At 62.6% G+C, this 55,133-nt stretch carries 57 protein-coding genes, 1 tRNA gene and 1 other RNA gene (1 of these 59 running past the window's edge); 31 read left to right on the top strand and 28 right to left on the bottom strand.

Annotated elements, in window-relative coordinates:
- The 3 genes from ACCD05_RS13745 to ACCD05_RS13735 form a co-directional block, all read left to right on the top strand.
- On the top strand, positions 1 to 1,050 hold the 3' portion of the coding sequence (locus tag ACCD05_RS13745) for a sn-glycerol-3-phosphate ABC transporter ATP-binding protein UgpC (RefSeq protein ID WP_112982922.1). The gene continues 30 nt to the left of window position 1, outside the view; only the last 1,050 of its 1,080 coding nucleotides appear in the window; the start codon falls outside the window, past its left edge; it ends in the stop codon at positions 1,048 to 1,050.
- A gap of 77 nt (positions 1,051 to 1,127) precedes the next feature.
- Complete coding sequence (locus ACCD05_RS13740; RefSeq protein ID WP_413393324.1) at positions 1,128 to 1,997, top strand: phosphotransferase; 870 nt, start codon at positions 1,128 to 1,130, stop codon at positions 1,995 to 1,997.
- 1 nt (position 1,998) lies between these two features.
- Complete coding sequence (locus tag ACCD05_RS13735) at positions 1,999 to 4,449, top strand: GcvT family protein (protein ID WP_413393322.1); 2,451 nt, start codon at positions 1,999 to 2,001, stop codon at positions 4,447 to 4,449.
- A 19-nt stretch (positions 4,450 to 4,468) separates the two neighbouring features.
- On the opposite strand, the gene ACCD05_RS13730 is transcribed toward ACCD05_RS13735, so the two are convergent.
- Both ACCD05_RS13730 and uxaC read right to left on the bottom strand, forming a co-directional pair.
- Positions 4,469 to 5,923: a mannitol dehydrogenase family protein gene (locus ACCD05_RS13730; protein WP_413393320.1), complete on the bottom strand. Its 1,455-nt coding sequence runs from the start codon at positions 5,921 to 5,923 to the stop codon at positions 4,469 to 4,471.
- Entirely contained in the window at positions 5,920 to 7,335 is a 1,416-nt protein-coding gene (gene uxaC / locus ACCD05_RS13725; RefSeq protein WP_413393318.1) for a glucuronate isomerase, read from the bottom strand. Before uxaC ends, ACCD05_RS13730 begins: the two co-directional genes overlap by 4 nt.
- A 193-nt stretch (positions 7,336 to 7,528) precedes the next feature.
- Between uxaC and ACCD05_RS13720 the strand changes: the two genes are divergently transcribed.
- The 4 genes from ACCD05_RS13720 (at position 7,529) to ACCD05_RS13705 (ending at position 10,876) form a co-directional block, all read left to right on the top strand.
- A complete protein-coding gene (locus ACCD05_RS13720) occupies positions 7,529 to 7,738 on the top strand; it encodes a SlyX family protein (RefSeq protein ID WP_112944972.1) in 210 nt (69 codons plus the stop codon).
- A gap of 128 nt (positions 7,739 to 7,866) precedes the next feature.
- Positions 7,867 to 8,313 carry a PACE efflux transporter gene (locus ACCD05_RS13715; protein ID WP_413393315.1) on the top strand — a complete coding sequence of 149 codons (447 nt, stop codon included), beginning with the start codon at positions 7,867 to 7,869 and terminating at the stop codon, positions 8,311 to 8,313.
- Between the two features lie 93 nt (positions 8,314 to 8,406).
- Positions 8,407 to 9,033, top strand: a complete 627-nt coding sequence (locus tag ACCD05_RS13710) for a ribonuclease D (protein WP_111563060.1) — start codon at positions 8,407 to 8,409, stop codon at positions 9,031 to 9,033.
- A gap of 229 nt (positions 9,034 to 9,262) precedes the next feature.
- Entirely contained in the window at positions 9,263 to 10,876 is a 1,614-nt protein-coding gene (locus tag ACCD05_RS13705) for a hypothetical protein (protein WP_413393313.1), read from the top strand.
- Positions 10,877 to 10,972: 96 nt separating this feature from the next.
- Here ACCD05_RS13705 and rpsA read toward each other — a convergent pair whose 3' ends face one another.
- From rpsA to ACCD05_RS13690, 3 genes are all read right to left on the bottom strand, one after another.
- Entirely contained in the window at positions 10,973 to 12,673 is a 1,701-nt protein-coding gene (rpsA, locus tag ACCD05_RS13700; protein ID WP_018899132.1) for a 30S ribosomal protein S1, read from the bottom strand.
- Between the two features lie 168 nt (positions 12,674 to 12,841).
- Entirely contained in the window at positions 12,842 to 13,492 is a 651-nt protein-coding gene (cmk, locus tag ACCD05_RS13695) for a (d)CMP kinase (RefSeq protein ID WP_413393311.1), read from the bottom strand.
- A gap of 74 nt (positions 13,493 to 13,566) precedes the next feature.
- On the bottom strand, positions 13,567 to 14,226 hold the full coding sequence (locus tag ACCD05_RS13690) for an FMN-binding negative transcriptional regulator (RefSeq protein WP_413393309.1): 660 nt from the start codon (positions 14,224 to 14,226) through the stop codon (positions 13,567 to 13,569).
- 258 nt (positions 14,227 to 14,484) lie between these two features.
- Between ACCD05_RS13690 and ACCD05_RS13685 the strand changes: the two genes are divergently transcribed.
- From ACCD05_RS13685 to ACCD05_RS13665, 5 genes are all read left to right on the top strand, one after another.
- Complete coding sequence (locus ACCD05_RS13685; RefSeq protein WP_018899129.1) at positions 14,485 to 14,877, top strand: TIGR02300 family protein; 393 nt, start codon at positions 14,485 to 14,487, stop codon at positions 14,875 to 14,877.
- Positions 14,878 to 15,030: 153 nt separating this feature from the next.
- Positions 15,031 to 15,106: transfer RNA gene (locus tag ACCD05_RS13680), tRNA-Ala, on the top strand.
- 232 nt (positions 15,107 to 15,338) lie between these two features.
- Entirely contained in the window at positions 15,339 to 16,256 is a 918-nt protein-coding gene (locus tag ACCD05_RS13675; protein ID WP_413393307.1) for an Abi family protein, read from the top strand.
- A 54-nt stretch (positions 16,257 to 16,310) separates the two neighbouring features.
- On the top strand, positions 16,311 to 17,030 hold the full coding sequence (locus tag ACCD05_RS13670) for a YoaK family protein (RefSeq protein WP_413393305.1): 720 nt from the start codon (positions 16,311 to 16,313) through the stop codon (positions 17,028 to 17,030).
- A gap of 71 nt (positions 17,031 to 17,101) precedes the next feature.
- A complete protein-coding gene (locus ACCD05_RS13665; RefSeq protein ID WP_413393303.1) occupies positions 17,102 to 17,887 on the top strand; it encodes a YdcF family protein in 786 nt (261 codons plus the stop codon).
- A gap of 16 nt (positions 17,888 to 17,903) precedes the next feature.
- Here the strand turns inward: ACCD05_RS13665 and ACCD05_RS13660 are convergent, their stop codons facing one another.
- Complete coding sequence (locus ACCD05_RS13660; RefSeq protein WP_413393301.1) at positions 17,904 to 18,386, bottom strand: hypothetical protein; 483 nt, start codon at positions 18,384 to 18,386, stop codon at positions 17,904 to 17,906.
- Positions 18,387 to 18,500: 114 nt separating this feature from the next.
- Between ACCD05_RS13660 and ACCD05_RS13655 the strand changes: the two genes are divergently transcribed.
- Positions 18,501 to 19,136 (top strand): trimeric intracellular cation channel family protein, encoded by a 636-nt coding sequence (locus ACCD05_RS13655; RefSeq protein ID WP_111563053.1) that lies wholly within the window; start codon positions 18,501 to 18,503, stop codon positions 19,134 to 19,136.
- 24 nt (positions 19,137 to 19,160) lie between these two features.
- Here the strand turns inward: ACCD05_RS13655 and irrA are convergent, their stop codons facing one another.
- A complete protein-coding gene (irrA, locus tag ACCD05_RS13650; RefSeq protein ID WP_026283115.1) occupies positions 19,161 to 19,580 on the bottom strand; it encodes an iron response transcriptional regulator IrrA in 420 nt (139 codons plus the stop codon).
- Between the two features lie 302 nt (positions 19,581 to 19,882).
- On the opposite strand from irrA, the gene fabA reads away from it, so the two are divergent.
- From fabA to ACCD05_RS13625, 5 genes are all read left to right on the top strand, one after another.
- The gene (gene fabA, locus ACCD05_RS13645) at positions 19,883 to 20,398 is read left to right on the top strand and encodes a 3-hydroxyacyl-[acyl-carrier-protein] dehydratase FabA (protein WP_018899123.1); all 516 of its coding nucleotides are present in this window, start codon (positions 19,883 to 19,885) and stop codon (positions 20,396 to 20,398) included.
- A 59-nt stretch (positions 20,399 to 20,457) separates the two neighbouring features.
- A complete protein-coding gene (gene fabB / locus ACCD05_RS13640; protein ID WP_018899122.1) occupies positions 20,458 to 21,681 on the top strand; it encodes a beta-ketoacyl-ACP synthase I in 1,224 nt (407 codons plus the stop codon).
- Between the two features lie 4 nt (positions 21,682 to 21,685).
- On the top strand, positions 21,686 to 22,492 hold the full coding sequence (gene fabI, locus ACCD05_RS13635) for an enoyl-ACP reductase FabI (protein WP_018899121.1): 807 nt from the start codon (positions 21,686 to 21,688) through the stop codon (positions 22,490 to 22,492).
- A gap of 105 nt (positions 22,493 to 22,597) precedes the next feature.
- Positions 22,598 to 22,780, top strand: a complete 183-nt coding sequence (locus ACCD05_RS13630; RefSeq protein ID WP_037186908.1) for a type II toxin-antitoxin system HicA family toxin — start codon at positions 22,598 to 22,600, stop codon at positions 22,778 to 22,780.
- A gap of 11 nt (positions 22,781 to 22,791) precedes the next feature.
- Positions 22,792 to 23,187, top strand: coding sequence for a type II toxin-antitoxin system HicB family antitoxin (locus tag ACCD05_RS13625; RefSeq protein WP_413393297.1), 396 nt, complete (start codon positions 22,792 to 22,794; stop codon positions 23,185 to 23,187).
- A 5-nt stretch (positions 23,188 to 23,192) separates the two neighbouring features.
- On the opposite strand, the gene ACCD05_RS13620 is transcribed toward ACCD05_RS13625, so the two are convergent.
- The 3 genes from ACCD05_RS13620 to rpsO all read right to left on the bottom strand — a co-directional run bounded on the left by ACCD05_RS13620 (position 23,193) and on the right by rpsO (position 27,020).
- Positions 23,193 to 24,209, bottom strand: a complete 1,017-nt coding sequence (locus tag ACCD05_RS13620) for a class I SAM-dependent methyltransferase (protein WP_413393295.1) — start codon at positions 24,207 to 24,209, stop codon at positions 23,193 to 23,195.
- A gap of 75 nt (positions 24,210 to 24,284) precedes the next feature.
- On the bottom strand, positions 24,285 to 26,423 hold the full coding sequence (gene pnp / locus ACCD05_RS13615; RefSeq protein ID WP_018899117.1) for a polyribonucleotide nucleotidyltransferase: 2,139 nt from the start codon (positions 26,421 to 26,423) through the stop codon (positions 24,285 to 24,287).
- 327 nt (positions 26,424 to 26,750) lie between these two features.
- Entirely contained in the window at positions 26,751 to 27,020 is a 270-nt protein-coding gene (gene rpsO, locus ACCD05_RS13610; protein ID WP_026283114.1) for a 30S ribosomal protein S15, read from the bottom strand.
- Between the two features lie 266 nt (positions 27,021 to 27,286).
- Here rpsO and gstA point away from each other — a divergent pair, with 266 nt between their 5' ends.
- Complete coding sequence (gene gstA / locus ACCD05_RS13605; protein ID WP_413393292.1) at positions 27,287 to 27,895, top strand: glutathione transferase GstA; 609 nt, start codon at positions 27,287 to 27,289, stop codon at positions 27,893 to 27,895.
- Positions 27,896 to 27,936: 41 nt separating this feature from the next.
- Here the strand turns inward: gstA and truB are convergent, their stop codons facing one another.
- The 6 genes from truB to rimP all read right to left on the bottom strand — a co-directional run bounded on the left by truB (position 27,937) and on the right by rimP (position 35,221).
- Complete coding sequence (gene truB, locus ACCD05_RS13600; RefSeq protein WP_413393290.1) at positions 27,937 to 28,869, bottom strand: tRNA pseudouridine(55) synthase TruB; 933 nt, start codon at positions 28,867 to 28,869, stop codon at positions 27,937 to 27,939.
- A 12-nt stretch (positions 28,870 to 28,881) separates the two neighbouring features.
- Positions 28,882 to 29,289, bottom strand: a complete 408-nt coding sequence (gene rbfA, locus ACCD05_RS13595) for a 30S ribosome-binding factor RbfA (RefSeq protein ID WP_018899114.1) — start codon at positions 29,287 to 29,289, stop codon at positions 28,882 to 28,884.
- A 107-nt stretch (positions 29,290 to 29,396) separates the two neighbouring features.
- Positions 29,397 to 32,162 carry a translation initiation factor IF-2 gene (gene infB, locus ACCD05_RS13590; protein WP_111563048.1) on the bottom strand — a complete coding sequence of 922 codons (2,766 nt, stop codon included), beginning with the start codon at positions 32,160 to 32,162 and terminating at the stop codon, positions 29,397 to 29,399.
- 99 nt (positions 32,163 to 32,261) lie between these two features.
- A complete protein-coding gene (locus ACCD05_RS13585) occupies positions 32,262 to 32,951 on the bottom strand; it encodes an RNA-binding protein (protein WP_413393287.1) in 690 nt (229 codons plus the stop codon).
- Entirely contained in the window at positions 32,951 to 34,555 is a 1,605-nt protein-coding gene (gene nusA, locus ACCD05_RS13580; RefSeq protein WP_018899111.1) for a transcription termination factor NusA, read from the bottom strand. Before nusA ends, ACCD05_RS13585 begins: the two co-directional genes overlap by 1 nt.
- A gap of 60 nt (positions 34,556 to 34,615) precedes the next feature.
- Positions 34,616 to 35,221, bottom strand: coding sequence for a ribosome maturation factor RimP (gene rimP / locus ACCD05_RS13575; protein WP_047506543.1), 606 nt, complete (start codon positions 35,219 to 35,221; stop codon positions 34,616 to 34,618).
- A gap of 232 nt (positions 35,222 to 35,453) precedes the next feature.
- On the opposite strand from rimP, the gene ACCD05_RS13570 reads away from it, so the two are divergent.
- Positions 35,454 to 37,085 carry an MFS transporter gene (locus ACCD05_RS13570; protein ID WP_413393284.1) on the top strand — a complete coding sequence of 544 codons (1,632 nt, stop codon included), beginning with the start codon at positions 35,454 to 35,456 and terminating at the stop codon, positions 37,083 to 37,085.
- 3 nt (positions 37,086 to 37,088) lie between these two features.
- On the opposite strand, the gene ACCD05_RS13565 is transcribed toward ACCD05_RS13570, so the two are convergent.
- Positions 37,089 to 38,354 carry a lytic murein transglycosylase gene (locus ACCD05_RS13565; RefSeq protein WP_413393282.1) on the bottom strand — a complete coding sequence of 422 codons (1,266 nt, stop codon included), beginning with the start codon at positions 38,352 to 38,354 and terminating at the stop codon, positions 37,089 to 37,091.
- 173 nt (positions 38,355 to 38,527) lie between these two features.
- Positions 38,528 to 39,133: a recombination mediator RecR gene (gene recR, locus ACCD05_RS13560; RefSeq protein WP_018899107.1), complete on the bottom strand. Its 606-nt coding sequence runs from the start codon at positions 39,131 to 39,133 to the stop codon at positions 38,528 to 38,530.
- 56 nt (positions 39,134 to 39,189) lie between these two features.
- Here recR and ACCD05_RS13555 point away from each other — a divergent pair, with 56 nt between their 5' ends.
- Together ACCD05_RS13555 and ACCD05_RS13550 are read left to right on the top strand one after the other, a co-directional pair.
- Complete coding sequence (locus ACCD05_RS13555; protein WP_413393279.1) at positions 39,190 to 39,807, top strand: MOSC domain-containing protein; 618 nt, start codon at positions 39,190 to 39,192, stop codon at positions 39,805 to 39,807.
- Between the two features lie 105 nt (positions 39,808 to 39,912).
- Entirely contained in the window at positions 39,913 to 40,443 is a 531-nt protein-coding gene (locus ACCD05_RS13550) for a DUF992 domain-containing protein (protein WP_413393277.1), read from the top strand.
- A gap of 72 nt (positions 40,444 to 40,515) precedes the next feature.
- Here the strand turns inward: ACCD05_RS13550 and ACCD05_RS13545 are convergent, their stop codons facing one another.
- The 3 genes from ACCD05_RS13545 to ffs form a co-directional block, all read right to left on the bottom strand.
- On the bottom strand, positions 40,516 to 40,839 hold the full coding sequence (locus tag ACCD05_RS13545; protein ID WP_018899104.1) for a YbaB/EbfC family nucleoid-associated protein: 324 nt from the start codon (positions 40,837 to 40,839) through the stop codon (positions 40,516 to 40,518).
- Between the two features lie 22 nt (positions 40,840 to 40,861).
- A complete protein-coding gene (locus tag ACCD05_RS13540) occupies positions 40,862 to 42,742 on the bottom strand; it encodes a DNA polymerase III subunit gamma/tau (RefSeq protein WP_413393275.1) in 1,881 nt (626 codons plus the stop codon).
- A gap of 47 nt (positions 42,743 to 42,789) precedes the next feature.
- An RNA gene (gene ffs / locus ACCD05_RS13535) (signal recognition particle sRNA small type) lies at positions 42,790 to 42,886 on the bottom strand.
- 89 nt (positions 42,887 to 42,975) lie between these two features.
- Between ffs and ACCD05_RS13530 the strand changes: the two genes are divergently transcribed.
- The 5 genes from ACCD05_RS13530 to ACCD05_RS13510 all read left to right on the top strand — a co-directional run bounded on the left by ACCD05_RS13530 (position 42,976) and on the right by ACCD05_RS13510 (position 45,855).
- Positions 42,976 to 43,386 (top strand): HIT domain-containing protein, encoded by a 411-nt coding sequence (locus tag ACCD05_RS13530; protein WP_018899102.1) that lies wholly within the window; start codon positions 42,976 to 42,978, stop codon positions 43,384 to 43,386.
- On the top strand, positions 43,383 to 44,342 hold the full coding sequence (nudC, locus tag ACCD05_RS13525; protein WP_413393272.1) for an NAD(+) diphosphatase: 960 nt from the start codon (positions 43,383 to 43,385) through the stop codon (positions 44,340 to 44,342). The genes ACCD05_RS13530 and nudC overlap by 4 nt, the downstream gene beginning before the upstream one ends.
- Before the next feature lie 9 nt (positions 44,343 to 44,351).
- Positions 44,352 to 45,056 carry a helix-turn-helix transcriptional regulator gene (locus tag ACCD05_RS13520; RefSeq protein WP_413393270.1) on the top strand — a complete coding sequence of 235 codons (705 nt, stop codon included), beginning with the start codon at positions 44,352 to 44,354 and terminating at the stop codon, positions 45,054 to 45,056.
- A gap of 52 nt (positions 45,057 to 45,108) precedes the next feature.
- Positions 45,109 to 45,387, top strand: a complete 279-nt coding sequence (locus tag ACCD05_RS13515; RefSeq protein ID WP_413393268.1) for a hypothetical protein — start codon at positions 45,109 to 45,111, stop codon at positions 45,385 to 45,387.
- A gap of 99 nt (positions 45,388 to 45,486) precedes the next feature.
- Positions 45,487 to 45,855 (top strand): VOC family protein, encoded by a 369-nt coding sequence (locus tag ACCD05_RS13510; protein ID WP_209188669.1) that lies wholly within the window; start codon positions 45,487 to 45,489, stop codon positions 45,853 to 45,855.
- Between the two features lie 47 nt (positions 45,856 to 45,902).
- Here the strand turns inward: ACCD05_RS13510 and ACCD05_RS13505 are convergent, their stop codons facing one another.
- A complete protein-coding gene (locus tag ACCD05_RS13505) occupies positions 45,903 to 46,763 on the bottom strand; it encodes a prephenate dehydratase (RefSeq protein WP_047506519.1) in 861 nt (286 codons plus the stop codon).
- A 10-nt stretch (positions 46,764 to 46,773) separates the two neighbouring features.
- A complete protein-coding gene (locus ACCD05_RS13500) occupies positions 46,774 to 47,529 on the bottom strand; it encodes a 3-deoxy-manno-octulosonate cytidylyltransferase (protein WP_112982897.1) in 756 nt (251 codons plus the stop codon).
- A gap of 158 nt (positions 47,530 to 47,687) precedes the next feature.
- On the opposite strand from ACCD05_RS13500, the gene ACCD05_RS13495 reads away from it, so the two are divergent.
- On the top strand, positions 47,688 to 48,263 hold the full coding sequence (locus tag ACCD05_RS13495; RefSeq protein ID WP_112982896.1) for a c-type cytochrome: 576 nt from the start codon (positions 47,688 to 47,690) through the stop codon (positions 48,261 to 48,263).
- A gap of 68 nt (positions 48,264 to 48,331) precedes the next feature.
- On the opposite strand, the gene ACCD05_RS13490 is transcribed toward ACCD05_RS13495, so the two are convergent.
- On the bottom strand, positions 48,332 to 49,276 hold the full coding sequence (locus ACCD05_RS13490; RefSeq protein ID WP_047506515.1) for an AEC family transporter: 945 nt from the start codon (positions 49,274 to 49,276) through the stop codon (positions 48,332 to 48,334).
- 82 nt (positions 49,277 to 49,358) lie between these two features.
- Between ACCD05_RS13490 and ACCD05_RS13485 the strand changes: the two genes are divergently transcribed.
- Entirely contained in the window at positions 49,359 to 49,574 is a 216-nt protein-coding gene (locus tag ACCD05_RS13485) for a hypothetical protein (protein WP_413393264.1), read from the top strand.
- A gap of 130 nt (positions 49,575 to 49,704) precedes the next feature.
- Positions 49,705 to 50,697 (top strand): adenosine kinase, encoded by a 993-nt coding sequence (locus ACCD05_RS13480; protein ID WP_413393262.1) that lies wholly within the window; start codon positions 49,705 to 49,707, stop codon positions 50,695 to 50,697.
- A 99-nt stretch (positions 50,698 to 50,796) separates the two neighbouring features.
- Here the strand turns inward: ACCD05_RS13480 and ACCD05_RS13475 are convergent, their stop codons facing one another.
- Positions 50,797 to 51,336, bottom strand: coding sequence for an SH3 domain-containing protein (locus tag ACCD05_RS13475; RefSeq protein WP_018899091.1), 540 nt, complete (start codon positions 51,334 to 51,336; stop codon positions 50,797 to 50,799).
- 183 nt (positions 51,337 to 51,519) lie between these two features.
- On the opposite strand from ACCD05_RS13475, the gene ACCD05_RS13470 reads away from it, so the two are divergent.
- Positions 51,520 to 52,521 (top strand): 2-hydroxyacid dehydrogenase, encoded by a 1,002-nt coding sequence (locus tag ACCD05_RS13470; RefSeq protein WP_413393260.1) that lies wholly within the window; start codon positions 51,520 to 51,522, stop codon positions 52,519 to 52,521.
- Positions 52,522 to 52,529: 8 nt separating this feature from the next.
- Here the strand turns inward: ACCD05_RS13470 and ACCD05_RS13465 are convergent, their stop codons facing one another.
- Genes ACCD05_RS13465 through recF form a run of 3 tightly spaced genes read right to left on the bottom strand, consistent with a single transcriptional unit; the run spans position 52,530 to position 54,960 of the window.
- Positions 52,530 to 53,003, bottom strand: a complete 474-nt coding sequence (locus ACCD05_RS13465) for a GNAT family N-acetyltransferase (protein ID WP_413393258.1) — start codon at positions 53,001 to 53,003, stop codon at positions 52,530 to 52,532.
- Positions 53,000 to 53,839: a molybdopterin-synthase adenylyltransferase MoeB gene (locus ACCD05_RS13460; RefSeq protein ID WP_413393256.1), complete on the bottom strand. Its 840-nt coding sequence runs from the start codon at positions 53,837 to 53,839 to the stop codon at positions 53,000 to 53,002. Before ACCD05_RS13460 ends, ACCD05_RS13465 begins: the two co-directional genes overlap by 4 nt.
- Positions 53,836 to 54,960 carry a DNA replication/repair protein RecF gene (recF, locus tag ACCD05_RS13455; protein WP_413393254.1) on the bottom strand — a complete coding sequence of 375 codons (1,125 nt, stop codon included), beginning with the start codon at positions 54,958 to 54,960 and terminating at the stop codon, positions 53,836 to 53,838. Before recF ends, ACCD05_RS13460 begins: the two co-directional genes overlap by 4 nt.
- Positions 54,961 to 55,133 lie beyond the last annotated feature (173 nt).

Raw genomic sequence — 55,133 nt, 5'->3', positions numbered from 1 at the left:
GAGAAACGCTATGGCGCGCTTGACGTCATCCACGGCATCGATCTGGCGATCGATCCCGGCGAATTCGTCGTCTTCGTCGGCCCGTCCGGCTGCGGCAAGTCCACGCTGCTTCGGATGATCGCCGGACTGGAGGAAATCTCCGGCGGCGCGCTGATGCTCGACAATGAGCGGATGAACGAGGTGGCGCCGGCCAAGCGCGGCATCGCGATGGTGTTCCAGTCCTACGCGCTCTATCCGCACATGTCCGTCTACAAGAACCTCGCCTTCGGGCTGGAGACGGCGGGCTACAAGAAGGCCGACATCGAGCCGAAAGTGCAGCGGGCAGCACAGATCCTGCAGATCGAGAAGCTGTTGCAGCGCAAGCCGAAGGCGCTTTCGGGCGGGCAGCGGCAGCGCGTCGCGATCGGCCGCGCCATCGTGCGCGAGCCGCGCATCTTCCTATTCGACGAGCCGCTCTCCAATCTCGACGCGGAACTCCGCGTACAGATGCGCGTCGAGATTTCGCGACTGCACCGCAGCCTGGGGAATACGATGATCTACGTGACCCACGACCAGGTGGAAGCCATGACCATGGCCGACAAGATCGTGGTGCTGAACTCCGGCCGCATCGAGCAGGTGGGCGCGCCGCTCGACCTCTACAACAACCCCGCCAACCGCTTCGTCGCCGGCTTCATCGGCAGCCCGAAGATGAACTTCCTGCAGGGCAAGATCGAAAGCGTCGGCGGCAACGAGACAACGATCAACGTCTGCGGCAACAGCGTGCGGCTGCCGCGCCGCGTGACCGCGCAGGCGGGAGAAAGTGTGACCTTCGGTATCCGCCCCGAGCATCTTTCGCTGATCGACAAGGGCGGCATCGCGCTGTCTTCCGTGAACATCGACCTTCTGGAAAACCTCGGCGGCGCGACGATGCTCTACACGACGACGCCGGACAAGCAGCAGCTGACGATCGCGCTCGACGGGCAGCAGAAGGTGGAGCGCGGAGCCAACGTTACCGCCTATTTCGACCCGGCGCGCTGTCATGTCTTCGACGGCGCGGGCAGCACCATTTAGCCTGGCCATTTACCACGCTTGACAGCACAGCCCGCTCTGGCCAAGATTTCAATAGGATAGGCCGCGAGGGGGACAGCGTGACGCCTGAAGACCGTATACATGCGCTTGGCATATGGAATGGTCCGATCGATATTTCGGCGATCACGGGAGGCATCACCAACCGCAACTATCTGGTCCGCGACGGCGCGCTGAAGCGAGTCGTGCGGCTGGGTGACGACATCCCCGTCCACCACATCAGCCGATCGAACGAACTGGCGGCGAGCAAGGCGGCGCATGCGGCCGGGCTATCGCCTGCGGTGATCCACCATGCGCCGGGCGTGCTGGTGCTCGATTATGTCGAGTCACGAGCGCTGACGCCGGAGGATTTGCGTGACGCCAAGACGCTGGAGCGCGTGATCCCGCTGGTGCGCGCCTGCCACCACGATATCGCACGCGAATTTCGCGGCACGGCCACGATATTCTGGGTGTTTCACGTGGTGCGCGACTATATCGCCACGCTCGATGCCGCCGGCAGCCCGTATCGTCAGCTGTTTTCCGATCTCCTTATGAAGGCGGAGCGGCTGGAGCAGGCGGCCGGGCCGTTCGAGATCGCCTTCGGCCATAACGACATGCTGGCGGCCAATTTTCTCGACGACGGCAAAAGGCTCTGGTTGATCGACTGGGACTATGCCGGCTTCAACACGCCGCTCTTCGATCTCGGCGGGCTCGCCTCCAACAACGAGTTTTCCGAGGATGCGGAGCGGGCAATGCTGGAGGCCTATTACCAGGCGCCGCTGACGCCGGATCTCTGGCGACGCTACCAGGCGATGAAATGCGCCTCTCTCTTGCGCGAGATGCTGTGGAGCATGGTGTCGGAAATCCACTCGACCATCGACTTCGACTACGCCGCCTATACCGCCGAAAACCGTGCGCGCTTCGAGCGCGCCTATGCCGAACAGGATCAATGACATGACGAAGGAATTGCCCAGAACCGCCAAGGTTGTCGTCATCGGCGGCGGCATCATCGGCTGCTCGACGGCCTATCATCTCGGCAAGCTCGGCTTGACCGATACCGTGCTGTTGGAACGCAAGAAGCTGACCTCGGGCACCACCTTCCATGCCGCCGGCCTCGTCGGCCAGCTCAGGACCAGCGCCAACATCACCCAGCTGCTCGGCTATTCCGTCGATCTCTACAAACGGCTGGAGGCCGAGACCGGGCTCGGCACCGGCTGGAAGATGAATGGCGGCCTGCGGCTTGCCTGCAACGAAGAGCGCTGGACGGAGGTCAAGCGGCAGGCGACCACGGCGCAATCCTTCGGGCTCGACATGCAGCTTCTGACACCACAGGAAGCCTTCGACCTCTGGCCACTGATGACAACAGACGACCTGATCGGCGCCGCTTATCTCCCGACCGACGGCCAGGCCAATCCTTCCGACATCACGCAGGCGCTCGCCAAGGGCGCGCGCATGGCCGGCGTCTCGATCTTCGAGGATACCGAGGTGATCGACCTCGAGATCGACAAGGGACGCATCCGCGCCGTCATCACCGAGCAAGGCCGCATCGAATGCGAGCGCGTCGTCGTTTGCGCCGGGCAATGGACGCGCAATTTCGCGGCGCGCTTCGGCGTCAACGTGCCGCTGGTCTCGGTCGAGCACCAGTACATCATCACCGAATCCTTCGGCGTGCCCTCCAACCTGCCGACGCTGCGCGACCCCGACCGGCTGACCTATTACAAGGAAGAGGTGGGCGGCATCGTGATGGGCGGCTACGAGCCGAACCCGATTCCCTGGGCGACATCGGGCATTCCCGAGGGCTTCCACTACACGCTGCTCGACAGCAATTTCGATCATTTCGAGCAGATCATGGAGCAGGCGCTCGGCCGCGTGCCTGATCTCGAAAATGTCGGCGTCAAGCAGCTGTTGAACGGGCCGGAGAGCTTTACGCCTGACGGCAACTTCATTTTAGGCGAAGCGCCGGAGCTCAAGAACTTCTTCGTCGGCGCCGGCTTCAACGCGTTCGGCATCGCATCAGCCGGCGGCGCGGGGATGGCGCTGGCGGAGTGGGTCTCCAAGGGCGAGCCGCCCTACGATCTCTGGCCGGTCGATATCCGCCGCTTCGGCCGCCCGCATTTCGACACCGACTGGGTGCGCACCCGCACGCTGGAGGCCTATGGCAAGCACTACACGCTGGCCTTCCCCTTCGAGGAATATTCCAGCGGCCGCCCCTGCCGCAAATCGCCGCTCTACGACCGGCTGAAGGCGCAAGGCGCATGCTTCGGCGAAAAGCTCGGCTGGGAGCGGCCGAACTGGTTCGCCGATCTCTTCGCCAACGAGGAACCGAAGGACGTCTACAGCTACGAGAGGCAGAACTGGTTCGAGGCGGTGGGCCGCGAGCACAAAGCGGTGCGCGAGGCGGCGGTGATCTTCGACCAGACCTCGTTCGCCAAGTTCACGCTGAAGGGCCGCGACGCGGAAAAAGCACTGTCCTGGATCGCCGCGAACGATGTGGCCAAGCCGGTGGGCTCGCTCGTCTACACGCAGATGCTGAACGACAAGGGCGGCATCGAGTGCGATCTCACCTGCGCGCGCATCGCCGAGGACGAGTATTACATCGTCACCGGCACGGGCTTCGCGACTCACGACTTCGACTGGATAGCCCGCAATATTCCTGACGACCTGCATGCCGAACTGGTCGATGTGACCTCGGCCTATTCGGTCTTGGCGCTGATGGGGCCAAATGCACGCGCGGTGCTGGAGAAGGTGACAAGCAGCGACGTCTCCAACGCCGCCTTCCCCTTCGGCCGCGTGAAAACCATCGGCATCGCCGGCTGCCCGGTCAGGGCGCTGCGCATCACCTATGTCGGCGAGCTCGGCTATGAGCTGCATGTGCCGATCGAATACGCCACGACCGTCTACGACGCGCTGATGGCGGCGGGTGCTCCGCTGCATCTCGTCAACGCCGGCTATCGCGCGATCGAGAGCTGCCGACTGGAAAAGGGCTATCGCGCCTGGGGCTCGGATATCGGGCCCGACCATACGCCGATCGAGGCCGGGCTCGGGTGGGCGGTGAAGACGAAGAAGACCACGCCGTTTCGTGGCCGCGAGGCGATCGAGCGGCAGCTGGCCTCGGGCGTCAAGAAGATGCTCGCCTGCTTCGTGCCTGATGATCCCGACGTGGTGCTGCTCGGCCGCGAGACCATCTACCGCGACGGCAAGCGCGTCGGCTGGCTCTCCTCAGGCGGCTTCGGCTACACCGTGGGCAAGCCGATCGGCTATGGCTATGTGCGCAACGCTGAGGGCGTGAACGAGGATTTCGTGCTGTCGGGCCGGTATGAACTCGACGTCGCTCGGGTGCGGGTTCCGTGCAAGGTGTCGCTGACGCCGCTCTATGATCCCGAGATGGCGCGGGTGAAGGCCTGATCGCCTACACTCGCTCCGATCAGAACAACGGCAGCTTGTTGTCCTGGATGAGGATGTCGAGCTTGTTGGCCACATCCTCGGTCCAGGCGAGATTCTCCGTCAGCGCCGCCGGAAACAGCCCGGGCAGCGTGAACAGCGCGGCGGCGACGGCGCCGCCGTTGCGGGGGATGTCCGCCAGCAATGCCGCGATCTCGGCAGCGCGCGGGTCGCGGAGCTCGTAGGCCTTGCCGTTGCGGTCGATGCCGAGCGCGTAACGCATCCAGGCGGCGACGGCGATGGCGTAGGTTTCGGCCTTGCTGCCATCGGCGAGCGCTTCCACCGCCGGCTCCAGCAGGCGCTGCGGCAACTTCTGGGTGCCGTCCATGGCGATCTGGTAGGTGCGGTGGGCGATCGCCTTGTTTGCAAAGCGGGCTGTCAATTCGTCGGCATAGGCTTCCAGATCGATGCCGGGAACCGGATCGAGCGTGGCGGCGGCGGCGTTCATGTGGCGGCGCGCGAGGGCGGCGAGGCCGGTGTCGTCCATCACGTCGCGAATGAATTCATAGCCGCCGATATAACCGAGATAGGCGAGTAGCGAATGCGCGCCGTTCAGCATGCGCAGCTTCATCTTCTCATAGGCCGAGACATCCTCGACCATCAGCGCGCCGGCCTTTTCCCATTGCGGGCGGCCATTGGCGAAGCTGTCCTCGATGACCCACTGCGTGAAGGGCTCGGTCTCGATCGCGACAAGATCGACGCGGCCGATGAGCGTTTCGGCATCTCGATAGGTGGCGTCGGTGCTGGCGGGCGTGATGCGGTCGACCATGGTCGAGGGGAACGGGACGTTGCTTTCGATCCAGGCCTTGAGCTCGGGATCGACACGGCCGGCGAAATCGAGCACGAGGCGCTTCAGGACGGCGCCGTTGCTCGGAAGGTTGTCGCAGCTGAGAGGGGTGAACGGTGCTGCGCCCTTGGCGCGGCGGCGGGCGAGGCCCTCGACGAGATAACCTATGACGCCGCGCGGGGCGTGGCGGTTTTGAAGGTCGGCCGCGATATCGGCATGCTTGAGATCGAGACCGCCGGTGGCGGCATCGAAGCCATAGGCCTTTTCGGTCACCGTCAGGCTGACGATGCGGATGGCGGGGTCTTCGAGCCGCGCCAGCAGTTCGTCGGGATTGCGGGTCGCGACATGCGCCTTCAGGATCGGGCCCATGACATGCGCGACCGTGCCTTCCGTGTCGCGCACCAGCATGGTGTAGAGGCCGTTCTGCTCGTTCAAGTGATCGGCGACATCGGCGGTGCGAAGGCTCGCCACCTCGATCCCCCAATCGCCGCCGCCAAGCGCCAGCGCCGCATCCGTATAGGGCGCGAAATGGGCGCGGAAGAAAGCGCCGGGGCCGAGATGCAGGATGCCCGGCTTCAGCACATCGCGATTGAAGGCGGGAAGCTTGGCTGTATGTGCGAGGCCGGTGAGGCGCGTCAGTCGTTCGGTCACAGCTTGTAGGCCTTCTTGGCGTTGCCGTAGGAGAGATCGGCGGCGGCGATTGCCGCATCCTGGCGCGAGATCCGGTGCTCGGCCGCCAGCGTCGCCAGGAAGCCGCAGACTTCGCGGCGCCAGACATCGTGGCGGGCGGGGATGGAGAGCAGCGCGCGGGTGTCGTCGTTGAAGCCGGCCATATTGGCAAAGCCGGCCGTCTCGACCACCTGGTCGAGATAGCGGCGGATGCCGGCCGGGCTGTCGTGGAACCACCATGGCGGGCCGATCATCAGGCACGGCCAGTGGCCGGCCATCGGCGCCAGTTCGCGGGCATAGGTGGTTTCATCCAGCGTGAAGAGCAGGACGCGCAGACCCGGCGCATGGCCGTATTTCGCGAGAAGTGCCGACAACCCGCCGACCCAATCGGTGGGCGTCGGGATGTCTGCGCCCATGTTCGGTCCGCGCGTCTGGAAGAGTTCGCGGTCCGTGTTGCGGCGCGAGCCGGCGTGGATCTGCATGACCATGCCGTCTTCCGCCGAAAGCCCGGCCATCTCGGTCAGCATCTGGCCACGGAAGAGCTCGGCCTCGCCTTCTTCGAGCGTGCCCTTGTGCGCCCGGTCGAGCAGCCGCTGCTTGTCGGAATGCGGGAGATCGGCGGTGAAGGCGGTGGGGACGCCGTGGTCGGTGGCGGTGGCGCCGAACTGGCGAAAATAGGCGCGACGCTTGCGATGCGCTTCGATCAACCCATCCCAGCTTGCGACGTCGCAACCGGTGAGCTCGCCGAGCTTCACGAGATTTTCGCGGAAGCCGACGGCATCGGGATCGGTGACGCTATCGGGGCGATAGGTGGTGCGAACACGGCCGATCCAGCCGTCCTCTGCCATCTTCTGGTGATGCGGCAGTTGGTCGAGCGCGCCCTCGGTGGTGGCGATCGTCTCGATGCCGAAGCGCTTGTGGAGCGCGCGGGGGCGGAACTCCGGCAGCGCCAGCTGCGCGTTGATGTGATCGTAGAGCGCATCGGCATTCCCTGATGTCAGCGGCTCCTCGCAGCCGAGCACGGCCGACATGGCATGATCGACCCAGAGGCTCGACGGCGTGCCGCGGAAGAGATGATAGTGCGCGGCGAAGGTGCGCCAGATGTCGCGGCCGGACGAAACGGGCTTGCCATCGAGGCGGGGAACGCCGAGATCGTCGAGCTTGACGCCGACGCTGTGCAGCATGCGGAAGAGATAGTGATCGGGGATGACGAGCAGCGAGGCGGCGTCCTCGAAGGGTTTGTCGTCGGCGAACCAGGAGGGTTCGGTGTGCCCGTGCGGGCTGACGATCGGGAGCCCGCTGACGCTCTCGTAAAGCTCGCGCGCTATGCTGCGCGTTGCCGGATCGGCCGGAAAGAGCCGGTCCGGATGCAAAAATCCATTGCCGATATCCATCTGTATTCCTCCCTGGTGCCTATCGGCCTAGCGCACAAAAAAAGATGCGGCAAGGGCTTTTAGTAACCAAACGGTTCACTTTGTGAATCGGCGGCGGCCCCTCTCGAAACGATTGACCTTGCGGCCTATTTCCGCTTTGGAGAGCGCAATCACATGACCGGTTCATCTGGCTGGTCGTGGCAAGGAGAGCCCGATGTCTGACCAGACCGATCGTATCACCCAACTCGAGGAAACCGTCGCCCATCAGGCCAAGACGATCGAGGAACTGTCCGACCAGCTGACGGAACAGTGGAAGGTGGTCGAGCAGACGCGCGCCAAGCTGGACCGTCTGACCGAGCGCTTCCTTTCGCTTGAAGAACAAGCGCTGGAAGCACCGGCGATCACAAGGCCGCCGCACTACTGATCGTCACAGCCTTTCCTCACAGCCTTGCGCTTCGATGTCCCGATCCTTATATAAGCGCTTGTGAGGACGACCTCCGCCGTATGGGCTTAAACTCGGGACGACCCGGCATATTCCCATAGGGGCATTTCATGAGATCCGTCTCCGACCGTATCCGCCACGCCATCAGCTTTGAACTCATTGGTCTCGCCATCATCACGCCGCTCGGCGCGTTCGCCTTCGGCATGCCGATCGCCGATATCGGCGTCGTCGGCGTTGCCAGCGCCACGGTGGCGACGGCGTGGAACTACCTCTATAATCTCGGCTTCGACCATGTGATGCAGCGCCTCACTGGCGGCACGAAGAAGAGCCTTGCCGTACGCGTGCTGCATGCCGTGCTGTTCGAGGGTGGTCTGCTTGTGGCGCTCTTGCCGCTGATTGCCTGGTATCTTGGCGTCAGCCTGCTGCAGGCCTTCATGATGGACGTGTCCTTCGCGCTTTTCTATCTGGTCTACGCCTTCGTCTTCAACCTCGCCTACGACCGCATCTTCCCGCTGCCGGACTGGCAGGGCAAGGCGCCGGACGCCGTGCGCGGCTGATCGGCGCCACCCGCGCCAAATGGCGTGGTTTGCGATCGCCGCTTTCGGGTCTATATAGCGCCAGAACATCATTACTCAGCGAAAGACGACAGCATGGCCGCGACGATCCGTTACCACGAAGGCGACATTTCCGCCGCCGATGCAGCTCGCTATACCGGCGCGATCGCGATCGATACTGAAACGCTCGGCCTCGTACCGCGCCGCGACCGGCTCTGCGTCGTCCAGCTTTCGCCGGGCGACGGTTCGGCCGACGTGATCCGCATCGCGGCCGGCCAGACGGAGGCGCCAAACCTTGTGGCGCTTCTTTCGGATCCGACCCACGAGAAGATCTTCCACTACGGCCGTTTCGATATCGCCGTGCTTTTCAATGCTTTCGGCGTGACGACGACGCCGGTGTTCTGCACCAAGATCGCCTCGCGCCTCTGCCGCACCTATACCGACCGGCACGGGCTGAAGGACAATCTCAAGGAGATGCTCGAGGTCGATATCTCCAAGACCCAGCAATCCTCCGACTGGGGTGCTGAGACACTGTCGCAGGCGCAGCTCGAATATGCGGCGTCTGATGTTCTCTATCTGCATGCGTTGCGCGACAAGCTCACCCACCGCCTCATTCGCGACGGGCGGTTCGAGCATGCGACTGCCTGCTTCGCCTTCCTGCCCACCCGCGCCAAGCTCGACCTGCTCGGCTGGGACGAGACGGATATTTTCGCGCATAGCTGAGATTGCTTGCCAGCTTCTCACCACGCAAGGCCTAAGTGTCCCGCCACGCACCGAAAGATTAGTGCTTCGTTAACAGTGAATCACTAGGATGCTCATTAACTTCTGAGCATTCCGTGGCGCGATGCAGCGTCCTCCAGGCACGCGAAACCGCCGGAGAATGCGAACAGCCCGATGAACGCGGCTCCCCTGTAACCTGCTTCAGCGCATTTTACGAAAGAGGAAGCATGCCATGTTGTCTCCGGTTCGTGCAGCGTCAAGCTCAAGCTTCCCCTCGCAAGGCTCCACCTCGGCGCTGAGCGCCAGTGACATCGTGCGCAGCGTCACCGCGGTTGCGCCGGTCAACCAGGTCGAGAGCCCGGACCTGACATCCGGCGCCACCGCCAAGCTCAACATCCTGCTGCTTGCCGTTCGCGCCCGCATGGTCGAGGCGCTGCTCAATGTGCTGACCGCCACCGGAGAGGCGCTCTCCCAGCCGCGCGACGATAACGAACCGGACCTCGTCTTCGCGGCGCGGCTTGCTGACGCGATCCAGAAACTGCCGGCCGCCAAGATCGAAGTGATCGAGCGCCAGCTGGCGGCCCAGGGCCACGCGATCCCGCTGCGGCTGCTTGCCGAAGCGCTGCAGAACCCGGCCGGCCCCGCCGCGACGCGCATCGCCGCCTATCTCGAAACCATCGGCACGCGAGATCGCGATCTCGCGACGCGCGCCGTTCTCAAATCCTATAGCCAGAACGACGGTTCGCCGGCGCGCCCGGAACAGCGGCCGGAGATCAGCCTGCATCGCGATACGGTCACATCAGCACCCCGCGCCGCGACTGTGGCGTCCGAGAGCGCTGGGGCCAGGAACGCGGCGACACCACCGGCAAGCGGGGCAATCGGCCACGATAGCGGCGCGACCGCGCAGGCCGCTGTGCCCGAAGAGGCGCCCGTCGCGGTTGTCGCCGAGCGGGCAGAGCCGAAGGCTGCTGTGACCGCCGCAAGCGCCACGCTTTCGACCGACGAAGCGGCGGAAGCGCCTGTAGCTACGGAAGCATCCGCTCCGCCGGCCGAAGCGGAAGCAACCGAGGTCGCGGCTGAGCCGACAAGCACGCGCGACACCAAGGCCGATCCGATCATCCCGAAGAACTGGGTCGGCATTCCGGCTTCCCTGTCGAAGGACGAGACGGACATGATCGTGGTCATCATCCGCGATCAGGCGATCGAGACGTTGCTCGAGGCGGCGGACGTCGAGCCGGCTGTCGATATCGACGTCCTGCTCGACGACACGCTGATCGCCGACATCCCCGACAATCTGAAACGCCCCGCCGAGCAGATGCTGATGGCGAACGGGCTCGCGAAGCCGATGACAGCGCAGGGAGCCCCCTCGCCGCTGGAGGCCGTGGCAGCACAGGTGGCCGCGCGGCAGCCGGCACAGGCGGATACCGACACGCCATCGGCAACGCGGCAGATGATCGACGCCACCTACGCGCCGGTTCTGATGAAGGTCATCGAGGGCGTGCCCTATGCGCCGCAGCCCTACGACTTCGCCAAGGACGAGACCGACGATGCCGGTTCTCGCGAGATGAACCGCGAGGACCACAACGGCAATATCGACCAGGGCGACGAGAACGAAGACGCAGAACAGGATGGCGCGGACGAGGCAGAGACGCTTGAGGAGCAGGTGCTTGCTACTGATGACAGCGGCGACGCTGCATTCATGGCCGCGCAGCAATCCGCAATCGCCGCACCCATGCTCGACGAGATGGGCGAGCCTATCCTGATGCTGCCGGGTCCCGGCCTGCCGATGGCGCCGGCGAGCGATGAAGCCTATGCGCGCTACCGGCGGATGGTCGGCTGGGAATAGACCAGCTTTCGACCTGCTCCCAAGAGACCGAAAACAAAGAACCCGCCGGATCGCTCCGGCGGGTTCTCTTATTCTTCAAGCCTTGAAGGCTGGCGATTATTCGCCGCGGTTCTTCAGAGCCGCGCCGAGGATGTCGCCGAGCGAAGCGCCAGAGTCGGACGAACCGAACTGAGCAACGGCTTCCTTCTCTTCAGCGATTTCCAGAGCCTTGATCGAAAGCATGACCTTGCGGTCCTTCTTCGAGAAGTTGGTGACGCGAGCGTCAACCGTCTGGCCAACCGAGAAGCGCTCCGGACGCTGGTCGTCGCGATCGCGAGCGAGGTCAGCGCGGCGGATGAACGAGGTGATGTCTTCGTGGTCTACGAGCTTCACTTCGATGCCACCGTCGTTGACGGCGATGACTTCAGCCGAAACAACAGCGTTCTTGCGCAGGTCGCCGGAAGCGGCAGCTTCGCCGACCGAGTCCTTGCCGAGCTGCTTGATGCCGAGCGAGATGCGCTCCTTTTCGACGTCTACATCGAGAACGACAGCCTTAACGACATCGCCCTTGTTGTATTCTTCGATGACCTGTTCGCCCGGACGGTTCCAGTCGAGGTCAGAGAGGTGCACCATGCCGTCAACATCGCCGTCGAGGCCGATGAACAGGCCGAATTCGGTCTTGTTCTTGACTTCGCCTTCGACTTCAGTGCCGGCCGGATGGTTGCGAGCGAATGCCGCCCACGGGTTTTCCAGGGTCTGCTTGAGGCCGAGCGAAATACGACGCTTGGACGGATCGACTTCGAGAACGACGACTTCGACTTCCTGGCTCGTGGACAGGATCTTGCCGGGGTGTACGTTCTTCTTGGTCCAGGACATTTCCGAGATGTGGATCAGGCCTTCGATGCCCGGCTCCAGCTCGACGAACGCACCGTAGTCGGTGATGTTCGTGACGGTACCGGAGATCTTCTTGCCTTCCGGATACTTGGCCTGGATACCATCCCACGGATCCGACTCGAGCTGCTTCATGCCGAGCGAGATGCGGTGGGTTTCCTGGTTGATGCGGATGATCTGAACCTTGACCTGCTGGCCAATGGACAGGATTTCCGACGGATGGTTCACACGGCGCCATGCCATGTCGGTGACGTGCAGCAGGCCGTCGATGCCGCCGAGGTCAACGAACGCACCGTAATCGGTGATGTTCTTGACGACGCCGTCAACAACCTGGCCTTCTTCGAGGTTCTGAACGATTTCAGAACGCTGCTCGGCACGGGATTCTTCCAGAACCGTACGACGCGATACGACGATGTTGCCGCGACGCTTGTCCATCTTGAGGATTTCGAAGGGCTGCGGGTTGTGCATCAGCGGGGTGACGTCGCGGATCGGACGGATGTCGACCTGCGAACGCGGCAGGAAGGCGATGGCACCGTCGAGGTCAACCGTGAAGCCGCCCTTGACCTGGTTGAAGATAACGCCTTCAACGCGCTCACCAGCTTCGAACTTGGCTTCGAGCTTGACCCAGCTCTCTTCGCGGCGAGCCTTTTCGCGCGACAGAACAGCTTCGCCGAGAGCGTTTTCGATGCGCTCAACGTAAACTTCGACTTCGTCGCCGACCTTGAGCGTGCCGTCCTTGGCCTTGGCGCCGAATTCCTTGAGCAGAATGCGACCTTCGACCTTGAGGCCAACGTCGACAACGGCGGAGTCCTTCTCGATTGCCGTTACGATACCCTTGGTTACATAGCCTTCAGCCAGATCGTTCTTGGCAAAGGATTCTTCCAGAAGGGCCGCGAAATCTTCGCGAGAGGGAGTAGCTACTGACATGAAATCTCCTGCGTGTCCGAATCTTTGGACACGTATGCGCCGGTTGGTTCGTGTTGAATGAGCCTGATCCCCGTCCGCCCTCTCATCGAAGGCAATCCGGCGCTTGGACGGAATTTCAGGCTGTCGTTCAAGGCGGTCAGGGCAAAGCCTGGCGGAACGCCTCAAATCCTAGTTTCTGTTCAAGGCGGCATCGATGACCGATTTCGCAGCTTGAAACGCGGCTTCTATACTCATTTCCGACGTATCAAGCAAGTGCGCGTCTTCGGCTGGTTTCAAAGGGCTGTCGGCCCGTCCCATGTCGCGTTCGTCGCGTCGCTTGACGTCTTCGAAAATCGCCTCGAAATCCGCGGCGATCCCCTTGGCCTTGATCTCGTCGAAACGGCGCCTTGCGCGCACTTCAGCCGATGCCGTCACATAAAGCTTCACCGGTGCTTGCGGGCAGACCACCGTTCCGATGTCGCGCCCATCAAGCACCGTGCCCGGCGTGCGCTCCGAAAACTTGCGCTGCGCCTCGACCAGCGCTCTGCGCACCGACGGCATCACCGCGATCTTCGAGGCAGCTTCACCGATCTCATGCTTCGACAGGATATCGCGATCGAGGCCGGCGAGTTCAACCTCGCGGGCCATTTTTTCCGCCGTTAGCTCGTCATCCAGCGGCAAGCCGGCATCGAGCAGCGCCTTGGCGGTGGCACGATAGGTCAGGCCGGTGTCGAGATGGTGGAAGCCATAGGTCTCGGCGATGCGGCGCGACAGCGTGCCCTTGCCGGCTGCGGCCGGTCCATCGATGGCGATGACAAAATGGTCTGAACTGGTCGGCATGCTCGTCTTTCTATCCAGCCCGATATTCTCAGGGCATTGCTGTCGGCCGATATCGATCGGCCGGTGTCTCAACTCTATTTGCCGGCTTCTTTGCCTGCTTCTGGCAAACCGCCATAGCGGCGCACGAGATCCGTCATCTCGTCCTGACCTGCCGTTTCACCCAGCCCCGCCGCGACCCCTTCGCGATCTGCGACCGGCCGGTTCTGGCTGACCTTCCACTTGCCCTCGATGGCGGTGATCTCGATCTCAACGCCGACGATCCCCTTCATCTGCGCCTTCACATAAGCGTCCGGCGCATCGCTGACGGCCCATGGCTTTTCACGCGGCGTCTCGTGTTGCGTGGTCAGCGCGGTGATCTGCGCCAAGAGCCAATCGGCGTCGTCGATGACGCGGGCGGTGCCGCGCACCTGCACCACCGCATAGTTCCAGGTCGGCACCACCTTGCCGGTCTCGCGCTTGGTCTCGTACCAGGAGGGCGTGACATAGCTGTCGGCGCCCTGGAAGACGGCGAGCAGCTCGGCGCCATCTTGGAGATCGCGCCATTGCGGATTGGCCTTGGCCAGATGCAGCCGAAGCGTTCCCTTTTCGGATGCCGTCGCATCGAGATGAAAGGGCACGGAATTGGCCATCAGGCCGGAGGCGCCTGTGGTGATCAAAAGGCCGAGCGGATGCGCCCTGATCAGCGCGTGCTGAACGCCGAGATCGTCTTCCCTGAAATGCGGTGGCTGATACATGTCGCCCATCCGTCTTGCCGCCGGAACCTGCCGGCGTCACGTTGCCCATCGAGTATTCGCGGCTCACTAGCACAAAGCAAAGGCCCGGTCATCCGGCGCGGCGCATGGCGCTTGCGGTCGCGGCACGTGAAGTTAGGCTTTGACATGGCGGCCTGCAACGATTATGGGGACCGGCTTATAAATTCCGAACAGAACGCCGGTTTCAACGGCATTTGCCGAACTCAGGTTCGGCCATTCTCACGATCACGAGGCTCAACAGTGGCGAAAGCTGAACTTGGAACCAAGCGTACCGATCCGGAAACCGGCAAGAAATTCTACGACCTGAACCGGAACCCGATCGTTTCTCCTTACACGGGCAAGACCTACCCGCTCTCCTTCTTCGTCGAAAGCTCGGCTGCAGCCGCTGCTGAAGCCGCGCAGGAAGAGGAAGAAGTGGCCGAAGTCGATACCGAAAGCACGGAAGTCGAACTGGTCTCGCTCGAGGACGCAGACGGCGATGCATCCGGCGACGACATCCCTGACATGGGCGACGACGACGTCGAAATCGAAGGCGATGATGACGACGACACCTTCCTGGAAGCCGACGAAGACGACGACGATGACGACATGAGCGACATCATCGGCGTGACCGGCGACGAAGAAGACGTCTGATTTCGAACAAGGATCGGCCCGGGCGAGAAAAATTCACCGGGCCGATTTTTTAGGCTTGCCATCTGCGAAAACCGCACGTATTAAGCCGCCACTTCCCGAGGACAAGCGCTTCGCGAAGCATCCCAGGCCCGGCACAAACCGGTCCACCCTGATGGGGCTATAGCTCAGCTGGGAGAGCGCTTGCATGGCATGCAAGAGGTCAGCGGTTCGATCCCGCTTAGCTCCACCAAATTTTTCTCTTAGATTTAAGCGATGGAATTGCGAGTGTCGCCTATGGGCTGACCAAGCGGCTATATTCAAAATAGCAAAATATTCCTTTGTATCTTATTGCTTTGCTAACCTCCGTAGGCCATATCTCGTTCTAACAAGACCCGCCACGCCTCGGACGAAACTCTGTTTCGAACTGCGCACCCCGGCGGGTTTCTCTTTTCTGGCTTGCAGAATCCACCTATGAATTAGGAATGAGATTCACAAAGCCCTCGGTTGCAATTGTCGATCAGCTAGCGCTGCTGCAAGCCAGGGGCTTGGTCGTCCCCGATGCTGACCATGCGCTGCATTGCTTGCAGCACATAAGCTACTACCGGCTACGCGCTTACTGGCTTCCTTTCGAACAGATCACCGCAGAGACGGGTGAACACAAGTTCACACTAGGAACCTCGTTCGACGACGTGCTTGCCCTTTACGTGTTCGATCGACGCCTTCGCCTGCACGTCATGGACGCTGTCGAGCGCGTCGAAGTTTCCTTGCGCGGCAGTTGGGCACACCATCTGGCAATGAAATACGGCCCACACGGATATCTTGATCAGGCACTATACGCTCACGCAGACCATTATGATCGCGCCTGCCGGACCCTCACAAACGAAATCGACCGGTCCAAGGACACGTTCATCGTGCACTATCTGGAAAAATACGACGAGCCTCGGCATCCGCCGATATGGATGATCGCGGAGGTCATTTCCCTCGGGCAACTTTCCAAATGGTACAGCAACTTGAAGCTCCGCTCCGATCGGCAGGCGATAGCCAAGCCGTACCAGATTGACGAAAAGGTGCTCATCTCGCTCACGCACCATCTCACCTACATACGCAACATATGCGCTCATCACGGGCGGCTTTGGAACAAGCAGTTCACCGTGACGATGATGATGCCAAACTCTCCACCGCCGTTGCAGCTGGCAATCAATCCGGCATCGGAGCGCCGTATTTACAATACGCTCGCAGCACTTGGATATTTGATGGGGATCATAGCCCCGGCAACAACATGGCGACAGCAGCTGGTGGAGCTCATCGATTCCTGCCCGCTTGCCGAGGAGACGGTCATGGGATTTCCGCCAGATTGGCGCAGCCAGCCGGCATGGGCGACACCACCCGCCGCACCTTAACTGCCGAGCTGTTTCGAACTCAAAGTGACGCAATCGACCTTCCGGGCCCCACCCATGACACGACAAAGACGCAGGCGGATCATTCACACCAGGCGCACCGCGACCGGATTGGTGCTCGCGGGCTCGATCTCGTTCTTGGCGGGGATGACGGATGCGACCGGGCTGGTTTTGAGCGGTGATTTCGTGTCGTTCATGACCGGGAATACGACGCGCGCAGCACTTTCGCTTGGGGCAGGAAACTTCGGGCATGCGGCCGTGTTGATCGCGGCGATCACCGTCTTCGTGCTCAGCAACGCGGCCGGGATCGTGCTTGCGCATTTCGCCGAGCGGCGGGTTTTCGTGGTGCTTGGCTGCGTCGGGCTGATGCTGGCGGGCGCGTCGCTGATGAGCGAGCCCGGCCTTGCGCTCCTCCGCTTCTATTTGATCGTCGCCTCCATGGGGATGGTGAACGCCGCGGTCGAGCATATCGAGGGGCTGCCGATCGGGCTTACCTATGTGACCGGGGCGCTGTCGCGTTTCGGGCGCGGCATCGGCCGCTTTCTGATCGGCGACCGGCGGCTCGACTGGACGATCCAGATCGTTCCATGGCTCGGGATGCTGCTTGGCGCTATAGCGGGCGCGCTGCTGACGCAGGTTGCAGGTGCGTCGGCGCTGTGGGTGGTCGCCGCCTTCGCGATGCTGATCGCGCTGGCCGCACTTCTCATCCCGAAGCCGCTGCAGCGGCGGTTCAACCAGTCGGCGTCCGCGCGCGCGTCGACCCAGCGCGCGAAGTGATCGTCGCACCATCGTCAGCGCGAATCAGCTAGACGTCGTTCCAGAACCGATGCAGGAACGGAGACCCCCGCGTGTTTATCTTCTCGAAACTCGTCTGGATTTTCGGCCAGCCGCTGTCGCTGGCTTTCCTGCTTATTCTCGTGGCGCTGATTGCGGGGCTGGTCCGCTTTCGCATCATCAGCTTGCTCGCGACCGCCTGCGCCGCGCTGGTGCTTTTCCTCACGCTCTATACGACTGTGGGCAACTATCTTCTGCAAGGGCTGGAGGATCGCTTCGCCAAGCCGCAGGATCCGGCTGAGCTCACTTGCATGATCGTGCTCGGCGGCGGCTTCGAGAACGAGGTCAATACATCGCGCCACGGGATCGAGATGAATGCCGGCGGCGACCGGTTCATCGAGACGTTGAGGCTGGCGCAGAAATATCCGCAATCGCGCATTCTCGTCTCGGGCGGCGATGGGTCGATGTCTGGTGTCTACGAGGGCGATGCGGTCATGGCGGAGCGGTTCTTCCCGCTGTTCGGCGTGGCGAAGGAGCGGCTGGTCCAGGAGACGACCTCGCGGACCACCTTCGAGAACGCCGTCAACACCAAGGACCTGCTGGCGAGCCAAGGTCTTTCCAACTGCCTGCTGATCACCTCGGGCTATCACATGCCGCGCTCGGTCGGGATCTTCCGCAAGCTCAGCATCGACGTGACGCCGTGGCCGACGGACTACCGGACAGATGGTCACGAGCACCTGGCGCTCGACTTCACGCAGCCGAACCGCAACGCGCAGAACATGACAACAGCGATCCGCGAATGGTTCGGCCTTGTCGGATATTACTTCGCCGGGCGCACCTCGGAGCTTTATCCGCGCTGAGCCCGGCCGTTCTCGGCTACTTCTTGGAGATCGTCACGAACTTGGTGCCGCGCACGCGAGTGGTGATGACGCAGGGATCCGTCTTCGGATCGCCGTCGGGGCGGTCGCAGAAGCGCGGATGCATCTTCATGGCCAGCACCTTGTTGCCGAAGCGCTGCACGAAATCGTAGCCATAGGTCTTGGCGGTGGCGATCATGAAATAGCCGCCCTCGGCGACCTGCAGATAGAAATTGTAGATGCAGCCGTCTTCGTCGCACTGCGGGCCCTTGGTGCCGTCGCAGGTCATTTCGCCCTCGTTGACGACAACATCGACCAGCCCGTCATTGTTGATGTCCTGATGGGTGACGAAACCGTCGGAGAACTCGACCTCGGTGCATTGCTGCTTGAAATGATCCTTCTCGTAGACTTCAGGATCGGGAAGCAGCGACTGCTGGGCGTAAGCCGCGGAGGATACGGCCAGGGCAGCAACGAGGTTCAGGGCGATCAGCAGCGTTTTCACAGGTTCTCTTTTCGTCGGATAAGGACGCCATTGGTTCGTGAGTTTGGCTGATCCGCCTTGCGCCGCCCTTGCGGCCATGATTATTCGAGGGAAAGATCGCCATTGGAGCACGCGATGTCGCCATTCGTCTATCTCGACTATGCCGGCGTTGCCCTGTTTGCGGCAACCGGTGCGCTTGCCGCCTCGCGCAAGCAGCTCGATCTGATCGGTTTCCTGTTCTTCGCGGTCATCACGGGCATCGGCGGCGGCACGGTGCGTGACATCGTCCTGGGTCGCGTGCCGGTCTTCTGGGTTCTGAACCCCACCTATATCCTGGTCTGCTGTGCCGCCGGCGTTTTGGTGTTCTTCACCGCGCATATGGTAGAATCGCGCTACCGGCTGCTGATCTGGCTCGATGCCGTCGGGCTTTCGGCCTATTGCGCCATGGGTGCGGCCAAGGGGCTGGCGGCCACCGGCTCGCCGACCATCGCGATCGTCACCGGCACGCTGACGGCGACCTTCGGCGGCGTGTTGCGCGATCTTGTCGCCAACGAGCCCTCGGTGTTGCTGAGGCCGGAGATCTACATCAGCGCCGCACTCGTCGGCGCGGCGATCTTCACCGGCGCCAATGAGTTCGGACTACCGCTCTATGTGGCATCGGCCGCGGGCGTGCTTGCAGCATTCGCGGTGCGCGGCGGCGCGCTTTACTACGGATGGACGTTTCCGACCTACAAGGCAAAGCCCGGGCGGCATCCTGACGATGTGATGTGAAAATCGATCTGGATCAGGTGCTGATCAGGAGCGCTTGGGGCGCAGGCGGATCACCACGTCGACATGGGCGATCTCCATGCCCTCGGGCGGTTCCGGCAGATTGTCGATGGTGAGGTTGCTGACGGGAATATCGAGCACGTCGTTATCACCCTCCACGAAGAAGTGGTGGTGATCGGAGACATTGGTGTCGAAATAGGTCTTGGCGCTTTCGACCGCGAGCACGCGGATCATGCCGGCCTCGGTGAACTGATGCAGCGTGTTGTAGACGGTTGCGAGCGATACCGGCACGCCGGCGACAACAGCCTCTTCGTGCAGTTCCTCGACGGTCAAATGCCGATCGCCCTTTGCAAAGAGCAGGTCGCCGAGCGCGACGCGCTGGCGCGTCGGCCTGAGGCCAGCGCCCCGCAACCTTGCTTCAATGGTAAGAGGGGCTTCAGCCGCCATCAATAAACTCCAGCTAATCTAGCGTCCCGCAATCAGGTTTCCCTTAGCCATATAACTTTTGCACGAATGGCTTTCAATAGTTTCAATGGGGACAACAGGTGTCAAAGCGCCGCGAAATCGGGCTTTTTGCGTAATTAGTGCTGGCCGGGGGCTTGGCCTTCCTGTATGCGACCACCAAATAAGGCGCGCAGCCGGTCCTTGGACGTGGGTGAAGCTCAGTCATGCTTATGCTTCATTTTCCGTCGAACTTGGATTAAACGTTCACATCCATCAGCTTAGTTGCGGGGGGAATTAGAGTTTTCATGGCGACGAAACAATCCAGCTTCAACTATGAGGAAATTCTGGCATGCGGCCGCGGCGAGCTTTTCGGCCCCGGCAACGCGCAGCTTCCTCTGCCGCCAATGCTCATGGTTCACCGCATCACCGACATCTCCGAAACCGGCGGCGCCTTCGACAAGGGCTATATCCGCGCCGAGTACGATGTGAAGCCTGACGATTGGTATTTCCCCTGCCACTTCCAGGGCAACCCGATCATGCCGGGCTGCCTCGGCCTCGACGGCATGTGGCAGCTGACCGGCTTCTTCCTCGGCTGGCTCGGCGAGCCTGGCCGCGGCATGGCGCTGTCTACGGGTGAAGTGAAGTTCAAGGGCATGATCCGCCCGACCACGAAGCTGCTCGAATACGGCATCGACTTCAAGCGCGTCATGCGCGGCCGCCTGGTGCTCGGCACTGCCGACGGCTGGCTGAAGGCCGATGGCGAAACCATCTACCAGGCCTCCGACCTGCGCGTCGGCCTGTCCAAGGACAAAGACGCCTGATTGCACCGGGCATCCATGCCCGGTTTTCCAAGTTAGAAAAAACGAAAAGGTCGAAACACATGAGACGGGTAGTTGTCACGGGTCTGGGCGTCGTTTCCTCGATCGGCAATGACGCCGCCGAGGTCACCGCTTCGCTGCGCGATGCCAAGTCCGGCATTTCCTTTTCCAACGATTTCGCCGAGCACGGCTTCAAGTGCCAGGTCTGGGGTCGCCCTTCGCTCGATCCGACGGATCTGGTCGATCGCCGCGCCATGCGCTTCCTGTCGCAGGGCGGTGCGTGGAACCATGTCGCGATGAAGCAGGCGCTCGCCGATTCCGGTCTTGAGGAAAAGGACTACAGCGAAAACGAGCGCACCGGCATCATCATGGGCTCGGGTGGCCCTTCGACCCGCACGCTGATCGAAGCCGCCGAGATCACCATCAAGAACAACAGCCCGAAGCGCATCGGCCCGTTCGCCGTGCCGAAGGCAATGTCTTCGACGGCATCGGCCACGCTCGCGACCTGGTTCAAGATCCACGGCGTCAACTATTCGATCTCGTCGGCCTGCTCGACGTCGGCGCATTGCATCGGCAACGCCGCAGAAATGATCCAGTGGGGCAAGCAGGACATCATGTTCGCCGGCGGCCACGAGGATCTCGACTGGACGATGTCGAACCTGTTCGACGCCATGGGCGCCATGTCTTCCAAGTACAACGACACGCCCGAGACGGCATCGCGCGCCTATGACGCGACCCGCGACGGCTTCGTGATTGCCGGCGGCGCTGGCGTTCTGGTTCTCGAAGAGCTGGAACACGCCAAGGCCCGCGGCGCCAAGATCTACGCCGAAATCGTCGGCTACGGCGCCACCTCCGATGGCTACGACATGGTCGCTCCGTCGGGCGAAGGCGCGATCCGCTGCATGCGCCAGGCGCTCTCGACGGTGAAGGGCGATGTCGACTACGTCAACACGCACGGCACCTCGACGCCTGTTGGCGACAGCAAGGAAATCGGCGCGATCCGCGAAGTGTTCGGCAACAAGATCCCGCACATCCAGTCGACCAAGTCGCTGACCGGCCATTCGCTCGGCGCTGCCGGCGTGCAGGAATCGATCTATTCGCTGTTGATGATGCAGGCCGGTTTCATCGGCGAAAGCGCTCATATCACCGAGCTGGACCCTGAGTTCGACGGTGTGCCGATCGTGCGCAAGCGCATCGACGACGCCAAGATCGACATCGCGCTTTCCAACTCCTTCGGCTTTGGCGGCACCAACGCCACGCTCGTCTTCCAGCGCTACAACGGATAATAACATGACGGGAATCATGCAGGGTAAGCGCGGGCTTATCATGGGTGTCGCGAACAACCACTCCATCGCCTGGGGCATCTCCAAGGCGCTGGCGGCACAGGGCGCGGAACTTGCCTTCACTTACCAGGGCGATGCGCTGGGCAAGCGCGTCAAGCCGCTTGCCGCCGAAGTCGGCTCCGACTTCGTGCTGCCATGCGATGTCGAGGACATCGCTTCGGTCGACGCCACTGTGGACGCGATCAAGGAACGCTGGGGCACGCTAGACTTCGTCGTGCACGCCATCGGCTTCTCCGACAAGAACGAGCTCAAGGGCCTCTACGCCGACACCACGCGCGAGAATTTCAGCCGCACGATGGTGATCTCCTGTTTCTCGTTCACCGAGATCGCCAAGCGCCTGGCGCCCTTGATGAACGAAGGCGGCTCGATGCTGACGCTGACCTATAACGGCTCGACGCGCGTCATCCCGAACTACAACGTCATGGGCGTCGCCAAGGCGGCACTCGAGGCTTCCGTGCGCTATCTGGCGGCCGATTACGGCCCGCGCGGCATTCGCGTCAACGCGATCTCCGCCGGCCCGATCCGCACGCTCGCCGGCGCCGGCATTTCGGATGCCCGCGCCATCCTGTCGTGGAACCAGCAGAACTCGCCGCTGCGCAAGACAGTGACGATCGATCACGTCGGAAACTCGGCCCTCTACCTGCTCTCCGACATGGCGGCAGGCGTGACCGGCGAAATCCACTTCGTCGACGCCGGCTTCAACATCACCTCGATGCCGGCGCTCGATACGCTGCGCAAGGCGGACGCCGAGTAAGCGGCAGCCAGCCAGAGCTGAACACAAGGCCATGCGCATTATATTGCGCATGGCCTTTTTATTTTATCGCACCCGTATTATCTTCGGACGACCGGGGAGCGATGGATGGAACGCAACAGTTACAGGATCATTGCCCGGCTGAAGCGCGAGGGCTTCGAGATCGTGTCGATCAAAGGCTCGCATCACAAACTCCGTAAGGGATCGCAGACGATTATCGTTCCGCATCCCAAGAAGGACTTGCCGACAGGCACCGCTCTGGCAATCGCAAAGCAAGCCGGATGGGTGTGAGGGAGAGATAGATGAAGTACTTCATTGCGCTCGTGCACAAAGAACCGGACAGCGCCTTCGGTGTAAGCTTTCCCGATCTGCCTTCCGTGTTTTCCGCAGCCGACGTCGAGGATGATCTAACCGCCAATGCGATCGAAGCGCTGCGGCTGTGGGCAGAAGACGAGACCTTGCCGACACCATCGTCCTTCGACGAGATCAGCGCGCGTCCCGAGGTGCGGAGTGAGCTTGCGTCAGGCGCCTTCCTGACGCGGATTCCGTTTATCGAGGATACGACACGGACCGTTCGCGCCAACGTCACCTTCGACAAAGGCATGCTCGACGCGATCGACGCGGCGGCCAAGGAGCGCGGCCTAACGCGTTCGGCCTTCCTTGCGAGCGCCGCCCGCAAGGAAATAGAAGCGGCCTGAGCCGCTTATTTCTTCGCCCACAAGACCTTGAAGCGGGCGTTGCGGCAGGTTTCGCCGCTTTCACGGAAGCTTGCGGCCAGTACCGGCTCGTAGGGCAGGCCGCGGTTGGCGACCAGCAGGAGGCGGCCGCCGGAGCGGAGCGCGGATGCCGCGGTCTTGATCATCGCCTGACCGAGCGCCGGCTCGGCGGCGTGGCTTTCGTGGAAGGGCGGGTTCATGATGATCAAGTCGTACTTGTCCTTGACCGGCTCGCCAGCCAGATCGTGCCAGAAGAAGCGTGCCGGTACATTCGGGCAGTTCTCCTCGATGTTGGCCTTGGCGGCCTCCAGCGCGGCGTAGTTCGCCTCGTAGAGGTCGAGGCGGCTGACACCTGGGGAGCGTTCCGCCATCTCGACGGAGAGATAGCCCCAGCCGGCGCCGAAATCGGCGACGTCGCCGGTGAAATCGACTGGCAAGCGCGAGGCCAGAAGTTCCGAGCCATCGTCGATGCGGTCATGCGAGAACATGCCGGCGGCGGCCTCGAAGCGGCCGTCGACGCGCACGGCGGGCTTGGCGAACTTGGCGATGATTTCGGACGGATCTGCCGGCGCGCCGAACCAGAAAGCGACGCCGTGGTATTTCGGCATGTGCTCGAGCGACAGGCCGAAGGCTTCCATGCGCTTGCGCAGCGGCTGGATGCCGTCTTCCTTGCCGCCGGCGACGACGACGAGGCCGCCCATCTTCACGCGGGTGAGTGCCTCAGCGATATTCGCCTCGTTCTCACCCTTGTGCTTGTTGCAGAGAACCAGAACGGCATCATAATCCTCGCCCTCGACCTCAGGCGTGGTTTCGATGCGCTGGGCAAGCAGCTGCCGGTACAGCGGCCGGAAGCCCTGTACGGCGCTCAGCGCGGCGGCAAAGCCCTGCGGCAGCGCGAAGCCTGCCTCGGCGCCGAGGAAGAGCACGCGCTCGCCCTCGCCGGGCGCCTCGACGGTGCCGCTTACAAAGGGGTGGAACAGTGTCTTCAGCGTCTCGCTGCTCATCGTTTTATCTCGATCTTGAATAGAAAAAGGGCGCGAGAAGATTCCCGCGCCCATGAAGTCTAGGGAAGGCGCAGCTTACTCGGCTGCTTCTTCCTTCTTCTTGTCGGCAGGGATTTCCTGGCCGGTTGCCTGGTCGACAACCTTCATCGACAGGCGGACCTTGCCGCGCTCGTCGAAGCCGAGGAGCTTGACCCAAACCTTCTGGCCTTCCTTGACGACGTCCTGGGTCTTGGCAACACGCTCGGAAGCAAGCTGCGAGATGTGGACGAGGCCGTCGCGGGCGCCGAAGAAGTTGACGAAGGCGCCGAAGTCGGCGGTCTTCACGACTGTGCCTTCGTAGATCACGCCGATTTCAGGCTCGGCAACGATCGAGTGGATCCACTTGCGGGCCGCTTCGATTTCCTTGCCCGAGGAAGATGCGATCTTCACGGTGCCGTCGTCTTCGATGTTGATCTTCGCGCCGGTCTTTTCGACGATTTCGCGGATGACCTTGCCGCCGGAGCCGATGACTTCACGGATCTTGTCGACCGGGATGTTCATGACTTCGATGCGCGGAGCGAATTCGCCGAGCTGCGAACGGCCTTCGGAGATCGCCTTCGACATTTCGCCGAGGATGTGCGTGCGACCGCCCTGTGCCTGGCCGAGAGCGACCTTCATGATCTCTTCGGTGATACCGGCGATCTTGATGTCCATCTGCAGCGAGGTGATGCCGTCGGCCGTACCTGCAACCTTGAAGTCCATGTCGCCGAGGTGGTCTTCGTCGCCGAGGATGTCGGAGAGAACCGCGAAGCGGTCACCTTCGAGGATCAGGCCCATGGCGATACCGGCAACCGGCTTAGCCAAAGGAACACCAGCGTCCATCAGGGCGAGCGAGGTGCCGCAGACGGTTGCCATCGAGGACGAGCCGTTGGACTCGGTGATCTCGGAGACGACGCGCAGCGTGTAGGGGAACTGTTCAGCCGAAGGAAGCATCGGGCGGATAGCGCGCCATGCGAGCTTGCCGTGACCGATTTCGCGACGGCCAGGCGAACCCATGCGGCCGGTTTCGCCAACCGAGTAGGGAGGGAAGTTGTAATGGAGCAGGAAGCGCTCCTTGTACATGCCCGTCAGGCTGTCGACGTACTGTTCGTCTTCGCCGGTGCCGAGCGTGGCAACAACGATCGCCTGCGTTTCACCGCGGGTGAAGAGAGCAGAACCGTGGGTGCGCGGCAGGAGGCCGACTTCCGATACGATCGGGCGAACGGTCTCGAGATCGCGGCCGTCGATGCGGCTCTTGGTGTCGAGGATGTTCCAACGAACGATCTTGGCCTGCAGGTGCTTGAAGATCGCGCCGATGACTTCGGCGGTGTACTTCGGCTCTTCGCCCTCAGGGAAGAAGTGGGCCTTGACCTTCGCCTTGACGGCGTCGACGGCAGCGTAGCGTTCAGCCTTCTGCGTGTTCTTGTAGGCGGTGCGCAGCTCGGCTTCGAAGTGCTTCAGCATTTCGGCTTCGAGTTCGGAGAAGTCTTCCGGCTGGAAGTCGCGCGGCTCCTTGGCAGCCACTTCGGCGAGCTTGATGATCGCGTCGAGGACCGGCTGGAAGCCCTTATGGCCGAACATGACGGCGCCGAGCATGATTTCTTCGTTGAGTTCCTTGGCTTCGGATTCAACCATCAGAACGGCGTCGTGCGTACCGGCGACAACGAGGTCGAGGATCGACTCGTCCATTTCGTCGAGATGCGGGTTCAGGACGTATTCGCCGTTGATGTAGCCGACGCGTGCGCCGCCGACCGGGCCCATGAAGGGAACGCCAGAGAGCGTCAGAGCAGCCGAAGCGGCAACCATCGACAGAACGTCCGGGTTGTTTTCCAGATCGTGCTGGACGACCGTGACGACGACTTGCGTGTCGTTCTTGTAGCCTTCAGGGAAGAGCGGGCGGATCGGGCGGTCGATCAGGCGCGAAACCAGCGTTTCGTTTTCCGACGGACGGCCTTCGCGCTTGAAGTAGCCACCGGGGATCTTGCCGGCTGCGTAGGTCTTTTCCTGGTAGTTGACGGTCAGCGGAAAGAAGTCCTGGCCAGGCTTCGGCGCCTTGGCGGAAACGACGGTGGCGAGAACCACGGTTTCGCCGTAGGTCGCGAGAACAGCGCCGTCAGCCTGACGGGCGATCTTGCCGGTTTCGAGCTTCAGCGGGCGGCCTGCCCACTCGATTTCCACGGAATGAGTGTCGAACATATGTCTTGTCCTTCAATGCGGAGGCGCGCCATTGGCCCAAGGGCACGGCGCAGACGACCGCAATTGTTGATGACGCATCATGGGCAAGACAACGGGAGGCTTTGCGGTCTCGATTTCCTCGTCGAGAAAATCGGGCCAAGGTGTGCGCCTTGGCCGAAAGCATCCGGCAATCCTGCCCCATGACAGGTCAACGGTTGGTTTTGCGGATCCGGCCCATCCGGGTCCGCGGGCAGTCCCGCAAACGCCTAGGGCGTCCTGCGGTGTCGGAGAAACGTTCCCCGGAAACAAATGCGGCGGGCGTCCACAAGGAGCGCCCGCCGAAAAGCCTTAGCGGCGGATACCCAGGCTGGTGATCAGCTTGGTGTAACGGCCTTCGTTCTTCTTCTTGAGGTAGTCAAGAAGCGAGCGGCGGCTGGAAACCATCGTCAGCAGGCCACGGCGGGAATGGTTATCCTTCTTGTGGCCCTTGAAGTGTTCCGTGAGGTTGTTGATGCGCTCGGTGAGGATCGCAACCTGAACTTCGGGCGAACCGGTGTCGCCTTCGAACGTTGCGTATTCCTTGATAAGTGCCGTCTTGCGCTCAGCAGTAATCGACATCGGATGTTCCTTTCGATGAGAGGAGATAAGGTCGCCAAAAGCCGGGATGTCGTCCAGCTTTGGCCGCGAATGCATTCAAGCGAGCCTGATGCTGGCGCTGCCTATACAATATCCGGCACATGAATGGAAGAGCGGAGTTTTTGGCGCCTGATCAGCGATTTGGCGCCGCGATCACAAAGAGACGATCATGCAAAATGTCGGTTGCACCGGTATAGCGATCGACTATCACCTGCGCCGTGCAAGTCTGTTTCCAGAAAGGAATTTGCGTGAAACTCTTTTATGCCCCCGGCGCCTGCTCCATGGCATCCCACATCGTCCTTCATGAGATCGGCAAGCCTTTCGAGATCGAGAAGGTAAGCACCAAGACGAAGGTCATGGAAAGCGGCGGCGACTTCTTTGCGATCAACCCCAAGGGCGCCGTGCCGGCTCTTCAGCTCAACGGCGGCGAAGTCCTGACCGAAGGTCCGGCGATCCTGCAGTATGTCGCAGACAGCAACGGCGCCACCGACCTCGCACCGCCGGCCGGCACGCTTGCCCGAGCCCGCGTTCAGGAGATGCTGAGCTTCGTCGGCTCCGAATTGCACAAGTCGTTCAGCCCGCTCTTCCATCCCGGTAAGACCGATGCGGAAAAGGACGCGGCGCGCGAAGTGCTGCAGAAGAAATTCGCGTGGCTGGAATCGCTGTTGGCCGACGGTCGCGACTATCTCACCGGCCCGAACTTCACGGTTGCCGACGCCTATGCATTCGTCGTAACCAGCTGGACGAAGCCGATGAGCGTTTCGCTGGACGCGTGGCCGAAGCTGAAGGATTACGTCGCGCGCGTTGCCGCCCGCCCGTCGGTCCAGGCAACCATGAAAGCCGAAGGCCTGATCTGATTACGAGAGATGCGCGCGGTTCAGGCCGCGCGCATTGATCTTTATCCAAAGACGCGCTTTGGGCGGAATTCGCCCTGGCCGATTTCGCCGATGGCGATCAGCTTGCCGCGGGCCGTGGCATAGGCTTCGCTTTCTTCCACCGGCGCATCGCGACCGCGCACCAGGATGGGGTTGCCCATCTTCAGGCGGTGGGCCTGGTCGTCGTTGACGATCAGATGCGGCAGCGAGGAGAGCGCCTCGCTGGTGTCGATCAGAAGCGCATCGAGTGCTGCCAGGCGTTCTTCGTCATCCTGAATGTCTTCCAGCGCGACGAGTTCGGCGAGCGGGATCATCGTCTCTTCTGCGAAGGGTGCCACGAAGCTGCGGCGCAGGCCGGAGATGTGGCCGAAGCAGCCGAGGTCACGGCCGAAATCGCGGGCGAGCGCACGGACATAGGTGCCCTTGCCGCACTCGACCTCGAAATGCGCGGTGTTTTCGTTCTCGCATTCGAGCAGCGTCAGGCGATAGATCTCGACCTCACGCGACGGGATTTCGACCGTCTCACCCTCGCGGGCGAGATCATAGGCACGCTCGCCCGCGATCTTGATCGCGGAGAACTGCGGCGGGACCTGGCTGATGACGCCGGTATAGTTGGGGAGCAGCGCCAAGATCTCGTCTTCGGTCGGACGCTTGTCGGAGCTCTCGATAACCTCGCCCTCGAGATCATCGGTCGAGCGCTGCTCGCCCCAGGTCACGGTGAATTCGTAGATCTTGCGGCCGTCCATGACGTAGGGAACGGTCTTGGTCGCATCGCCGAGCGCGATCGGCAGCATGCCCGAAGCCAGCGGGTCGAGCGTGCCGGCGTGGCCGCATTTCTGCGCCTTGAACAGCCACTTGATCTTGGAGACGGCTTCGGTCGAGCCGAAGTCGACGGGCTTGTCAAGGATAAGCCAGCCCGAGATCGGGCGGCCTTTGGGCTTGCGTGGTTTGGACATAAGGCTCTTCTGTTACTTTTCGTCGGTATCGCCGTCCTCAAGGTCGCGCATGACCTCGGGCGAGCGCAGCAGCTCGTCGATCTTCTTGTAATTGTCGAAGCTCGTATCGTCGCGGAAGCGTATCTCGGGCATGAATTTCATCTGCCTAAGATGCGGGCCGAGACGGCCGCGGATGAATTTGGCGTGGCGGTTGAGCGCCGTGATGACCGTCTCGTGATCCGATACGCCGAGCGGCGTGATGAACGCGGTCGCGACCTTCAGGTCGGTCGACATGCGCACTTCGGACACGGAGATGACGGTCTTTTCCAGAAGGTCGTCGCGCACTTCGCCGCGCTGCAGGACCTGGGTGATCGCGGCGCGTACCTGCTCGCCGACGCGCAGCATACGCTGCGACTGTGCTGTCGAGGTTTTTGTTGCCATTGTTCTTTGCCTCAAAAATCTGGGGCCTCAAAAGTCCGGGGCCTCAAAAGGTTCGGGCGCCGGCCTCATATGATCCGGCGCCCGTCCACAACTCTAGTCTCGCACGATCAGAGCGTACGGGTGATATGCTCGACGCGGAAGCATTCGATGACATCGCCCGCGCGGATGTCTTCGTAGTTCTCGAAGGCCATACCGCATTCCTGACCAACCGGAACTTCCGATACTTCGTCCTTGAAGCGCTTGAGCGTCTTGAGCTTGCCTTCGTGGATGACAACGTTGTCGCGGATGAGGCGGACGCCAGCACCACGTTCGACCTTGCCTTCGGTGACGCGGCAACCCGCGACTTTGCCGGTCTTGGTGATGTTGAACACCTCGAGGATCTCGGCATTGCCGAGGAAGGTTTCGCGGCGTTCCGGCGTGAGCAGACCCGACATCGCTGCCTTAACGTCATCCACCAGATCGTAGATGATGTTGTAGTAGCGGATCTCGATGCCTGCGCGTTCGGCGGCGACACGTGCCTGTGCGTTGGCACGGACGTTGAAGCCGATGATCGCGGCGTCGGAGGATTCGGCAAGCGCCAGATCCGATTCCGTGATGGCACCGGCGCCCGAATGGACGATGCGGGCCCGCACTTCGTCGGTGCCGAGCTTGTCGAGAGCACCGATGATCGCTTCGATGGAACCCTGCACGTCGCCCTTGATGAGCAGCGGGAATTCCTTGAAGCCGGTGTTCTGCAGCTTGCTCATCATCTGTTCGAGCGAACCGCGCTGGCCGGTCTGGCGGGCAACCGCCTTGTCGCGGGCCAGACGCTGACGATATTCGGAAATCTCGCGAGCACGGCTCTCGTTTTCGACGACGGCGAACTTGTCACCCGCAGCTGGCGTGCCGGACAGGCCAAGCACTTCGACCGGCATGGCAGGACCCGCTTCCTTGACATGGTCGCCCTTGTCGGTGACGAGCGCGCGAACGCGGCCCCACTGATCGCCGGCAACGATGATCTGGCCGGGCTTCAGCGTGCCCTTCTGGACGAGGACGGTCGCAACCGCACCACGACCACGGTCGAGCTGGGCTTCGATCACGATACCTTCGGCAGTACGCGTCGGGTCGGCCTTGAGGTCGAGGATTTCGGCCTGCAGCAGGACGGCTTCGAGCAGCTTGTCGAGGTTGGTCTTGTTCTTCGCCGATACTTCAACGTCGAGCACTTCACCGCCGAGCGATTCAACGAAGACTTCGTGCTGCAGAAGCTGCTGACGGACCTTGTCCGGGTTGGCTTCGTGCTTGTCGATCTTGTTGATCGCCACGATGATCGGAACACCGGCCGCCTTGGCGTGGCTGATGGATTCGATCGTCTGCGGCATGACGCTGTCGTCGGCCGCGACCACGAGGATCGCGATATCGGTTGCCTGCGCACCACGGGCACGCATGGCCGTGAAGGCGGCGTGGCCGGGGGTGTCGATGAAGGTGATCTTCTGACCGTTCTGTTCGACCTGATAGGCACCGATGTGCTGTGTGATGCCACCGGCTTCGCCCGAGACGACGTTTGCCTGACGGATGGCGTCGAGCAGCGAGGTCTTGCCGTGGTCGACGTGACCCATGATCGTGACGACTGGCGGACGCGAAACCATTTCGCCGGCATCGTCGGCCCGGTCGAAGATACCTTCTTCAACGTCGGATTCCGAAACGCGCTTGACGGTGTGGCCGAATTCGCCGGCGATGAGTTCAGCGAGGTCGGCGTCGATGACGTCGCCCGGCTTCATCATCTGGCCTTCCTTCATCAGGTACTTGATGACGTCGACGGCGCGTTCAGACATACGCTGCGACAGTTCCTGAATGGTGATGGTCTCAGGCAGGATGACTTCGCGAACAACCTTTTCGCGGGTTTCCTGGATCTGGCTGCGGCGGAACTTTTCCTGGCGACGGCGCATGGCGGCCATCGAGCGGCCACGGTTGTTGCCGTCGTCATCCGTGCTTGCAGCCGTGATCGTCAGCTTGCCCTGGCGGCGACCATCGTCACCCTTCGGACGCGCGGTAACCGGCTTTGCCGGTTCCGGACGCACGACGCGGCCACGCGCCGGAGCGCCACCGCGCGGTGCACCACCGCGATCATCCTCATCATTTTCACGACGACGGACGCCGGGAGCAGCCGGTGCGCCACCGGGAGCCGGACGAGCCGAAGACGGCGCATCGGTGCGGCGAACGGCGGGTGCCGCAGCCTGCGTGCGCGGTGCTTCCGCGGCCGGAGCGGGAGCTGCAGGTGCCGGCGGAGCGGCAGCGGCCGCAGCGGCGCGTTCTGCTTCTTCAGCAGCAAGGCGCTTGGCTTCTTCAGCGGCAGCGGCCTGGCGTACAATCTCTTCGGCGGCGCGGCGCTTTTCTTCCTCGGCGCGGCGAACCGCATCCTCGGCATCACGAACCTGGGCCATGGCGAGCGCACGGCGGCGCGCGTCCATTTCTTCCGGCGACAGATGGTTCAGAACCACCGGGCGCGGACGATCCTGCTGGCGCGAAGGCTGCTGGGATTGCGGACGGTTATACTGCTGGCCGCTCGGCTGATTGTAGCGCTGCGGCTGCTGGGGCTGCGGCGGGCGGGCCTGCTGAACAGGCGCCGGAGCCGGAGCTGCCGCTGCCGGTGCTGCGGGCGCAGGAGCGGGCTCGGCGGCGCGTACGGGCGCTGCCGGTGCTGCCACCGGGGTGATCGGGCGCTGTTCGTCTTCCGGGCGCATCGGGCGCCGCTTGCGGGTCTCGACAACGACCGCCTTGGTGCGACCGCGGCCCATATCCTGGCGCACGGTGCCCTGGCTTACGCCCGACGGTTTCAGGGTCAGAGTCTTCTTGCCCGGGCCGTTCAGTGTCTTGTCGTCATTGCTATCGGTCATTCGTTCCCGTTCCTTCGGACAGGGAGCGATGACGTCATCAGTCCCTGTCAATCAAAATGTCGATCAATGACATCGGGCCGGACAAGTCCGGTGACCGTATCATTGTTTTTGCCGGCCAGCGCCGCCCGCTGCCCGGGACTGACCGCCATTGCGGTACTGTTCGAGCATCTTTGCGCGCTTCACTACACCCTCACCCGCCTGCCCTGCAAGCACTGCAGCATGGATAAAAGCGTTCTGACCCATCAGGCCTTCCATTTCGCTCTCCGAGAAGAGTTTGTAGGAAGGTATTTCCTCCTCGGTCTCCATTCCGAGGTGCCAGGCCTTGCGGGCCTGGTCGATCTTTCTCACGCCGTCGGCCGCCGCGTCCGTTGCATGGAACACGGCAAGTGCCGCGCCACTGCGGATCGCGGCATCCACCTTCGAGGCGCCGGTGATGAACTGTCCGGCCTTGCGGGCCATGTTCATCATCTGCATCAGTTGCTGCATCAGCAGCTTGTCGACGGTCTCGCCGAGATCGGCGGCCGCCTTCACATCCGTTTTCAGGGCGCGGGCGAAGGCTTTCTTCGCCACCGCCTTGTCGACCAGAGCGCGGTCGATCTTCACCCAGCAACCGCGACCCGGAAGCTGACGCTTCAGGTCGGCCACCACCGTCCCATCGGGAGCGGCGACGAAGCGGATCAGCTCATCCGGCGATCCGCTTTCGCGCGTCACGATGCACATGCGACCATTCACGTCATAACCTGCAAGATCGTCGTCCTCAGGAGAAACGGTAGGCTCACGCGCAGACATTAAACTTCCTGCTCGGCCTCGGGAGCTTCTTCAGCTTCCGCTTCCTTCGCAAGGTCCTCTTCGGTGATCCAGCCAGCCGCGAGGCGGGCCTGAACGACCATCTGTTCAGCTTCGACGCGCGAAACGTCGAACTTCGAGAACAGGCCCTCGAACTTCTTGGTCTCGCCGTTCTTGCGCTCGCTCCAGCCGACGAGATCGTCGGCTGCGCAGCCGGCGAAGTCTTCCATCGTCTTGATGCCATCCTCACCGAGCGCGACCATCATCTGGGCGGTCATGCCGTCGATGCCACGCAGTTCGTCGGACACGCCGAGCGCCTTGCGCTTCTCGTCCATCTCGGCTTCGAGCTTTTCGAGATATTCGCGGGCGCGGGTTTGAATTTCCTGCGCGGTGTCTTCGTCGAAACCGTCGATCGAGGCGATTTCGTCGAGTTCGACGTAAGCCAGTTCCTCAACGGCGGCGAAGCCTTCGGAGGCCAGAACCTGGCCGACCATTTCGTCGACGTCGAGCGAATCCATGAACAGGTTGGTGCGCTCGTTGAATTCCTTCTGACGGCGTTCCGATTCTTCGGCTTCCGTCATGATGTCGATATCCCAGCCGGTCAGCTGCGATGCGAGGCGAACGTTCTGGCCGCGACGGCCGATGGCCAGCGACAGCTGCTCGTCCGGAACCACGACTTCGATGCGCTCGGCATCTTCATCGAGAACGACCTTGGCGACTTCAGCCGGCTGCAGGGCGTTGACGACGAAGGTCGCCGGGTCCTGCGACCAGGGAATGATGTCGATCTTTTCGCCCTGAAGCTCGCCGACAACGGCCTGAACGCGCGAACCACGCATACCGACGCAGGCGCCAACCGGATCGATCGAACTGTCGTTCGAGATCACGGCGATCTTGGCGCGCGAACCCGGATCGCGGGCAACCGATTTCACCTGGATGATGCCGTCGTAGATTTCAGGCACTTCCATGGTGAAGAGCTTGACCATGAACTGCGGATGCGTACGCGACAGGAAAATCTGCGGGCCGCGCTGTTCGCGACGAACGTCATATACGTATGCGCGGACGCGATCGCCATAGCGGACGTTTTCGCGCGGGATCATTTCGTCGCGACGGATGATGCCTTCGCCACGGCCGAGATCGACGATGACGTTGCCGTATTCGACGCGCTTGACGGTGCCGTTGACGATTTCGCCGACGCGATCCTTGAACTCGTCGAACTGGCGATCACGCTCGGCTTCGCGAACCTTCTGGACGATGACCTGCTTAGCGGACTGGGCGGCGATACGGCCGAAATCCATCGGCGGCAGCGGATCGGCGATGAAATCGCCAAGGGCTGCGTCCGGGTTGCGGTCGCGGGCCAGTTCGAGCGGGATCTGCGTGGAGTAGTCCTCGGCAGCCTCGACAACCTCGAGCAGACGCTGCAGGCGGATTTCGCCGGTCTTCGGGTTGATGTCGGCGCGGATGTTGGATTCAGTGCCGTAGCGCGAGCGCGCCGCCTTCTGGATCGCGTCCGCCATCGCGGCGAGCACGATCTCGCGGTCGATGACCTTTTCGCGGGCGACTGCATCTGCGATCTGCAGAAGTTCGAGCCGGTTCGCACTGACTGCCATGTGTTTTGTCTCCGTCTAGGCGCTGAGGCTTCCCTTGCCCGGCGCCACAAGTTGATCGGTTTATTCTTCGTCTTCCGCTTCGTTCTGGTTCGCGGCCTCTGCCTTCGCCAGCTTGTCGGCGCGCAGGGCATCACGGATCAGATCGTCGGTCAGAATGAGTTTCGCATCGGCAAGCGCCGTGAACGGAATGACGATCGCCTTTTCCTCGCCGGCCGGAGCCTCGTCACGCTCGAGCGTGAAGCCATCGACGTCGCTGGAAACGATCTTGCCGCGGAAGCGCTTGCGACCACCGACGATGATCGAGGTCTCGCACTTCAAGAGATGGCCCTGCCAGCGCACGAAATCGGACTTGCGCACCATCGGGCGATCGATGCCGGGCGACGACACTTCCAGATGATACTCTTTATCGATCGGATCTTCCACATCGAGAACCGGAGAAACGGCCACCGAGACCTCCTCGCAGCCTTCGACGTCCATGGTTCCATCGTTGCGCTCGGCCATGATCTGCATGGTGGCGCCGTTCTGGTTGAGCATGCGCACGCGGATCAGGCGGTAGCCGAGGTCGATGAGGACAGGCTCGATGATGGCGGCGAGGCGCTGGTCGAGGCCAGTCTCGGTGATCAGCCGCGGCTCAAGTTCATTGTCTGCGTTCGTCGAATCCGACAAGCGATGCGCTCCTAAGCGATATTTTCGGGCGATCGCGGTAATAAAAAAGAGCGGGTCCTTGCGGCCCACTCCTCATCAATGCGATCAAGATTTGAGAGCCATATAGGCCCGTTTCCGCGAAATTGCAAGCTCCATCGGCGGTGCGGCGCGGTTGCGGCAGGCGGTCGGTGGCCTTGCTCGCCGTTTCGCTTATATAGCTTGGCGCAGCGCATGGCATTCGACGGGAGGAATCGTGGCCTATACTTCATCGACACTGGCACCACTCAGGCACGAGACCTACCGCACCATATGGTTCGCCAGCATCGCTTCCAATTTCGGCGGCCTGATCCAGGCGGTCGGGGCCGCGTGGATGATGACGATGATCACCGCCTCGGGCGACATGGTGGCGCTGGTGCAGACCTCCACGGCGCTGCCGATCATGCTCTTCTCGCTGGTTTCGGGCGCGCTGGCCGACAGCTTCGACCGGCGGCGGGTGATGCTGACGGCGCAATGTTTCATGCTGGCGGTCTCCGCACTGCTCAGCATCTTCGCGTTCTTCGGGATCCTCTCGCCCTGGCTGCTCTTGTTCTTCACCTTCCTGCTCGGCTGCGGAACGGCACTCAACAATCCCTCCTGGCAGGCCTCGGTGGGAGACATGGTGCCGCGCGCCGATCTGCCCGGCGCGGTGACGCTGAACAGCGTCGGCTTCAACATCACCCGCAGCGTCGGGCCGGCGATCGGCGGCATCATCGTGGCGGCCGCCGGTGCGGCAGCCGCCTTTGCCGTCAATACGATGAGCTATTTCGCGCTGATCTATGCGCTGATGCGCTGGAAGCCGACCTACCCCGCGACCACGCTGCCGCGCGAGGCGCTCGGCAGCGCCATCTTCGCCGGGCTGCGCTACATCTCGATGTCGCCCAACCTGCAGAAAGTCATGCTGCGCGGGCTGATCTTCGGCATCAGCGCCAGCTCGATCCTCGCGCTGCTGCCGATCGTGGCGCTGGAGCTGGTGGTCGGCGGCCCGCTGACCTACGGCCTGATGCTTGGCTCCTTCGGCATCGGCGCCATCGGCGGCGCGGTGTTGAACGCCAGGCTGCGCGAGCGCTTCTCCAGCGAGACGATCGTGCGTCTGTCGTTTGCAGGCTTCGCGCTCAGCGCCGCGATTGCGGCCTTCAGCCCGATTTCGGCGGTCACCTGCTTGGGATTGGTGATCTCGGGCGCCTGCTGGGTGCTGGCGCTGTCGCTGTTCAACACCATCGTGCAGCTCTCGACGCCGCGCTGGGTGGTCGGCCGGGCGCTGTCGCTCTACCAGACCGTGACCTTCGGCGGGATTGCCGGCGGCAGCTGGATCTGGGGCGTCGCCGCTGACAATTACGGCGTCGCCAACGCGCTGCTGATGTCAGCCGTCGTCATGCTGTTCGGTATCGTCATCGGGCTGAAATTCGCCATGCCGGCCTTCGAGACGCTCAACCTCGATCCGCTCAACCGCTTCACCGAGCCGTCGCTCGGCCTCGATATCACGCCGCGCAGCGGCCCTGTCGTCATCCAGGTCGATTACGAAATCGACGATCTCGACGTGCCGGAGTTCCTGAAGCTGATGGGCGAGCGGCGGCGTATCCGCATCCGCGATGGGGCGCGCAACTGGGCGCTGATGCGCGATCTGGAAAAGCCGGGCTCGTGGACCGAGACCTACCACACGCCGACATGGGTCGAGTATATCCGCCACAACCAGCGGCGAACCCAGGTGGACGGCGAAAACACAGACCGGCTAAGGGCGCTGCATCGCGGCGAGGCCGCGCCACATGTGCACCGGATGATCGAGCGGCAGGCCATTCCGCCCAGCGACGACCTGTTCTTCAAGGCGCATATCGACCTGCACCACTAGAACTTACTTGAGCTTCCCGATCATGTGCGCCTCGGGATAGCAGGTCGGCTTCATGCCGTTCTTTTCCTGCCACTGGCCGATGGAGCGGCGCGTCTTGTAGCCGGGCAGGCCATCGGAACCGCCGACGTCGTAGCCCTTCTTCTCCAGCGCCTTCTGCATGGTGGCGACATCCGAGCGCAGCATCTTGCCGACATCGCCCCAGGCGCCTTCGAACGCGCCGGAACCATAAGCGATGCGGTCCGCCAGATTGCCGATGTAGAGCGCGTAGAGATCGGAATTGTTGTATTCCTTGATGACGTAGAAATTCGGCGTCACCAGGAATTCCGGGCCGTCGCGGCCGGCCGGCACCATCATCATGCCCGTCGCGTTCTTCTCGCCCGAGGGGAAGGCCTTGCCGGAGATACGGTCGATGCCGAGCGAATTCCAGTGGGAAATCGGCTTGCCGAGATCGGGGCCTTCCTGGGCGCAGGAGACGTTTTCAGGGATCGTCACCTCGTAGCCCCAGCCGCGGTTCGCCTGCCAGCCCTTCTTGACCAGGAAGTTGGCGATCGAGCCCAGCGTATCGGGAACCGAGGTCCAGATGTTGCGGTGACCGTCGCCATCGAAATCGACGGCATATTTCAGATAGCTCGTCGGCATGAACTGCGGCTGGCCGAGCGCGCCGGCCGACGATCCCTTGAAATCGGCCGCCGTCACGTCGCCGCCGTCGATGATGTGCAGGCCGGCGATCAGCTCGGTGCGGAACATCTCCTTGCGGGTGGACATGAAGGCCTTGGTGGCCAGCACCTCGATGCCGGAATTCGGGATCTTGGCGGCGCCGAAGCCGGTCTCGCGGCCCCAGATCGCAAGCACGATCGAGCCGGGCACGCCATAGGTCTTCTCGATCTTCTTCAGTGTCGAGGCATATTGCGTCTGGAAGCTGCGGCCGGTGACGGCCAGGCGCTTCAGCCGGTCATCGTTGAAATAGGGCGCCGGCGAGGAGAACTCGGCCTGCGTCTGCTTCTGCTCCTTCGGCGGCGGGAAGCCGGGAGGGGCGAGGTCGTTTAGCGACCAATCGAGCGTGACGCCTGCGAATGCGGCCTTGAAGGTCTTTTCGGATATGCCGCTCTTTTGCGCTTCCGGCCAGAGGTCGGCTTGCACCCAGCGCTCGAATTGGGCTTCGACTTGGGCTTTCGAGGGGGCGGCGTGGGCTGCATGTGAGGTTGCGAGGAAAGTGAGAAGAATAGCGAGGGCATGCCGTGCGATACCCCCCTCTGTCCTGCCGGACATCTCCCCCACAAGGGGGGAGATTGGCTGGAAGCGAACGCTCGCTCCACTCTCATTGTTTGACTGGAAGCCCGCCACGAGTCGATCTCCCCCCTTGTGGGGGAGATGCCCGGCAGGGCAGAGGGGGGTATTTCCGATCTCGGACGGCATCAAATTTCCCCTCACCTCATCTCCCCTCATATCGACGTCCGCGCCCGAAGCGCCGCCGTCAGTGTGCCCTCGTCGAGATAATCCAGCTCACCGCCAACAGGCACGCCATGCGCCAGTCGCGTGATCTTCACATCGAGCCCGGCCAGCTGGTCGGTTATATAGTGTGCTGTGGTTTGCCCCTCGACGGTGGCGTTGACGGCGATGATCAGTTCCTTGATGCCGCCGGCCGTGACGCGTTCGATCAGGCCCTTGATGTTGAGATCATCCGGGCCGACGCCATCGAGCGGTGAGAGCGTGCCGCCGAGCACGTGATACGCGGCGTTCAAAGCGGCCGCACGCTCCAGCGCCCAGAGGTCGGAGACATCTTCGACGACGATGATGACGGACTGGTCGCGTCGATCGTCGGTGCAGACGGTGCAGGGATCGGACGTATCGACATTGCCGCAGCGCGAGCAGATCTTGACCTTGTCGTAGGCTTCGCCCATGGCGCTGCCCAGCGGCCCGAGCAGCTGATCCTTCTTCTTGATCAGGTGCAGCGCGGCGCGGCGCGCGGAGCGTGGGCCGAGGCCCGGCACCTTCGCCAGCAGCTGGATGAGTTTTTCGATTTCGGGGCCGGTGACTCGCTTTGCCATATCGGGTTCTTAGCCCATATGTTTGAAAAACGGAAACGGACAGAAAAGCGGGCCTTATGAAAATCCTCGCCGTCTGCATCGGCAACGCCGAGAAGCTCCCCGGCAAGAGCTACAAGACCGGCATCAACAAGCACGCCATCACCGGCGGCGTGCTCGTCGATGCCGAAGGACTGCTGGGCGATGCGATCTGCAACCGAAAGCACCATGGCGGTGTCGACCAGGCCGTCTATGTCGAGGGATCGCTGACGCTCGACTGGTGGTCGGCGGAACTCGGCCAGACGATCGCCCCCGGCACCTTCGGCGAAAACCTCGTCATCGAGGGGCTCGACAACACCATGGTCGCGGTCGGCGATCGGTTCATAGCCGGCGATCTTGTGCTTGAGGTCACCTCGGCGCGTATCCCCTGCGCCACCTTCGCGGCGCGCATGGGCGATCCGTTGTTCGTCAAGCGCTACACCCGCGCCGGCCGGCCGGGCATCTATTGCCGGGTGATCGAACCCGGGACGGTGACAGCAGGCGAAAGCGTGGAATGGCAGCGGTTCGAGGGAGCGCGGGTCACGATGCCGGAGATGATTGCAACATTCGGCAGGCGTCTTTCTACAGAAGACCGCGCCCGCTATCTCGCCGCGCCGATCCATTACAAGCTGCGCGACAGCCTTCTCGCGGAAAACTAAGCCCGCGTGGGTCGCGACCCCGAGATTCCGCTTTTATGATCACTTGCTGATATCAGGACGTCTCCTAATTTCCTTCTGACGGTGTGCCAATCCAAGGAGGCCTGCATGTCCGTCTTCAAGTTTACCTCGATCGCCCTTGCCGTTGCCGCCGCGACGGCCCTTTCCGCTCCCCAGCCGGCGGCGGCGGCGAATGTGCATGCGGGGTCGCTGACCTGCGATATCTCGGCGGGAATCGGCATGATCATCGGCTCGAAACGGGAGGTGGACTGCATGTTCACGCCCTCGCAGCCGGGGCATGTGGAGCATTACCGCGGCGCGATCACCAAGATCGGCGTCGATATCGGCATGCTGAAAGGCGGAACGCTGATCTGGTACGTCTATGCGCCGGCGAACCACCCCGAAGGCGCGCTGCAGGGCAGCTATTCCGGCGTGGCGGCCAATGCGACCGTCGGCCTCGGTCTCGGGGCGAATGCGCTGGTGGGCGGCTTGGAGGGATCGGTGGCGCTGCAGCCGCTGTCGGTCGAGGGCACGTCCGGGCTCAACGTCGCGGCCGGCATCGCCAACATGAAGCTGACCTTCGTTCCGCCGCCGAAGGCAAAGCCCGCCAAACACCACACGCAGAAGCACACGAAATAAGCGTTCTCAAACGACAAGCGCCGGCCACCCGATGGGCGCTGGCGCTTGCAAAATCCAAATTGGATCGAATGATCAGAAGGGCATCTTGAAGCCGGGCGGGATCGGCAGGCCTGCCGTCAGCGCCTTGGTCTTTTCGGCGGCGACCGCGTCGGCCTTTTCCTTGGCATCCTTGTGGGCGGCGACGATCAGATCCTCGAGAATCTCGACGTCGTCTTCCTTGAAGAGCGACGGGTCGATCTTCAGGCTCTGCATTTCGCCCTTGCCCGTGATTACGACGGTCACGAGACCGCCACCAGACTTGCCTTCGGCCGTGAGCGTGGCGATTTCCGCCTGCATCTGCTCCATCTTGGCCTGCATTTCCTTGACTTTGCCCATCATGCCCATGATGTCGCGCATCGTCTTGCTCCTTCTTGGTGTCTCAGAATTCTATGTCGTCGCCGGGCAGGATATCGCCCTCTTCGGATTCGGCGGTCGCCGGCGCCTGCACGGGACCTTCCTCTTCTTCCGGTTCCGGCGCGCGGACGCGAACGTCGATGATCTTGGCGCCTGGAAACTGCGAGAGGATGGCCGCCACATCAGGATCCTGCCGGGCGTCGCTCACCTGTTGCGCCTTGGCGTTGGCTTCGGCTTCCACCATGGTCGGCTGGCCGGCTTCGCGGCTGAGGCTGACGATCCAGTGGATGCCGGTCCATTCCTTGAGCTTCAGCGCAAGTTCGTTCAGCAGCGTTCCCGGCGCGCCTTCCGTCAGGTTGACATCCAGGATGCCGGGCTGAACGCGAACCGGGCGCACGAAATTGCGCACCAGCGCCTTGATCTTCACATCGCGCTTTTCGCCGGCGAGGTTGGCGATATCGCTGACCGAATTGACCCGCACCAGCGGCTGCGGCGCATCGGCGGCCTTCGCCTCGGTGCGGCCGACGGCCAGGCTCTGAGGATCAGAGTTCTGGACGACGCGCAGCATGGCGGTCGGGCCGGCGGGCTGCGGACGTGGTGCTGCGGCTTCCGCGGCGCGGGCCATGACATTGCCCTGATAGCTGACGGTCGCACCGCCGTTTCCACCACCATTGCCGGATGGTGAGGGCGAACGCGCGCCGCCATTGTTTTCGGAGAATTCCGCAAGCCGACGGGCCGCGTCCTCGGGGGCAGGCAGATGGGCGGCGTGTGCCAGGCGGATCAGCACCATTTCGGCGGCACCCGACGGACGCGAGGATGCTTCCACCTCAGGAATGCCCTTCAAGAGCATCTGCCAGATGCGCGACAGCGCGGTGACGGCGACGCCTTGCGAGAATTCGGCGCCCTTGGTGCGCTCGATTTCGCTGAGCGAGGGATCTTTTGCGGCATCCGGCACGTATTTCAGACGCGTCACAAGATGCGTGAAATCGGCAAGATCGGTCAGCACCGCCACCGGATTGGCGCCGGCCTCGTACTGGCTCTCGAATTCGCCAAGGGCCGCGGCCACGTCACCCTTGATGACGTGCTGGAAGAGATCGACGATGCGGGCGCGGTCGGCGAGGCCGAGCATCCCGCGCACCGATTCGGCCAGCACCGCGCCGCCGCCATGGGCGATCGCCTGGTCGAGCAGCGACAGGCCGTCGCGCGCCGAGCCTTCGGCGGCACGCGCGATCATCGCCAGCGCATCCGGCTCGGCCTCGATGCCTTCCTTCGATGCGATCGTGGTAAACAGTCCGACGAGATCGGACGCGCTGATGCGGCGCAGATCGAAGCGCTGGCAGCGCGACAGCACCGTGATCGGCACCTTGCGGATTTCGGTCGTGGCGAAGATGAACTTCACATGCTCCGGCGGCTCTTCGAGCGTCTTCAACAGGCCGTTGAAGGCCTGCGTCGAGAGCATGTGCACTTCGTCGATGATGTAGACCTTGTAGCGCGCAGACACCGGGCGATAGCGCACCTGCTCGATGATCTCGCGGATATCGTCGATACCGGTATGCGAGGCGGCGTCCATCTCGATGACATCGACATGGCGACCTTCCATGATCGCCTGGCAGTGGTCGCCGGGGATGCGCAGATCGATCGTCGGCTTGTCGATCTCGGCTGTCTTGTAATTCAGCGCGCGCGCCAGGATGCGGGCGGTCGTCGTCTTGCCGACCCCGCGAACGCCGGTCAGCATGTAGGCCTGCGCAATACGGCCGGTCTCGAAGGCGTTGGTCAGGGTCTGGACCATCGGCTCCTGGCCGACCATCAGATCCGTGAAATCCTTGGGGCGGTATTTGCGTGCTAGCACCCGGTATCCGGTGCCCGTCGAGGCGGCATCTTGTGATTGTCGCTCGGTGTCGCTCATCGCCCTGCTTAACGCCCGAACTCTTCGGGCAAAGGATGGAGAGAAGGGTGGGAGGCTGGCACGATGACCCGTGCCTGGCTCGTTAGGGCTGCTTCCTTCCGGACCTGACCCGGTTGGCGAGTGGCTCGTCCACCACCAACCTCCCGAAGGCACATATCGGCAATATCGCGATCAAAAGCAAGCCAAGCTCCGAAAAAACTGCTAGCCTATGGAAAACTCTGGAGGAATACCCGTTGGACGCTTTCAAACTCGACCACCGGCTGGCCAATGACAGCATCAGTATCCTGAAAACGGGCCTCTGCGACTTCCGGCTCGCCAGGGACTGTCGCTGGCCATGGCTGATCCTCGTGCCGCAGCGCACCGATATCACCGAGATTTTCGAGCTGACGCCGCTCGACCAGGTGATGCTGACCTTCGAGACGGAGCTGGCATCGACGGCCCTGAAGAAGGTGACCGGGGCGACAAAAATCAATGTCGCGGCTATTGGCAATATCGTCCGCCAGCTTCATGTTCATGTCGTCGCGCGCTTCGAAGGTGATCCGAACTGGCCCGGCCCGATCTGGGGCTACGGCAAGGCGGAGGCCTATGAAGACGCGAAACGAGACCAATTCATAGAGACGATGCGGGAAGCCCTTTCATCATGAGCCGTTCGCTTTTCGAGACGGATGTACCCCATCCCGAGCCCAGCAATCTGACGGCATTCGCCGCCAACGACCTGATCCGCGATTCCGAGCATCGCAACGAAAACTCGGTGGACGAGGCGCTCGCCAAGGATGGAACCCATATCTTCGCCTTTACCGGCGACAAGCTGGTATTGAAGCATGACGGCCAGGTGCTCGACCCGCTGTTTGCGCGCTACGAGCTGACCGATCTCAAGCCCAACTGGGACGAGACGATCCTGCTCGGCTACCGCAAGAGCGGCGAGCCGAGATTGGCGGTGCCGGTCGCCGTGCCGGAAGAACAGCTTTCGAACCAATACAAGCCCGCCGACGGCCGCTCGCTCTATCGCGACACGCTGCTCGACGACGTGCTGCTCGGCGAATTCGCGCAGGGCGCCAGCCTGATCCGCTGGAACAGCGACAACCGGTTCTGCGGCCGCTGCGGCTCCGGCATGGAGATGCATATCGGCGGCTACAAGCGCGTCTGCTCCGCCTGCCAGCACACGATCTTCCCGCGCACCGACCCTGTCGTCATCATGCTCACCATCGACGAGGAGCGTGATCTCTGCCTGCTCGGGCGCGGTGCGCACTTCGCACCCGGCATGTATTCCTGTCTCGCCGGCTTCGTGGAGCCCGGTGAAACCATCGAGAACGCGGTGCGCCGCGAGACGCTGGAAGAATCCGGCATCCGTACCGGGCGCATCCGCTACCACGCCTCGCAGCCCTGGCCGATGCCGCACACGCTGATGATCGGCTGCTACGCCGAGGCCAAATCACGCGACATTACCCGCGACGAGCAGGAGCTCGAGGACTGCCGCTGGTTTACCCGCGAGGAAACGATCGAGATGCTCGAGCGCCCTGGCACGACGGGCAAAGCGCCGCCACCGAAGGGCGCCATCGCCCACCGCCTGATGCGCGACTGGGTGGAGTGGAAGAAGTAGGCCAGTATCATGGCACGCTCCGAGAGGTTGCTGACCCTGTTGCAGACGCTCCGTCGCTATAGACGACCCGTGAGCGGCGCGGTGCTGGCGGAGGAAACCGGCGTCAGCATCCGCACGCTCTACCGCGACATCGCCAGCCTGCAGGCGCAGGGGGCGCTGATCGAGGGCGAGCCGGGGCTTGGCTATATCCTCAGGCCCGGCTTCATGCTGCCGCCGATGATGTTTTCACAGGACGAGATCGAGGCGCTGGTGCTGGGATCGCGCTGGGTGGCGCGGGCGGCCGATCCGAGGCTGGCGGCAGCGGGCGCCGACGCGCTCGCCAAGATCGCCGACGTTTTGCCGCGCGAGATCCGAGACGAGATCGAGACCTCCCCTCTCCTCATCCACATGCGCCCGCCGATATCGAGCAAGGCCGACATGGGCGTGATCCGCAAGGCGATCCGCGGCGAGCGGGTGCTGAAGCTGACCTATACCGACGAGGGCGGCGCGGTCTCCATCCGCAATGTCTGGCCTTTCGCGATCAGCTATACCGAGCAGGTCCGGATGATCGTTGCCTGGTGCGAGCTCAGACAGGATTACCGCCATTTCCGGACCGATCGCATCGTCGAGATGATCCCGCAGGAAATGCGCTATCCGCGCCGCCGCGCCGTGCTGCTGCAAGAGTGGAGCGACCGCGAAATCGTGCCGCGCGAACGGCAAACACTACTGCCATAAACTGACAGTATATGAGTCTAGTATGGGTCCTATCGAAACAGGAGGACCTGCCATGACGAGCCTGAACACGTCCCAGACCATGGGCCAGACGATGGGCCAGACGACGCGCGGCAACCACCGTTCCGACGAGGCCAGCTCCGACACCTGGTATCCGCAATCGCTGATGCTCAGGATGATGCAGAATGCATCGCGCGGCATGGCGCATAGCATGGGGCGTACTGGTGCGCCGCGTCTCGATCCGCAGTCGATGTCGGAGAATCTGAGGCGCGATATCGGCGTCATCGACTGGGGCAGCCGCGACCGCGACCGCGACCGCGACCGCGAGCGGTAACCGACCACACTTTCACATTTCAATCACGCTTTTGACCGCTGCCGGCAAGCCCGGCGGCGTTCGCATCATCACGTCATTTTCACGCAGAGGGACACCATCATGAACAGCCCCAATCTCATCATTCTCTATGTCCGCGATCCCGCCGAGAGTGCCAGCTTCTACAAGGCGCTGCTCAACCGCGAGCCGGTTGCCGCCGCTCCCAATTTCGTGGCTTTCGCGCTTGATGGCGGTTTCACGCTGGGCCTGTGGCGACTGAGCAGCGTCGTGCCGCAACCATCGGCGATCGGCAGCCGCGCCGAGATCGCCTTTATGGTGCCGGGCGAAAACGGCGTCTCCAATCTCTACCGCGACTGGCGCGACCGCCACCTGCCGATCGCCCAGGACCTCACCGACCTCGACTTCGGCCCGACCTTCGTAGTGCTCGATCCGGATGGGCATCGGCTGCGGGTTTGTGAGCCGGATAAGTAAGCATTGCTGCAGAGCATTAAAAAGGGCGCCTCGGCGCCCTTTTGTCGTTACTTCTGCAGCAGGCCCCGCATCGGGTGGCCCTTGTAGACGCCGAGGATGCGGACCTTCTCGGAGAAGAACTGCAGTTCTTCCAGCGCGCGGCGGACGTTGGCGTCGCCGGGGTGGCCTTCTATGTCGGCATAGAACTGGGTGGCGACGAACTTGCCGCCGAGCTGGTAGCTTTCCAGCTTGGTCATGTTGATGCTGTTGGTGGCAAAGCCGCCGAGCGCCTTGTAGAGCGCGGCCGGAATGTTGCGGACGTTGAAGACGAAGGTGGTGACCAGCTTCTCTTCGGCCGCGCCGCGCTCGGCCCACTTCTCGTCGCGCGATAGGATGACGAAGCGGGTGACGTTGTCTTCGGTGTCCTCGACGTTTTCGGCGATGATATCGAGCTTGTAGAGGTCGGCTGCCAGACGTGGCGCAAGGGCTGCCATCGAGCGGTCGCCGGTTTCCTGCACCAGCTTGGCAGCACCCGCCGTATCGCCGGCGACCACGGCCTTCCAGCCATTGGCGCGCACGATCTTGCGGCACTGGCCGAGTGCGTGGATGTGGCTGTGGACCGTGCGGACCTCGTCCTTGGTGACGCCCGGCAGCACCATGAGCTGGAAGCGGATCGGCATGAAGTATTCGCCGATGATGTGCAGGCGCGATTCCGGCAGCAGGTGGTGAATATCGGCGACGCGGCCGGCGATGGTGTTTTCGATCGGGATCATCGCCAGATCGGCATCGCCGCTTTCCAGCGCCACGAAGGCATCCTCGAAGGTCTGGCACGGCAGCGGATCCATATCAGGAAACATGTCGCGGCAGGCCATGTCGGAATTGGCGCCGAAGTCGCCCTGGAAGGCGATTTTGTTGGTCTTGATGCTCATGGGAGATCCGTTACTTCAATTGTGCGGAAAGAATGCGCCGCGCCTTTTCAAGGTCGGCGGGAGTATCGACACCGAGCGGAACGGTGTCAACGATCTCGACATCGATGCGCATGCCCGCTTCCAGCGCCCGCAGTTGCTCCAGCGATTCGCGCTTTTCGAGCGTGGAGGGTCCGAGCGATACGAAGCGCTCCAGCGCCGCGCGGCGATAGGTGTAGAGGCCGATGTGATGATAGAGCGGGCCTTCGCCATAAGGTGCCGTCGCCCGCGTGAAGTAGAGCGCCCTCATGCGGGTTTCGGACAGCGGCGAGCCGACCACCTTGACGATATGCGGTGCCGTCTTGTCTTCCTCGTTGTCGATGGCGATCGTCAGCGTGGCGATATCGACGGCGGCGTCTTCAAGCGGGCGCAGCGATGCGCGCACCGTCTCCGGCTCGATCGTCGGCAGGTCGCCCTGGACGTTGACGATGTATTCGATGCGGCCTTCGGGATCGACCTTGGTCAGCGCTTCGTAAATGCGGTCGGAGCCGGATTGATGCGCCTTGGCGGTCATGACCACCTCGAAACCCGCGGCGGCGACCACGTCGAACACTTCCTGCTCGTCGACGGCAACGACCACGCGGCCGATCGCGGCCTCCTTCGCTCGAAGAGCCACCTGGATGACCATCGGCTTGCCGCAGATGTCCGCGAGCGGCTTTCCGGGCAGTCGGGTGGATGCCATGCGGGCCGGAATGAGGACGAGTACGTTGTCTAAATTTGGACTTGCCATTGCTCAGGCCTTCATTTCCGGGCGGAAAGGTGTCAAAAAGTCTCATGCTGCCGAGGCGTTCGGCTGTTGCAAGAATTAGCCAAAAGACATAGGTTTCGCTCGATTTCAAGTGACAGACCGGTTTTATGTCTGCCGGCTGTGAGGGGGGAGCATCACAGATGAATTCTTACGTGAATACGGCGGTGGGAGCGCTACTTGGGACGGTTTTCGTCCTGATGTCCGTATCCATCGCTTCGGAAAGCCTGTTTCATTCGGAAAATCCGGAGAAAGAGGGCTTTGCCATTGTAGCCGAGGAAGCTTCGGCCGCCGATGCCGGTGGCGCTGCTCCGGCTGCCGCCGTGCCGATCGCGCAGTTGCTTGCGAAAGCCGACGCGAAGGCCGGCGAAACGGTCTTCAAGAAGTGTCAGGCCTGTCATGACGGCACGAAAGGGGGACCGAACAAGGTCGGGCCGAACCTCTTTGGTGTCGTAGATCGTCCCATCGGCGCGCATGAAGGTTTCGCCTATTCGGCTGCCATGAAGGATTTTTCCAAGGGCGCTAGCGAGAAGTGGACTTTCGATCACCTGAACCACTTCCTGGCCGCGCCGAAGAAGTACATTGCCGGAACGGCGATGGGCTTTGCCGGCCTCCAGAAGGACACCGACCGCGCCAACGTGATCCTCTACCTGCACACGCTGGCCGATTCGCCGGTGCCGCTGCCCGATCCAAACGCGCCTGATTCGGCGACGCAGTGAGATCATCCATTGCATGAAATACGAAAGCCCGGCCGATGCGCCGGGCTTTTTCGTTTCGGGTATTTCGATTATCCGAGGAGGTAGGCCCAGAAGGAGACGGTGATGGCGCCGAGTGCTGTCGTCAGCGTGATCGTCGAGGCGGCAAGACTATGGCCGACGCCGAAGCGGTTGGCGATCAGCCAGGCGTTGACGCCTGTCGGAACGGCCGAGATCAGAACGAGTGCCGCGGTCCAATCGCTTTCCAGGCCGAGCAGATGGCTGGTCGTCCAGACGCAGGCAGGCAAGAGCAGAAGCTTGAAGGCCGAGGTGACGCTGGCGATGCCGACATTGCCGGAGGTGCCGTATTGCTGCAGCGCCATTCCGAGCGAGATCAGGGCGACAGGGCCGGATACGCCAGCGATCTGATCGACCACCAGTTCGACCGGCATCGGCATCGTCCAGCCGAGCAGATGCATGAGGGCACCACCGGCTAGCCCGATGACCAGCGGATTGCGCACGAGATTGCTGGCGATCTGGCGCAGCACCGCGACGATGCTGCGACCCTTGCCACCGGCGATCTTGTGCTCGGCACGCTCCATCAGGATGGTGCCGATGATCATCATGACCGGCAGGTGCACGGCGATCAGGATCGACAGCGGCACGAGGCCCTTGTCACCGACGGTGCGCTGAACGAGCGGCAGGCCGATGAAGATGGTGTTGGCAAAGGCCGACGACACGCCGGCAAGCACGCCGATGCGGTCATCGCGACCGAAGAAACGCGTGGCGGCGATGTGGGCGGCGGTCCAGGTGATGGCGACGCCGGAGAAATAGGCGATCCAGAGCCGGAAGGGCGAGGCGCCCTTGAAGTCCGCTTCGGCGATGGTGCGGAAGAGCAGCAACGGCACGGCGATCTTGAAGACGAAGTCGCTCAGCGCATCGCCGACCTCCGCCTTCATCAACCCCACTTTGACGATCAGCCAGCCGATCAAGATCATCACGAAGATGGGAAGAACGTCGAGAAAGATGGCGGACATCGGGGACGGATTGCCTATTGCATGGAATATCAAAGGTCTAACAGCAAACTGTTCGCGCTGACAAACCGGAATGAGATTGGCCGTGGCACAAACGCAAAAAAAGCGGGGTTCGGCCCGCTTTTCCGCATCCGGTCTTGCCGGATTGCCGGTTGGTCATGCTGCCAGTTCATCCGTGGTCAGCGTCGCACCGGTATCGTCGAAGGGCATGACTTTATCTGTCGGACCCTTCTCGATCGGCGACTGCCCTAAAGCCGTCCATGCCGATCTTGTTGATGAGAGATATAGCCAGCCAAAATGACAGGCGAATGACGTCGGCGCGGCATTTTTGCGAAAGGATTGGCCGCAAATCCGGCATTTCTGCTTCCCATGGGCTGAAAATCCGCTAAGACCGACTACCGGCTATCACCAAAACCGGGACCTCCCATTTCATGACCAAATTCGATGTACTGACTGTCGGCAACGCCATCGTCGATATTATCGCGCGTTGCGACGACCAGTTCCTCATTGATCACAAGATCACCAAGGCAGCGATGAACCTGATCGATGCCGAGCGCGCCGAACTGCTCTACAACCACATGGGCCCGGCGCTGGAAGCCTCGGGCGGAAGCGCCGGCAACACGGCGGCCGGTATCGCCAATTTCGGCGGCAAGGCCGCCTATTTCGGCAAGGTCGCGGAAGACCAGCTCGGCGAGATCTTCGCCCACGACATCCGCGCCCAGGGCGTGCACTACCAGACGCAGCCGAAGGGCAAGTTCCCGCCGACCGCCCGCTCGATGATCTTCGTGACAGAAGATGGCGAGCGCTCGATGAACACCTATCTCGGCGCCTGCGTCGAGCTCGGACCCGAGGATGTCGAGCCCGAGGTCGTGGCGCAGTCGAAGGTCACCTATTTCGAAGGCTATCTCTGGGATCCGCCGCGCGCCAAGGAAGCGATCCGCGATTGCGCCCGCATCGCCCATGAGAACGGCCGCGAAATGTCGATGACGCTCTCCGACAGCTTCTGCGTCGGCCGCTACCGCGACGAGTTTCTCGACCTGATGCGCTCGGGCACCGTCGATATCGTCTTCGCCAACAAGCAGGAGGCGCTGGCGCTCTACGAAACCGAGGATTTCGAAGAGGCGCTCGTGAAGATCGCGCAGGATTGCAAGATCGCCGCGGTGACGATGAGCGAAGAGGGTGCCGTCATCTTGAAGGGCAGCGAGCGCTTCTATGTCAGCGCCATCGAGATCAAGGAGCTTGTCGATACGACCGGCGCCGGCGATCTGTTCGCGGCGGGCTTCCTCTACGGCTACACGCAGGGGCGGACGCTCGAGGATTGCGGCAAGCTCGGCTGCCTGGCGGCCGGCATCGTCATCCAGCAGATCGGACCGCGTCCGATGAAGTCGCTTGCTGAAGCTGGCAAGCAGGCGGGCCTTCTCTAAGGCCCGACTTACCTCTTGCTTACCTGGAAGCCTTCAATCCGTTGAAGGCTTCTCTTATTTGAAGGCCTCACTTACTTGAAGGCTTCGCCGGGATCGGCCTTACTTGAAGGCCTCTCCGGGATAGGCGCCCCAGATTTCCGACTGCGCCACCCAGCCTTCGGCGCCGTCGATCTTGGCGAGGCACCAGTCGCCGGTACATTCTCCGATGTTCATCATCACACCGGGCTCCAGCTTGGCGACGACGGTCGCGGATGGCTGGGCCTCGCGGCGCACGTTGACGAAAACGCTCTTGCCCTTGCCCTTCATCCAGGGAGCGGCAATTGCGGCGCGGGAACCAGACAGCAGCGACTGGTTGACCCAGCCCTCGGTGCCATCGGCATCGCGCACCTGGCGCCAGTTGTCATATTCCTGGATGATTTCCACCGGCAGGCCGGCTTTCAGATACATCCACGACGCGGCATAATCGGTGCCGGGGCCGATGCGCAGATTGACGCGCTTGGATTTCAGCGTGACGAAGCGCGGCAGCGGCAGGCCGCTCGGACCCTTCGCCGCCTGGGCGTAGCCAAGCTCGGCGGTGCCGGCCGAAAGCACAAAGCCCAACGCGAGGGCGAGGCATGATTTCAGGACTGTGCTGCGCATGACGATTTCCGTTCGCTAAAACCCAGGCGGTTCCTCCGCCTGATTTCCGGACCTCGACATTCCCGCGCACGCTCAACGAGTTTTGTTTGTCTTCGCGTACGGGTCTGGTAGAAATTCCCCGGAACGGGAAAATTATCCCGCGTCTTGGTTAAGGACCTCTGAACAAGGCAGCAGCTCCAGGATATGACGACAAAGAAAAAAACGAAGGTCTACATTACCCGCAAGCTGCCGGATGCCGTCGAAACGCGCATGCGCGAATTGTTCGACGCCGAGCTCAATATCGACGACACGCCACGTACCGCAGCCCAACTTGCCGCTGCGATGAAGAACGCCGACGTGCTGGTGCCGACGGTGACCGACCGGATCGACGCGGCGCTGATCGACGAGGCCGGTCCGCAATTGAAGCTGATCGCGAGCTTCTCCAACGGCACTGATCACATCGACGTGGAGGCCGCCGCCCGCAAGGGGATTACCGTCACCAACACACCCAACGTGCTCACCGAGGATACCGCCGACATGACGATGGCGCTGATCCTCGCCGTGCCGCGCCGGCTTGGCGAAGGTGCGCGTGTGCTGACCGACAGGCCCGGCGAATGGGCCGGATGGTCGCCCACCTGGATGCTCGGACGGCGCATCCACGGCAAGCGGATCGGCATTGTCGGCATGGGCCGGATCGGCACCGCCGTTGCCCGCCGCGCCAAGGCCTTCGGTCTCTCGATCCATTATCACAACCGCAAGCGGGTGACGGCGACGACGGAAGACGAGCTTGAGGCGACCTATTGGGAAAGCCTCGACCAGATGCTGGCGCGCGTCGACATCGTCTCGGTCAACTGCCCGTCGACGCCGGCGACCTTCCATCTGCTCTCGGCACGGCGCCTCGCGCTGCTGCAGCCGACGGCCTATCTCGTCAACACCGCCCGCGGCGACGTGATCGACGAGGCGGCGCTGATCAAGTCGCTGAGGGAAGGCAAGCTTGCGGGCGCCGGGCTAGACGTGTTCGAGAACGAACCGGCGGTCAATCCGAAGCTGATCAAGCTTGCCAACGAGGGCAAGGTGGTGCTCTTGCCGCACATGAGCTCGGCGACGATCGAGGGCCGTATAGACATGGGCGACAAGGTGATCATCAACATCCGCGCCTTCATGGACGGCCACCGTCCGCCGAACCGGGTGCTGCCGGGGCGCTAAGCCAAGCTCTAAACCGGCAGGCGCTTGCGCATCTCGATCGAGGTGACGCGGGTGAAGCCCGGATGGGCGTTCTCGGCGGTCTTCTCGAAGCCCCAGCGGCCGAAGACGGCGTGGTTCTCCGTGAGCTCGATGCGTGTTTCCAGTCTCAACGCCGGCAGCGAAAGTGCGCGAGCGGTGTCCTCCGCGATGCCAAGTAGCCGCCTACCGACGCCGCGCCGCTCGGCAGCCGGCGCCACCGCCAGCTTGCCGACATAGAGGCAATCCGCCTCCGGCCGCAGGAAAATGCAGCCGACAAGCGCGCCATCTTGGATCACGACATAGGCGATCTCGGCTTGCGCCTTGGCCGCCAGCGATTCGACCGTCAGCCCAAGCGCCGAGGATGGCGGGTCGATGCGGCCGTTCATGTAAGCGAAGGACGACAGGATGAGCGCGAGAAGCTCGTCCCAGCGGGAGAAACCGGAATCCAGACGAAGGATGGTCACGATGCCTGGCTCTCGCTCTGGCTTTGGCTGTGCCGGGCGCGCCGGCGCTTGTAGCGGATGGTGTCGAAGCGCGCAGAAAGCGCATCATAGAGCAGCAGGCGTCCGACCAGCGGCTCGCCGGTGCCTGTGATGAGCTTGATCGCTTCCATCGCCATCAGCGTGCCGATGACGCCTGTGAGTGCGCCGATGACGCCGGTCTCGGCGCAAACGGGGATGAGGCCTTCCGGCGGCTTTTCCGGGAAGAGGTCGCGGTAAGTGGGGTTGAGCGCGCCATCGGTCGATGTCTCATAGGGCTTCAGCACGGTGACCGAGCCATCGAACCGGCCGACGGCGCCGGTTACCAGCGGCAACTGCGCTGCTTCGGCGGCGTCAGCGGCGGTATAGCGCGTGTCGAAATTATCCGAGCCGTCGATGACGAGATCGAAGCCGGAGAGATGGCGGCGGGCGCTATCTGCGGAGAAGCGCTCCTCGAAACGGATGACGCGCACATGCGGATTGAGCCTGGCGATGGCGAAGGCCGCACTTTCCGTCTTCAATTCACCGATCGTGCCGGAATCGTGGATGACCTGGCGCTGCAGATTGGAGAGCGACACCCGGTCGTCGTCGGAAATGCCGAGCGTGCCGACGCCGGCTGCCGCGAGATATTGCAGGATGGGAGCGCCGAGGCCGCCGGCGCCGATGACGAGCACACGCGCTGCCTTCAGCTTCTGCTGGCCGGCGCCGCCGATCTCAGGCAGCAGGATGTGGCGCTGGTAGCGGGCGATTTCTTCCGGGCTCAACGGTTCCATGGGCGCGATGCTAGCATGGCCCTTGGCGGCGGGGAAAGTGTCGGTCATTCGAATATCTTTCCATCGGCAACGGTGAAAAACTGCGCCCGATCGCCGAGTGCTGCGAACATCGAGCGGTCGGTGCCGGTCATGAAGGCCTGACCGCCGAGCGCGTCGATCAGATCGAAAAGTGCTGCGCGCCGGTTTTCGTCGAGATGGGCGGCGATCTCGTCAAGCAGCAGGATCGGCGCATGGCCGGTGAGATTGGCGACGAGGCGGGCATGCGCCATGATGAGGCCAACAAGCAGCGCCTTCTGCTCGCCGGTCGAACAGCGCGCGGCTTCCATGCGCTTGTCGCGGTGGCGGACAAGCAGGTCGGCGCGGTGCGGCCCCTCCAGCGTGCGGCTGGCGGCGGCGTCGCGGTAGCGGCTTTCGGCGAGCTGTGCCGCGTATTCATCCTCGAGATCGACGGCGGGGCGATCGAACTGGCCATCCATGAAGCCGGCGAGATCGAGCGAGGCCGAGGGGAATGGCGAGGTTTCGCGGGTTTCCTCGATGAGGCGGACGAGGAGGCCGAGCATTTCCTGGCGGGCCATGGCCATGGCGATGCCGAGCGTTGCCATCTGCTCCTCGATGCCCGAGAGCCAGGAGGGGTCGAAACGGCGCTCGTCGAGTAGCTTGTTGCGGCTGCGCATGGCGCGCTCGAAATCACTGGCGCGGCGGCCATGGGCGGGATCCAGCGACAGCACGAGGCGATCGAGAAAGCGGCGGCGCTCGGACGAACCGCCGGTGAAGAGGCCGTCCATCGACGGCGTCAGCCAGAGAAGGCGCAGGTGATCGGTGAGCTCGTCGGCGGTCTTCGCCGGCGTGCCGTTGATGCGGAGCCGCCGCGACGTGTTCTCGTCGTTGCCGTCGACCCCGGTGCCGATCTCGACCTCGCCGTCCATGCCGTCGAGAGCCGCGAAGATCGTGAAGCCGCCATGGGCGCCGACGCGGGTGACATCGCCATAGGTGGCGCGGCGCATGCCCCGGCCCGGCGACAGAAACGACACCGCCTCCATCAGATTGGTCTTGCCGGCCCCATTATCCCCCACCAGCACCACATGCCGGCCATCCAGCTGCAAACCGGCCGACGCATAATTGCGAAAGTCGGTGAGCTTGAGACGGGACAGGGAAACCTTGTGGGGCATGCTTTATCCGGATTCGTGACGGCTGAGAGCTAAGCGCTATGGGCGCGGATGGCAAGGGTGGGGGTGTAGGGCGGGTCGATAGCGTTCTTTTGCAGCGGGCGATCAGACGTTGAGCATTGTGCCGTGTGTTACCCCCCTCTGCCCTGCCGGGCATCTCCCCCACAGGTGGGGAG

It is taken from the genome of Rhizobium sp. Rhizsp42, from assembly GCF_047304155.1.
Taxonomy (GTDB): domain Bacteria; phylum Pseudomonadota; class Alphaproteobacteria; order Rhizobiales; family Rhizobiaceae; genus Rhizobium.
Note: the sequence above shows the minus strand (reverse complement) of the source record. Positions and strands in the feature narration are given on the sequence as shown.

What these genes read in the sequence shown, in the direction of transcription:
- ACCD05_RS13735 (WP_413393322.1), top strand. Translation starts at nt 1,999, where the DNA reads ATGACGAAGGAATTGCCCAGAACCGCCAAGGTTGTCGTCATCGGCGGC.
- uxaC (WP_413393318.1), bottom strand. Translation starts at nt 7,335, where the DNA reads ATGGATATCGGCAATGGATTTTTGCATCCGGACCGGCTCTTTCCGGCC.
- ACCD05_RS13720 (WP_112944972.1), top strand. Translation starts at nt 7,529, where the DNA reads ATGTCTGACCAGACCGATCGTATCACCCAACTCGAGGAAACCGTCGCC.
- ACCD05_RS13715 (WP_413393315.1), top strand. Translation starts at nt 7,867, where the DNA reads ATGAGATCCGTCTCCGACCGTATCCGCCACGCCATCAGCTTTGAACTC.
- ACCD05_RS13710 (WP_111563060.1), top strand. Translation starts at nt 8,407, where the DNA reads ATGGCCGCGACGATCCGTTACCACGAAGGCGACATTTCCGCCGCCGAT.
- ACCD05_RS13705 (WP_413393313.1), top strand. Translation starts at nt 9,263, where the DNA reads ATGTTGTCTCCGGTTCGTGCAGCGTCAAGCTCAAGCTTCCCCTCGCAA.
- rpsA (WP_018899132.1), bottom strand. Translation starts at nt 12,673, where the DNA reads ATGTCAGTAGCTACTCCCTCTCGCGAAGATTTCGCGGCCCTTCTGGAA.
- cmk (WP_413393311.1), bottom strand. Translation starts at nt 13,492, where the DNA reads ATGCCGACCAGTTCAGACCATTTTGTCATCGCCATCGATGGACCGGCC.
- ACCD05_RS13690 (WP_413393309.1), bottom strand. Translation starts at nt 14,226, where the DNA reads ATGTATCAGCCACCGCATTTCAGGGAAGACGATCTCGGCGTTCAGCAC.
- ACCD05_RS13675 (WP_413393307.1), top strand. Translation starts at nt 15,339, where the DNA reads ATGAGATTCACAAAGCCCTCGGTTGCAATTGTCGATCAGCTAGCGCTG.
- ACCD05_RS13670 (WP_413393305.1), top strand. Translation starts at nt 16,311, where the DNA reads ATGACACGACAAAGACGCAGGCGGATCATTCACACCAGGCGCACCGCG.
- ACCD05_RS13655 (WP_111563053.1), top strand. Translation starts at nt 18,501, where the DNA reads ATGTCGCCATTCGTCTATCTCGACTATGCCGGCGTTGCCCTGTTTGCG.
- irrA (WP_026283115.1), bottom strand. Translation starts at nt 19,580, where the DNA reads ATGGCGGCTGAAGCCCCTCTTACCATTGAAGCAAGGTTGCGGGGCGCT.
- fabA (WP_018899123.1), top strand. Translation starts at nt 19,883, where the DNA reads ATGGCGACGAAACAATCCAGCTTCAACTATGAGGAAATTCTGGCATGC.
- fabB (WP_018899122.1), top strand. Translation starts at nt 20,458, where the DNA reads ATGAGACGGGTAGTTGTCACGGGTCTGGGCGTCGTTTCCTCGATCGGC.
- fabI (WP_018899121.1), top strand. Translation starts at nt 21,686, where the DNA reads ATGACGGGAATCATGCAGGGTAAGCGCGGGCTTATCATGGGTGTCGCG.
- ACCD05_RS13630 (WP_037186908.1), top strand. Translation starts at nt 22,598, where the DNA reads ATGGAACGCAACAGTTACAGGATCATTGCCCGGCTGAAGCGCGAGGGC.
- ACCD05_RS13625 (WP_413393297.1), top strand. Translation starts at nt 22,792, where the DNA reads ATGAAGTACTTCATTGCGCTCGTGCACAAAGAACCGGACAGCGCCTTC.
- ACCD05_RS13620 (WP_413393295.1), bottom strand. Translation starts at nt 24,209, where the DNA reads ATGAGCAGCGAGACGCTGAAGACACTGTTCCACCCCTTTGTAAGCGGC.
- pnp (WP_018899117.1), bottom strand. Translation starts at nt 26,423, where the DNA reads ATGTTCGACACTCATTCCGTGGAAATCGAGTGGGCAGGCCGCCCGCTG.
- rpsO (WP_026283114.1), bottom strand. Translation starts at nt 27,020, where the DNA reads ATGTCGATTACTGCTGAGCGCAAGACGGCACTTATCAAGGAATACGCA.
- truB (WP_413393290.1), bottom strand. Translation starts at nt 28,869, where the DNA reads ATGTCCAAACCACGCAAGCCCAAAGGCCGCCCGATCTCGGGCTGGCTT.
- rbfA (WP_018899114.1), bottom strand. Translation starts at nt 29,289, where the DNA reads ATGGCAACAAAAACCTCGACAGCACAGTCGCAGCGTATGCTGCGCGTC.
- infB (WP_111563048.1), bottom strand. Translation starts at nt 32,162, where the DNA reads ATGACCGATAGCAATGACGACAAGACACTGAACGGCCCGGGCAAGAAG.
- ACCD05_RS13585 (WP_413393287.1), bottom strand. Translation starts at nt 32,951, where the DNA reads ATGTCTGCGCGTGAGCCTACCGTTTCTCCTGAGGACGACGATCTTGCA.
- nusA (WP_018899111.1), bottom strand. Translation starts at nt 34,555, where the DNA reads ATGGCAGTCAGTGCGAACCGGCTCGAACTTCTGCAGATCGCAGATGCA.
- ACCD05_RS13565 (WP_413393282.1), bottom strand. Translation starts at nt 38,354, where the DNA reads ATGTCCGGCAGGACAGAGGGGGGTATCGCACGGCATGCCCTCGCTATT.
- recR (WP_018899107.1), bottom strand. Translation starts at nt 39,133, where the DNA reads ATGGCAAAGCGAGTCACCGGCCCCGAAATCGAAAAACTCATCCAGCTG.
- ACCD05_RS13555 (WP_413393279.1), top strand. Translation starts at nt 39,190, where the DNA reads ATGAAAATCCTCGCCGTCTGCATCGGCAACGCCGAGAAGCTCCCCGGC.
- ACCD05_RS13550 (WP_413393277.1), top strand. Translation starts at nt 39,913, where the DNA reads ATGTCCGTCTTCAAGTTTACCTCGATCGCCCTTGCCGTTGCCGCCGCG.
- ACCD05_RS13545 (WP_018899104.1), bottom strand. Translation starts at nt 40,839, where the DNA reads ATGCGCGACATCATGGGCATGATGGGCAAAGTCAAGGAAATGCAGGCC.
- ACCD05_RS13540 (WP_413393275.1), bottom strand. Translation starts at nt 42,742, where the DNA reads ATGAGCGACACCGAGCGACAATCACAAGATGCCGCCTCGACGGGCACC.
- nudC (WP_413393272.1), top strand. Translation starts at nt 43,383, where the DNA reads ATGAGCCGTTCGCTTTTCGAGACGGATGTACCCCATCCCGAGCCCAGC.
- ACCD05_RS13520 (WP_413393270.1), top strand. Translation starts at nt 44,352, where the DNA reads ATGGCACGCTCCGAGAGGTTGCTGACCCTGTTGCAGACGCTCCGTCGC.
- ACCD05_RS13515 (WP_413393268.1), top strand. Translation starts at nt 45,109, where the DNA reads ATGACGAGCCTGAACACGTCCCAGACCATGGGCCAGACGATGGGCCAG.
- ACCD05_RS13510 (WP_209188669.1), top strand. Translation starts at nt 45,487, where the DNA reads ATGAACAGCCCCAATCTCATCATTCTCTATGTCCGCGATCCCGCCGAG.
- ACCD05_RS13505 (WP_047506519.1), bottom strand. Translation starts at nt 46,763, where the DNA reads ATGAGCATCAAGACCAACAAAATCGCCTTCCAGGGCGACTTCGGCGCC.
- ACCD05_RS13500 (WP_112982897.1), bottom strand. Translation starts at nt 47,529, where the DNA reads ATGGCAAGTCCAAATTTAGACAACGTACTCGTCCTCATTCCGGCCCGC.
- ACCD05_RS13495 (WP_112982896.1), top strand. Translation starts at nt 47,688, where the DNA reads ATGAATTCTTACGTGAATACGGCGGTGGGAGCGCTACTTGGGACGGTT.
- ACCD05_RS13490 (WP_047506515.1), bottom strand. Translation starts at nt 49,276, where the DNA reads ATGTCCGCCATCTTTCTCGACGTTCTTCCCATCTTCGTGATGATCTTG.
- ACCD05_RS13480 (WP_413393262.1), top strand. Translation starts at nt 49,705, where the DNA reads ATGACCAAATTCGATGTACTGACTGTCGGCAACGCCATCGTCGATATT.
- ACCD05_RS13475 (WP_018899091.1), bottom strand. Translation starts at nt 51,336, where the DNA reads ATGCGCAGCACAGTCCTGAAATCATGCCTCGCCCTCGCGTTGGGCTTT.
- ACCD05_RS13470 (WP_413393260.1), top strand. Translation starts at nt 51,520, where the DNA reads ATGACGACAAAGAAAAAAACGAAGGTCTACATTACCCGCAAGCTGCCG.
- ACCD05_RS13460 (WP_413393256.1), bottom strand. Translation starts at nt 53,839, where the DNA reads ATGACCGACACTTTCCCCGCCGCCAAGGGCCATGCTAGCATCGCGCCC.
- recF (WP_413393254.1), bottom strand. Translation starts at nt 54,960, where the DNA reads ATGCCCCACAAGGTTTCCCTGTCCCGTCTCAAGCTCACCGACTTTCGC.